Genomic DNA, 57,671 nt, shown 5'->3' on the forward strand with positions numbered 1-57,671 from the left:
TGATAGGCTGGGTGTGTAAGCGCAGCAATGCGTTGAGCTAACCAGTACTAATGATCCGTGTGGCTTGACCATATAACCTCAAGTGGCCTTGGACTCGACGATACGTCGACGACATTCCAGACCATATGCAACAACGATCGCTACGTCCCAACTTATGAGAGTCCGCGCCGCAGGCGCGACTCCAACAGCTTGCTCAGTGAACATAGCTGTGTGGAACCACCCGATCCCATCCCGAACTCGGAAGTGAAACGCACATGCGCCGATGGTAGTGTGGTTCAAACCATGCAAGAGTAGGTCATCGCTGAGCATTTACACCAAAGGCCGGTCCCCAGAAGGGACCGGCCTTTTTCTTTTGCCTTTTTTGGCCTCTTGGGCCCGGCGACGGTGCCGGCTGCTGGGTGGATCGCCCGCGGCGGGAGAGTGAGCGGGCTCCGCCCGGGTGCGCTCCGGGCGGCGGTACCGCGACAGCTAGAGTGTGCGGGGCGGCTCACCACCTACGATGACGACGTCGGCAGGTCGGCGAGCGAACAGCCCGACCGCAACCACACCCGGGATCTGGTTGAGCGCCGCCTCGAGCCCCACCGGGTCGACGATGGACAGGCCATGCACATCGATGATGGCGTTCCCGTTGTCGGTGAGCACTCCCTTCTCATTCGATCCCTGGCGCCAGACCGGCTGCCCTCCCGTCATTGCCACGATCTCGCGCGCGACCAGGCTGCGGGCCATGGGAATGACTTCGACCGGAAGCGGAAAACGGCCCAGCACATCGACCTGTTTGGCTGGGTCGATGATGCAGATGAAGCGCTCACTCGCCTCGGCGATGATCTTCTCGCGGGTCAGTGCGGCGCCGCCACCCTTGATCAAGCGCTTGTGCGGGTCGCATTCATCTGCTCCGTCCACGTACAACGAAAGCGGCCCGGTGAAGTTGAGATCGAGGATCTCGATGCCGTGCGCTCGCAGGCGTTCGCTGCTCTGCTCCGAACTGGAAACGGCTCCCTTGATCCTCCCGGGATTGCGACCCAGCGCGTCGATGAAGTAGGCGACGGTAGAGCCGGTGCCGACCCCCAGCACCATCCCTTCTTCTACGTATTCGATGGCGGCTTCGGCCGCGAGGCGCTTTGCTTCGGACATGGTCTACTCGAGGGAAAGGAGGAATGAGTACTGGTCTGCGGAAACGGGAAACACCGACAAGCGGTTGCCCCTGCGAATGAGCGCGAACTCCTCGCCGAGCCGCTCCGCCTGCTGTTTGATTTCTTCCAGGCGGATCGTGCGCGACAGCTTCCGCTCGAAGGCGATATCCACGAGGTGCCATCGGGGCTCTTCGCGGGAAGCCTTCGGGTCGTAGTAGTCGGACTTGCGGTCGAACTGTGTCTCGTCCGGATAAGCCCCGCTGGCCACGGTGGCGGTTCCGACGATGCCGGGCACCTTGGTATTGGAGTGGTAGAACAACACCTTGTCGCCGATCTTCATGCCGTCGCGCATGAAGTTGCGGGCCTGGTAGTTGCGCACGCCGTTCCACGGCTCGGTGCCGACACGCTCGAGGTCGTCGATGGAGAATGCGTCGGGCTCGGACTTCATCAGCCAGTATCGGCGCCGCTTGCTCATCAATCAGGTGTCCTGCGGGGAAACGTGTGGGTCGCGCCCTCGGTGCAGACCGCATCGACGTCCACGTCCCATGGTTCGGGGGCGATGGCATCGACCTGTTGCGCAGCGAACGCGGCGCCGACAAGGAACGGCGGCGGCGCGCCGGCCTGCCGGAATGCGAAGCTGCGATCGTACCAACCTCCGCCCATGCCGAGGCGATGGCCCTGGAGGTCGAACCCGACCAGCGGCATCACCACGAGCGCCATCGCCGACGGTGGCAGCAGTTCGCCGGGAGACACGTCGGGCTCGGGTATCCCGTAGCGGTTACTGGCGAGCTTGTCGCCGGGACGCCACGGCGCGAATGACAATGTGTCGCCGGTCAGGACGGGAAGGCAGTAGACGCTGCCCGGGGGGAGCCCTAGCTGCCACGCGTGCAATGCGATCTCGCCGTCGAGCGCCCAGTAACCCGCAACGGGGCCGGGGGGAACGTCGAAAGGAAGCGAGAGCAGCCTGCGTGCAAGGGACTGGGCGGCCGCGATACGCGCGGGAGGCGCGATGCCTTGGCGGCGCTCTCGGAGCGCGTCACGAAGAGGCGCACGTGCGATGCGCGAACCGGTCGTCATGCTGCGGGGGGCCGGGGAAACCGGCACACAAAAGAAAGTCCTCCGCCGATGGCGATGCGCGCGAAACGACCTTGAACCCGAGGTTCAAGTGGGGACGCCTGGAGGCCGTCGGGCTTCCCGCTACCAGGGCGGACCTGCACTCCGGGCTTCCGTTGCGCCCCCGCGGTCGCAATTAAGGGACAAGGCGAATGTTTGCGCACGCCGTCGTCCACAGCAGAGGACGTGCGGTGAGTATAGCGCGCGGCCGGGGCACGCGATGCGCCATTCGTCGGCAGTGGTACGGAGATGTTCAGCGCTCGGGGAGTTCGAGTCGGTCGAGCTTCCGGTGCAGGTCGTCGAGGGTGCGTTCGAGCTCGCTGGAGCGGCCTTCGCCCTCATCCTTCAGTTGCTGCAGTTCGTGGGCGAAATTGAGTGCGGCCAGCACCGCAACCCGGTCCAGCGCGGCCATGCGGTTGCTGCCGCGGATCTCCCGCATCTTCCCGTCCAGCAGGCGTGCGGCCGCGAGCAGGCTCTCGCGCTCCTCCGGCTCGCAGCCGACGGTGTACTCACGGTCGAGCAGGCGGATGGTGACCGGTTGGGTGGGGCTCACGTGTGCTGCTCCAGCGACTTCAGCCGCGCGATCATGGCCTCGACCCGGGTTCGGGCCTGCTCGTTCTTGGTCAGCAGCGCGGCGCGCTCGGCCGCCAGTTGCTCCTGCTGCTGGCGAAGGCTCCGGTTCTCTTCCTGCAGACGTCGCATGCGATCGGCGAGTTCATCGACGCGGTCGACCAGCAGTTGCATACGAGCGAGCAGTTCGGCGCGTTCCATCACGGCACGATAGGCAGCGGCCGGGGGGCGGTCAAGAAGCAGGTGTGGATGTCATGCGGGTGGCCGCCCCGGCGGAGAGGAGGTCGTCGTGCCGAGCGTGCTCCAGCAGGAACGCGAGGCAGTCCTGCTCCGACATCGGGCGCGCGAGCCAGAACCCCTGGATCTCGTCGCAGCGGTGGTCGCGGAGGAAGCGCACCTGGTCCTCGGTTTCGACGCCTTCGGCGATCACCGACAAGCCGAGCGAGTGGGCCATCTTGATGATGGTGCTGGTGATGGCGGCATCGTCCGGGTCGTGGCTGAGGTCGTCGACGAATTCCTTGTCGATCTTGATCGAGGTGATCGGCAAGCGCTTGAGGTATGAAAGCGACGAATAACCCGTGCCGAAGTCGTCCACCGCCAGCCCCACCCCGAGCGACCGGAAGGCCTGAAGCTTGGCGGCGTTCTGTTCGGGATTGGCCATCAATACGCTCTCGGTCAGCTCCAGCTCGAGGTGCTCGGGGGGCAGACCGGTCTGTTCCAGTACCCGCGCCACGACCGTCGGCAGGTCGCCGCGCAGCAACTGCAGTGCCGACACGTTGACCGCCATGCATACGCCGCTGACCCCGAGCGCGCGCCAGCGGCCGAGCGTGGCGCAGGCCTGCTGCAGCACCCACTCCCCGATTTCGAGGATGAGGCCGTTCTCCTCGGCCAGCGGGATGAACTGCGACGGCAGGATGTCGCCCAGTTCGGGACTGTGCCAACGCAGCAGTGCCTCCACGCCGGTGACGTCGCCGTTGGAAAGCGACTGCTGTGGCTGGAACACGAGGGACAGTTCGCCACGGTCGAGCACTTTGCGCAGGGCCGCCGAGAGCGTGGCCCTGCGGCGGATGTCGATGTCCATGCTCGGCTCGTACACCATGAAAGTGCGCCGACCCATGGCCTTGGCCTGGTACATCGCCGTGTCGGCATGCTTGAGCAGGTCGGACGGGATACGCGCGTGGTCGGGATACAGGCTGATGCCGATCGAGGGCGAGATCACCACGTCCGTCTGTTCATCCAGTTGCAAAGGCGTTTCGAACGCAGCGATGAGGTCGGCCGCGACCGCCTCCGCCTGCAGGGCGTCGTGCAGATCCTCCAGCACTACGGTGAACTCGTCCCCGCCCAGCCGGGCGACGGTATGGCTTGCGCCCACCGTCTGCTGCAGGCGGCGCGCGGCGGCCCCGAGGATGCGATCGCCGGCGGCGTGGCCCAGCGAATCGTTGATGTCCTTGAACCGGTCCAGGTCAAGGAACAGCACGGCGATCTTCCTGCGTCCCGCCCGTGCCCGCACTATCGAGCGCGACAGGCGCTCGGACAGCAGCGTGCGGTTGGGCAGGCTGGTGAGCGGGTCGTAGTTGGCCAGGTAGCGCAACTCCTGTTCCGCGCGCTTCTGCTCGGTGATGTCGGTCAGCACCGCGACGTAGTGACCACGTCCGCCGTGCATGTCCGAGACGGCGCCCGCCTGCAGCCAGCACAGGAATTCCTCGCCGTCGCGCCGCTGCTGCCAGACCTCGCCGGACCAGCGGCCGTCGCGCTGCAGGGCATCGCGGATGCTGCTGTAGAAACCCGCATGGTGCTGGTGGCCGTCGAGCAGGCTGGTCGAGTGCCCCAGGACATCCGACGCGGCGTAACCGGTCATCCGGGTGAAAGCGGGGTTGACCGAGACGAACCGGAACTGGTCGTCGAACACGGCGACGGCCTCGGCCATGCTGCGCAGCACCTCGCTCGAGATCCGGCGCTCCCGCTCGGCGCTGCGGTTGGCGGTGATGTCGCGGGCAGTGCCGGCCACGCGTACGGCTCTCCCATCGGAGCTCCTCTCCACTACGCGTCCTCGCGCCCTGACCCAGTGCCAGTCGGCGCCTTCGCCGCCTCCGCGGGTGCGGTGTTCGGACAGGAACAGCGCCACCTCGCCCCGCAGGTGCCTGACCATCGCCTCACGCACCTGTTCCCGGTCTTCGGGGTGGATCGACTCGTCGCCGCTGACCACGGTGCCGACGGAGATGTCGGGGCGTGCACTGGAGGTGTCGGACACCTGCATGCGCTGGATCTCGCGCGTTCGCAGGTCGTAGTCCCAGAACTGCTCCCCTGAAGCCCACAGCGCAAGCTTCAGGCGCTCTTCGCGTTCTCGGATCTGCCGGAACCAGCCTTGCTCGCGATCCCTGCGCTGGCGCCACTGCCATGCCAGCCAGGCCAGCCACGCCAGTAGCGCCAGCAGGGTTGCCGCGATCGTGGCCGGGTGCCGCCATAGCGGCGGTGCGATATCGACCGGGACCCTGAGTTCGGCGCCGGTCCAGCTACCGGCCCGGTCGCTTGCCTGCGCGCGCAGGACATAGCTGCCGGGAGGGAGCCGGGTGTAGGTGATGTCGCCCTGGGGCCCGTTGTCGATCCAGCCCTTGTCGAAGCCTTCCAGCCGATAGCGGTAGAGGATGCTGGCCGCGGGCGCGAAGTCCAGTGCACCGACGCGCAGGCGGAGAATGTCGGCACCGTCGGGCACCGTGAGCGGGCCGCCTTGCCAGCGCACGCCGGCGTCCACCGCGGCATCGGCACCTGCACGCGCACTGAGCAACTGCAGGGGCGGCACGTAGGCCGGATCCTGCATGCGTGCCGGATGAAAGAGGTTCAGGCCCCTGACGCCGCCGAACGCGATCGATCCATCGGACAGTGGCGCCACTGCACCACCGTTGAACTCGAGGTCCTGCAGTCCGTCGGCCAGGCCATACCGGCGGACGGCTCCGGTACCGGTGTCGAGGCGCAGGACGCCGATGTCGGTGGCCAGCCACAGCTTGCTGCTGCCGGGGAGGTCGTCGCCGGCGATGGCGTAGACCGCCGGGGGCAGGTCGAAATCCAAGGCATCGGGCAGGGGTTGCAGGAATTGGACGCTGCCGTCCGGTTGCTCGGAAACGCGGTTCAGGCCCGAATGGGTGCCCACCCAGATGCGGCCTTCTTCGTCCTCGTGCAGTGCGCGGACGAGGGACCCGGCCAGCCCATGCGGCGTGCCGGGTCCGGCGCTGAAGTGGCGCAGCCTGCCGGTGGCGGGGTCGAGCAGATCCAGTCCGTCGCCCGTGCCGATCCAGATCCTTCCCCGCCGATCCTCCAGCAGCGCGTGCACGTTCGGGTGGGACAGGTAGGCCGGGTTGCCCGGGGCATGGGCGTAATGGACGACACGCCGGCTCCTGCGCTGGTACTGCACCATGCCCTGGCCGGAGGTGCCGAGCCAGAGATCGCCGGACCGGGCGACCAGGAGCGTGCGGAAGGCGGCCCCGGTCAGGGCGCCCAGCTGGATCCGCTCGCTGGTTCCCTCCAGCGCCGGGTCCGCCCTGAACAGGCCTTCGGTGGTCGCCAGCCATAGCCGGCCGTGCCCTGCATCGGCAATCGCCGTGACCTGGCGGGCGCTGCCATCCCGGCGCGCGGGCAGGCGGTCGCTCCAGTCGTCGAAGGCGTCCTTGGACACGTCGTAGCGCAACAGGCGGGCGTCGTCGGTGCCGAGCCATAGCGCGCCGTCCACACCTTCGTGGATCGCCCTCAAACTGTTGCCGGCCGCATGGTGTGCCTGCTGCCCGCGGGCCAGGTCGAGCACGTAGCGGAAGGGCGTGCCCGATGGGTCGACCACCGATACCCCGCGATACTGACCTCCGACCCAGAGGATGCCGCCGGCGTCCAGCATCAGGCTGCTGATGTGATCCTCCGGCAGTGAAGCGGGCACGGCCGGGTTGTCGCGGATGCGCGTGGCGCTTCCGTCGGTGGGGTCGAAACGCACCAGGCCGCTGCCATAGGTCGACAACCAGAGGCTGCCGTCCGGCGCCTGCACCAGTTGGCGCACGTCGGATCCACCGGCACGATCGCCGCCGGCATCCAGTGGCCATTGCTTGACCAGCAGGCCGTCGCCGTCGAGCCGGAACAGGCCATCGCGACGGCCCACCCACAGGGCGCCGTCGCGGTCGACCAGCAACGACTGGTTGACGGACGGTCCCCCCACCAGGCGTGCGCGACTGCCGTCAACGCGGAACAGCCCGGCCGCGGATGCGAACCAGATCGTGCCGTCGGCGTCGGCCAGCAACTGCTGGAAAGGCGAGCTCATTCGCCGGCTGTCGAGCTCGAGTACCCGCTCGCGCCGTCCCGTTGCCGGGTCGAACAGGTCCAGGCCCTCCATGCTGCCGACCCACACGCGTCCGTTGCGCGGCAGCAGCGACATCACCTGCCGGCCGGGATCGCCGCTTCCGGCATCGGGTGGCATGAAGCGTTCGATCCGGCCGGTGTCGAGGTCCAACCGCGACACGAACCGCGAGTGCGTCCCGATCCACAGCGCGTCGTCGCCTTCCAGTGCCAGGGCCGTCACGACATTGTCCGGCAGGCTGGATGGGTCCCGCGGGTCGTGCCGGTGTGGCAGGTAGCGCTGGCCGTCGTAGCGGTGCAGGCCACCCTGGGTGGCGATCCATACGAAGCCGCGCCGGTCCTGCACCATCGCGGTGACGGAATTCTGGGCCAGCCCCCTTTCACTCCCGATCGGCGCGAAGTAGTAATCGCGCACCTCGGCGATTGCGGTGACAGGCGCCGCCAACCACAGCATTGCCGTGGCCACCAGCGCGAGCGCGCGTGCCTTGGGCTTCAGGAACGGGCAGTGGGAACGCACGTCATCGCAGTTCCGGGCGTGGCAGCGCGCAGTGTAGGCAGGGTGAAGGCGCCGCAACAAGCGCGCCGGGTGCAGCGGCACCATTGCTAGACTGCAGGGCCCTGATTCCACGGTAGCCGACGTGTCGCACAACCCCTCCAACCTGCCAAGCCTGCCCGATGTCGATAAGGAGATGCGCGAGCTCGGGCTCGCCACCCCGGCCCCGGAGTTGCATGGCGCTCTCTGCGGCTGGCTCGCCGGTGGCGGTGAGTCTTCCGATGCCTGGCTGTCGAGGGTATTGGTCGACGAACAATTGGCGGGCGCGGCCAGCGGTGGCGCCCTCGAGGCGCTGCGCAGGACCAGCGAGTCGCAACTGGAGGATCGCAGCTTCGATTTCGCCCTGCTGCTGCCGGACGCGGATGCCGCCATCGAGGTCCGCAGTGGTGCCCTGTTCGATTGGTGCAGGGGGTTCCTGGGCGGATTCGGCCTGGCCGCCGGCGACAGGGCGAAGTTGTCGGACGAGGGCAGCGAAGCGCTGGAGGACATCGCCCGGCTTGCTGCCGCCCAGCCGCAGGAAGAAGGCGACGAGGAGGATGAAGAAGCTTTGGTCGAGATCGAGGAGTTCGTGCGCGTGGCGGTGCTGTTGCTGCATGGTGACTGCGTACTGGCCGCCCGCCACCGGCAGAGGCTGAACTGACGTGGCGCGTCCGCTGGAGATGCCGGCCAAGGCCTATGCGCGTCGTCGCCGGCAGTTGATGAAGATGGCCGGCGAGGATGCGATCCTGGTGCTGCCTGCGGCGCTGGAACGGATCCGCAACCGCGACACCCACTACCCTTACCGGCAGGATTCCGACCTGCTCTACCTCACCGGCTTCCCCGAACCGGAGGCCGTGCTGGTGCTCGTGCCGGGACGGGCGCATGGCGAGACGCTGCTGTTCTGCCGCGAGCGTGACCGTGACCGCGAAGGCTGGGACGGCCCGCGGTTCGGCCCCGAGGGTGCGGTGGAGGCGTTCGGCCTGGACGACGCCTATCCGATCACCGACCTGGACGACATCCTGCCGGGGCTGCTTGAAGGGCGGTCGCGGGTGTACTACCACTTCGGCCGCGATGCCGAGTTCGACCTCAAGCTGATCGGCTGGGTCAATCGCGTGCGCGCCATGATGAAGATGGGCAACAAGCCCCCGCACGAGTTCCTGGAGCTCGGCCACCTGCTCGATGAGTTGCGCCTGTTCAAGGACCGCGACGAGCTGCGGATGATGCAGCGCGCCGCCGACATCACGGTGGCCGCTCACCAGGCCGCCATGGCCTCCGTGCGTCCCGGCATGCAGGAGTACGAGCTGCAGGCGGACCTGGAGCGGGTGTTCCGTGCCAGCGATGCGGTGCCGGCCTACGGCAGCATCGTCGGTTCGGGCGCGAACGCGTGCGTGCTGCATTACGTGGCCAACAATGGCCCGGTGCGCGACGGCGACCTGGTGCTGGTGGATGCCGGCGCCGAGTACCGCGGTTACGCCGCCGACATCACCCGGACCTTTCCGGCCAACGGGCGGTTTGGAAAGGAGCAGCGGATCCTGCACGACCTGGTCGGGCGCGCGCACGCCGCGGCACTGGAGCAGGCCCGGCCGGGCGTTGCCTACGAGGCCGGCCACCTTGCCGCGGTGGAAGTGTTGACCGAGGGGCTGCTGCAACTGGGGCTGCTGAAGGGCAAGGCGTCGAAACACATCGCCGAAGGCACGTACCGGCGCTTCTATCCGCACAAGACCGGCCACTGGATCGGGGTCGACGTGCACGATGTCGGCGACTACCGGATCGATGGTGAGTCACGCCTGCTGGAGCCCGGCATGGTGTTCACCATCGAACCGGGGCTGTACATACGGCCGGATGACACCACGGTCGCGGCGAAATGGCGGGGTATCGGGATCCGCACCGAAGACGACGTACTGGTGACCCGCGACGGCCACAAGGTGTTGACCGACAAGCTGGCCCGTAGCGCCGACGAAATCGAGGACCACATGGAGCGGGTGCGCAGCGGCCGGTAGGCGAGGTTCGCTGCGCCGTCGGCCCAAGCGGGCCCCGCACTCGCGTCACCGCGCGCGGGGCCCATTGCGTGCCGGCAACTAGTCCAGGCTGGCGAAGCCGTCCCGGGTGAGGTTGATCGGATCCCCATCGGTGCATACCACGTCATCCTCGACCCGGATGCCGCCATAGGGCCGCAGTGCGTCCACCTTGTCCCAGTTCACCGCCCCGGCGTGCTCCCCGCTGCGCAGCTCTTCCATCAGCAGGTCGGCGAAATAGATCCCGGGCTCGATCGTCACCACCGCACCGGGTTCGAGCACCCGGGTCAGGCGCAGGTACGGATGGCCGTCCGGGGGCTCGATCCTCCCGCCCCGGTCGGACTCCAGGAATCCGCCGACATCGTGGACCTGCAGGCCGATGTAATGGCCGATGCCGTGCGGGAAGAACTTCGCGCTGACGCCTGTCTCCAGCGCCGACTCGGGCGACATGTCGAGCACGCCGGAATCACGGAGGATGGTGGCCATCTCCAGGTGTGCGTCCAGGTGGATCTGCCGGTAGTCGACGCCTGCGCGGACCTTGTCGCACAGCCGTTGCTCCGCCGCCTCCACCGCATTGACCATCGACTGGAACTCGCTGTCGCGGTCGCTCGCGTAGGTGCGGGTGATGTCGCACGCGTAGCCTGCATGGCTGGCACCGGCATCGATCAGGAAGCTGCGCACTTCCGCCGGCGGCACCCGGTCGCGTTCGGTGTAGTGCAGCACCGCGCCGTGCTCGTTGAGCGCGACGATGTTGCCGTAGGGCAGCTCGTTGGCGTCCTGCCGCGCCGCCTGGCAGTAGGCCAGGTGGATGCCGAATTCGCTGGCGCCGGCACGGAACGCACGCTCCGCTGCCCGGTGGGCGCGCACGCCGCGATCGGTGGCCCGACGCATCATCTCGATCTCGTATGGCGTCTTGATGGTGCGCTGGTGATCCAGGTAGTCGATGACGGCATCGGGGTTGTTCGGCGTATAACCCTCCAGCGCGCCATGGCTTTCGCCGACGATGGCGCAGCGTTCGGGACGGGCCGGGAGATGCTGCCGGGCTTCCCCGGCGGTGCGGATCACCACCACGTCGAACGCATCCACCCAATAGCCGGCCGGCGCCTGCGGCACCACGTGCCAGTAATCGAACGGCTGCAGGTAGATCAGCTTCGGCTTCTCGCCGGGGGTATGGACCACCCAACTGCCGGGATTGCGCGTCAGCGGCACCCACGCCTTGAACTGCGGGTTGACGGCGTAGGGATAATCGCGGTCGTCGAAGACCTGGTAGTGCACGTTGCCGCTGGGAATGACAAGGTGGTCGAAACCGCCGCGCTCGAGCGCCTGCGTCGCGCGCCGTTGCAACTCGTCCACGTGTCGGGGATATAGGATGGAGATATCGGGGCCTGCCATCGGGACCTCTACTGGGGGCGTCAATGGATTCTGACGGATTCTCGCAAGCACCGCAGCCGGGTCGGGTAGAGGCCGACGTCTCGCCCCTTGGGGTCCGGCCCTGGGTCTGGGCACTGGCTGCGCTGTTGTGCGCGATCCTGGCATCGTTCCTTTTTGCTGGCCTGCAACAGCGCAATGCCGAGCAGGTCGCCCGGCAGAACCTCGAGGCCCTGGGGTCCGCGACCGCCAAGGCGATTGCCGACCAGCTGGAGATGGCGGAACTGGTGGCCCGCTCGGTCCAGGCGACTTTCCTCGCCTCCGAAGAGGTCGATGCAGGGGAATTCGAGATCGTCTATGCGAGCCTGAGGCCGAGGGACCGGTTCTCCAGCCTGCAGGCCCTCGCCTATGCCGAGCGCCGACCGGCCGCCGGCGTCAACGAGTGGCGCACGACACTGGTGCAGCCGGTCGAAGGCAATGCGAGGCTGTTCGGCCTGGATGTGGCGGCGCAACCGGAGAACCTGCAGGCTCTGCTGGCTTCGCGCGACACCGACAGCGCGGTCCTGTCGCCGCCCTTCGCCCTGGTGCAGGGGCCCGGCGCGAGCGGTCGCAGCGATGGGGTCGCACTGAGGCTTCCGATCTATACATCGGGTCCGCCGCCGCGGACGGTGGAGGAGCGCCGGGCGCGCATGGCGGGATCACTGGCGATCTCGTTCCGGCCGGCTCCGATGATCGCCGGGGTGTTGCCCACGGATGCCCATCCGGAAATGCGCGTCAGCGTCACCGACGTCACCGGGGGCGGGAGCTTCGTCCTGTACGACACACACGCCGGCAGCGTGCCCGCGGGGATGCAGACGGGCATCTCGCGCGACTTCACCCATGGTGGCCGTACGTGGCGGGTATCGCTGCAGCCGACGGGTGCGGCGATGGCGCCGGACTGGTCGGACTCCAGCTTCTGGCCGGGGCTGGTGGCCAGCGTCCTGTTGGCATTGCTGGTGTGGTCGGTGCTGACGTCGCGGCGACGCGCGCTGGAGATCGCAGTACGGATGAGCCGCTCGTATCGGGAGAGCGAGGAACGGTTCCGTGCGCTCAACGAGCTCCTTCCCGCGCTGGTTCTGTTGGCGCGGGATGGTGATGGCGCGATCACCTACGCCAACCAGGCGGCACGGTTGAAGCTCGGCGAGGACAGCCGCGAGGGGGATCTCTACGCGCTGTTCGACGATGCCGCCATCGGGAGGCGCCTGCGCGACCCCGGCCTGCAATCCACCACCGTGGAGGCACGGCTGCACGGTGCCGGCGGGGAGCGGTTCTGGTCCAATGCCTCGGTCGCCAGGGTCGTGGTGGAAGGCCAGCCCATGCTGTTGATGGTTGCCACCGACATTTCCGAGCAGCGACAGCTCACCGAGATGCTGGGCTACCAGGCCAGTCACGATGCACTCACCGAGCTGCTGAACAGGCACGAGTTCGAACGCCGGGTCAAGCAGGTGCTGGCGAGCGGGGAGGGCGCCCGCGGCGCCGCCCTGCTGTATCTCGACATGGACCAGTTCAAGCTGGTCAACGATACCTCCGGGCACATCGCCGGTGACCAGTTGCTGGTCCAGCTGGCGGGCATCCTGCGCGAACAGGTCAACGAGCAGGAGGTGCTGCTGGCGCGGCTGGGTGGAGACGAATTCGGCATCCTCGCGCTCGACACCGGTGGAGAGGATGCCGCGCGGCGCCTGGCCGAGCGCCTGCGCGCGTACATCGATGGTTACGTGTTCGTGTGGGGCGAGCGCAGCTATGTCGTCAGCGCCAGCATCGGCGGCGTCATGCTGGACGGGTCCGACACCACCTTCCGGGACCTGCTCGCGCACGCCGACACCGCGTGCTACATGGCCAAGGAGGGGGGACGGAACCGGATCCACTTCTATTCCGCGAGCGACGACCAGACCGCCCGCCGCTACAGCGAGATGGAATGGGCGAACCGGCTGAAGTCGGCGGTCGCCGAGCAGCGGCTGCTGCTGGAGTACCAGGAGGTCTGGCCACTCAACGGGAAGCCGGGCCAGGCGCCCTATGTCGAGCTGCTGCTCCGCCTGCGCGACGAAGACGGGCACCTGGTCCTGCCGGGTGCCTTCATGCCGGCGGCGGAGCGCTACGGGTTGATGCCGATGATCGATCGCTGGGTCATCGAAACGGCATTGTCGAACTTCGACAACCTCCACCCGAGCGGCGCCGCATTGCCGCTGGCGACCATCAACCTTTCCGGCGCCAGCATCGAGGATGCCTCCCTGGCGGACCGGATCCTGGAGCTGCTGGCGGAACACCGGGTCGATCCGCGCCGGGTGTGCTTCGAGATCACCGAGACCGTGGCGGTGCGCAACTTCTCGCAGGTCCGCAGCTTCATCGGCCGCCTGCGGGAAGCGGGCTGCAGGCTGGCCCTCGACGACTTCGGCGCGGGCATGTCGTCGTTCGGGTACCTGAAGAACCTCCAGGTCGACATCATCAAGATCGATGGCAGCTTCATCCACGACATGCTGGGCGACCCCATGAGCCTGGCCATCGTGCGCGCCGTTGCCGATATCGGCCATCAGCGGGGACTCCAGGTGGTCGCCGAATGGGTATCGAGCGAGGAGATCCGCCAGGCGCTGGTCGAGATCGGCGTGGACTATGCGCAGGGGTTCTTCCTGCACCGCCCGGAGCCGGTGCCGTTCCTCCGGGAGCGCCGCTGACTGCCGGGATCCCGGGGAGCGCCGTGCTTACTGTGCAGCCGGTACCAGGGTATCGAGCCAGTGCCGCAGTGGCTGCGCATGCCCGTCCAGTACCTTGATGAAGCGGAATCCCGCCCACCACTGGCCGGAGGCGCCGGCCGATTCCTGCCAGAGCAGGTGGGCGCCAACCTCGATCGGCTGCTCATGGTCGAAACCATCGCCCACCTCCAGCCGGAACTGGTAGAGCGCATCGTCCACCAGCGGCCTGTTCGCCATCAGCAGCATTCCGGTTTCGGAGACATTGCCCAGTTGCCCGACCACCTCGTCGGTCATGGTGTCCACCACCTTGACCGTATCGGGGACGTCGTAACGCCGGGCGTGCCGGTATTCGTCGTATTTCATGCTTGGCCCCCCGGACGGCCCTTGCGGCCGGAAAGGTTGCGCAGGGAGGAGAGCGCCGACTGCCACGCTCGGTCGACCAGGCCTGCGCGATCGGTGGTCAGGACCCGTGCACGGCCCGCCGACACCTGCCGGGCCACCTGGTCGAGGTCATGGCGGCCGTGGCCCTCTTCGACACGCTGCCCGCGCTGGTTCACGAACAGCGCGTGCCCGGTGCGGGGACTGAACCAGGCCAGGCGTTGGCGGAGGATCGTGCCGTCGGGCTGGTCGAATTCGAACCAGGTGCCGAACGGCAGCGTGCACAGGTGCTGGTAGCACTCCTGCTCCTTGGGCGAACGCGGCGCAACCGGTGCATCGCCGGAAGCCGCGGCCGGCGCGGCACCCAGTCGCGCCCGGCCCTTGAGCTTCATCGCCAGCTCGGTGCGGGAGGCGGGGTCGTCGCTTTCGTCGATGCCGCCGGTCAATGCGCGCACCACCGCTTCGGCATCCTCTCCGCTGTAGCCCACCGGCCCCAGCGCCTGCCGGATCCGTGCCCGCAGCCCGTCCGGCGCGGGTGCGCCGTGGACCGCCGACTGGACGATGTGGTGGGTGGCCTCGACGTGCGCGTTCCATTCCGGCGACTCGTTGCCGTGGCGGAGCAGGACCAGCGTCAGTGCATCCGTCCACGGTTGTTCGAGCAGGGTGCGGATGAACCGCGGCACGCTCGCGTCCCCGGTCGCGACGTCCACCGCTTCCACTGCCGCCTGACGCGCCAGTTCCAGCTTCTCGCGGCCGCGCGCGCCCTCGACCTGGCGGCGCTCACTGACTTCCGCACGGCGCGCCATCCGCTGCAGGTGTTGCTGCAGCTTGTGGTGGGCGGTCTCGAACACCCTGGCGTCGCCGTCGTAGTGGCTGACGACTTCTTCGACCGTATCCTTGAGCTGGGCGGTCAGCTGCGGATCGGAATCCTCGCCGGTGGCCCAGTTGCTGCCGGCCTCGGCCACTGCGCTGAGCAACTGGCGCGCCGGATGCTGCTGGCGGACGAAGAAGGTCTGGTCCTGCAGCGCCGCCCGCAACACCGGCACCTGCAGGCGGTCGACCAGCTCGGTCGCAGGACCCTGGTCCCCAAGCTCCTGGCGCATGCCGCTGTGCAGCAACCCCAGCAGCTCGAAGGTGTCTTCGTCCTCCGGTGACAGCGTGGTCGCCTGCCCGGACTGCAACCTCGCCTGCACCAGCAGTGCCTGGCGGATCTCCGGCAGGCGTGGTGGCGTCGCCTTCTCGCGTACCCGCGCCTGCATGGCGCCGAGCGCCGCATCGACATCGCCCGATGGCAGGGTGACACGTGGCGTGGCGGTATCGGTGGGCGCCGGCTGCCGGCCCGACTCCGCACGACGCTCCGCCAGCAGCTCCTTGAGCAGGGCCAGCATTCCCACGTCGTCCGCGGCCGAGCCGCCGCCGGGGGACTGGCTTCCCGGCCAACTGGTGAAGGGTGCGGTCGAGGCGGGAGCGGATGCCGTGGACGCGTCGCCAGTGTCTTCCCCGGTTTCCGCCCGTGGCCGTGCGGTGGCGGCTTCCACCGGACGGCGGCGCTTGCGCAGGGGGACGTAGGTCAGGCCGGGCAGCACGTGGGCGCCAGCCAGCAGGGCGTTCATGGATTCGACCAGTGCCGCGTAATCGGGCGCGAACTGGCTTTCGAACAGGCGGTAGAGCTTCAGGCGCGTGTCCAGGTTCAGCTCCAGCGCCGTCGCGGCGTCGGAGAGCAGCTGACCCAGCCGCCAGGGACCGACGGGCAGGGACTCGCCGTCGAATGCCGGCGCCCCGGCCATCACGCCAAACCGCTGTCCCAGCAGGAGCAGGGGCAGCCGGGCGCTTCCGGCGTGGCGTTCGGCGATCGACCGCAACACCGCGTCTTCGCTGATCTCCGTATCGTCGACCAGCCGCAGACCCTCCATCGAAAAGCTGGGGGCACCCGGGCGGGGCCGGGAAGAGGGGGTGCGGATGTTGCACAGGCCGTCGGCCAGCCGGCGCAGGAAGATCGAGATGAACTCCTCGTGGTGGTTTTCCAGCTTGCGCAGCGCTTCCATGTGCCCCGCCTGCAGTGTCGGATTGCGGGCGAACTGCGCCTGGTGCAGCAGGTCCTGCTCGAGGGTGACCAGCAAGCGCGGCAGCTCCCGCCGGAACTCGGCCGTGAGCAGGGTCATCAGCCGCCCGAGCAACTGCCTGACCCGGGGTGGCAGGGCTTTGGCGGCGGCAGTGGAGGGAAGTGCGGCGGTCGGATCGATGGTGGCTGCCTCTCTGTTCGCAACGGGCGCAAGGGCCCGATCAGGAAGTCGAAACCGCGTTGGAGCCTATTCATCCGGGTGTGATGGCCGCGCGACTCGATGGCCCTATCGGCCGACACGAGGCGTTCTTGAGGCCTTTGTACACTTTTGTGACGATGCCTGCGCAGCAAGCCGCGAAGGGCGGCCGGCGAGGTGCGGGCGGCTCAGTCCGCCAGGAACAGGCTCACGACGTCATTGGTGAAACGCCGGCCCGATTCGGTGGGAACCACGCGCCCGGCGTCCCGGACCAGCCACCCGTTGTCCACCGCAGCCTGGAGTTGCGGCTCGATGTCCGCCGCCGCGATACCGGTGCGCGCCTCGAAGGAGGCCAGGGTGAATCCCCCGACCAGGCGCAGCGCGTTGAGCATGAACTCGAACGGACGGCGCTCCGGCTCCACCCGTTCGTCTCCACCAATCACCGCTTCGCCGCCCGCAGCGGCCATGTACCGTGCCGGGTGCTTGAGCTTCCAGCGGCGCAGCACGCTCTGGTCGTGGCCCATCGTGATCTTGCCGTGGGCGCCGGCACCGATGCCGAGATAGTCGCCGTAGGTCCAGTAGTTGAGGTTGTGCGCGCACTCGCGTCCGGGCCGCGCGTAGGCGCTGACCTCGTATTGCCTGTAGCCCGCGTCGGCGAGCATCGCCTGGCAGTGCTCCTGCATGTCCCAGCCCGCGTCCTCGCCGGGAATGCCTGCCGGCGGCCGCGCGGCGAACACCGTATTGGGCTCCAGTGTCAGTTGGTAGTGGCTGATGTGCGCCGGCTGCAGCGCGAACGCCCGCTCAAGGTCCGTGGCGGCCATGGCCAAGTCCTGCCCGGGCAGGGCATACATCAGGTCCAGGTTGATGTTGTCGAAGCCCGCATCCTGCGCCAGCTTCACCGCCCGTTCGGCTTCGGCACTGTCATGGATGCGGCCGAGCCGCTGCAGGCAACCGTCGTCGAAACTCTGGACTCCGAAGCTGAGGCGGTTGATGCCGGCCGCGAGGTAGGACTCGAACCGGCCATGTTCGGCCGTGCCGGGATTGGCTTCGAGGGTGATCTCGCAGCCGGGGGCGAAGCGCAGCCGCGAGCTTGCGCCCTGCAGGAAACGCTCGAGGCTGGCCGCCGGCATCAGGCTGGGCGTGCCACCGCCGAAGAACACGCTTTGCACGGTCCGGCCCCAGACCAGCGGCAGGTCGGAGTCCAGGTCGGCCAGCAGGGCGTCGACGTAGGCCTCGAACGGCGGTTCGCCGCGCTGTTCGTGCGAGTTGAAGTCGCAGTAGGGGCATTTGCGCACGCACCACGGCACGTGCACGTAAAGCGACAGTGGCGGCGGTGCGAGCATCAGGCCGACAGGCGCTCGCGCAGCAGGGCGAGCGCTTGGCCGCGGTGGCTGATCCGGATCTTGGTGGCTGGATCGAGTTCGGCGGCGGTCAGGCCGGTGTCGGGATCGAGGAACAGCGGGTCGTACCCGAAACCACCCTCCCCGCGACGCTCCCGCAGGACCCGGCCGTGCCATTCGCCCTGGGCGATCAGCGGGCGCGGGTCCCTCGGGTGGCGCAGCAGGACCAGCGTGCAATGGAAATGGGCGCCGCGGGCCGGGTCCGGCACCGCTTCAAGGGCGGCGAGCAGCTTGTCGATATTGCGCTGCGCATCCGATGGCTCGCCCGCGTACCGGGCCGAGTACAGGCCCGGGGCGCCATCGAGCGCGTCCACGCAGAGGCCGGAATCATCGGCGAGTGCAGGCAGCCCCGTGGCCGTGGCGGCGTGGCGTGCCTTCAACAGCGCATTTTCGACGAAGGTCAGGCCGGTCTCTTCGATGTCCCCTACGCCCAGTTCGCCCTGGGCGATGAATTCCAACCCTGCATCGCCCAGCAGCCGGTTGAACTCGGCCAGCTTGCCCGCGTTTCCACTGGCGACGACGATGCGGGTGCGGCTCATCGGGGCCCGCTCAACCCGCCAGGGCGGCGCGCTGGATGTCGACCAGCTCGGCCACGCCGCGTTCGGCGAGTGCGGTCATCGCTGCCAGCTCTTCGGCGCGGAAGGAATGCCCCTCGGCCGTGCCCTGCAGTTCAATGAAGCCGCCGCCGTCGTTCATGACGACGTTCATGTCGGTGTCGCAGTCGCTGTCCTCGGCGTAGTCCAGGTCCAGCACCGGCACGCCGCGATAGATGCCGACGGACACTGCCGCGACGGCGCCGAACACCGGGGTGCGTCCGCCCTTGGGCTTGATCTCGCCGCGCGCCACCAGCCAGTTGATGGCGTCGACCAGTGCCACGTACGCACCGGTGATCGCGGCCGTGCGGGTACCGCCGTCCGCCTGCAGCACGTCGCAATCGAGGGTGATGGTGCGCTCGCCGAGCATCTTCCGGTCCACGCAGGCGCGCAGGGAGCGGCCGATCAGGCGCTGGATCTCCAGCGTGCGTCCGCCCTGCTTGCCGCGCGCGGCCTCACGGTCGTTGCGGGTGTTGGTGGCGCGCGGCAGCATGCCGTACTCGGCGGTCACCCAGCCCTCGCCCTTGCCGCGCAGGAAGCCCGGCACGCGGTTCTCGACGCTCGCGGTGCACAGCACCCGGGTGTCGCCGAAGCTGATCAGTACCGATCCTTCGGCGTGACGGGTGAAGTTGCGTTCGATGCGGACCTCGCGCAGTTGCGCGGGCGTGCGGCCGCTGGGCCGCGAAAAATCGGACGTGCCGGCGGCAGGCATGGGCAAATTACCGTCAAATGGGCCGGCGAGTTTACCATCCGCCCCTGGCCGGCTCTTCTTTGCCGGCGCTGGAACTGACCATGATCCGCAGCATGACCGCCTTCGCCAACGGCGAACGCGCGACCGAATGGGGCACGCTCGGCTGCGAGCTGCGTTCGGTCAACCATCGTTTCCTCGAGATCGGCATGCGCCTGCACGATGACCTGCGCGCGCTGGAGCCGGTACTGCGCGAGCGGGTGGCGTCCCGCATCGGGCGGGGCAAGCTGGACCTGACCCTGCGCCTGCGCGCGCCGGAAGCCGGTGGCGGCCTGCACGCGAACCCGACCCGACTGCGGGAGTTGAGTGAGCTGGCGATCGACCTGTCCGCACGGTTCCCGGGCCTGCAGACCGAGTTCACGCAACTGCTGCAGTTCCCCGGCGTATTGCAGGCGCCCGCCACGGATGCGGCCGCGCTGCAGGCCGAAGCGGTGGCACTGCTGGACGAGGTGGTCGATGCCTTCATCGAATCGCGCGAGCGCGAGGGCGCCAAGCTGGCCGCGGCCATCAGTGAGCGCATCGACGGCATTTCGCGCATCGCCGCCGACGTCCGTTTGATGATGCCGGCGATCCGCACCGGCCAGCGCACCAAGCTCGAGGCGCGCCTGTCGGATCTCGGGCAGGCGGCGGGCGGCGGCATCGAGCCGGGGCGCCTGGAGCAGGAGCTGGTGATGTGGCTGCAGAAGCTCGACGTGGACGAGGAGCTGGATCGCCTCGACGCGCATGTCGACGAAGCCCGGCGGGTGCTGAAGCTGCGCGAGGCGGTCGGCCGCCGACTGGATTTCCTGCTGCAGGAGTTCAACCGCGAGGCCAATACCCTGGGCTCGAAGTCCGTCGACGCCCGCAGCTCCGCCGCCGCGGTGGAGCTGAAGGTGCTGATCGACCAGGTCCGCGAACAGGTCCAGAACATCGAATGAGCATGCGAGGCACTCTCTTCATCGTCGCAGCGCCGTCCGGTGCCGGGAAATCCAGCATCGTCAACGCGGTGCTGGCCCGCGACCCGAACATCGCCCTGTCGATCTCGTTCACCTCGCGTGCGCCGCGGCCGGGTGAAAGGCACGCCGAGCATTACCACTTCGTCGACGAGGCCACCTTCCAGGGCATGGTTGACAATGGCGACTTCTTCGAACACGCCCGCGTCCACGGCGACCTGAAGGGCACCGCCCGGCAATCGGTCGAGCCGCAGCTGGCCTCCGGCAAGGACGTGTTGCTGGAGATCGACTGGCAAGGCGCTCGCCAGGTCCGGTCCAAGGTGCCGGGGGCGGTGAGCGTATTCATCCTGCCGCCGTCGCGCGCGGCGCTGGAGGAGCGCATGCGCGCCCGCGGCCAGGACAGTGAGGCCGTCATGGCGCAACGGCTGGCGGCCGCGCGCGAAGAGATGTCCCACTACGGCGAGTTCGACTACGTCATCGTCAACGAGCACTTCGCCGTCGCCGTCGACGAGATGTGCTCGGTTTTCACTGCCAGCCGGCTGCGGCGCGAGGCCCAAGTGGCCCGGCACGGCCGGCTGATCACCGCGTTGCTCGCGTAACTGTTTGATTGGCAAGACGATACTTGCGCGTGGAGCGTGGCCTCGGCTACACTCCCGTCCCCTTTGTGTACCCATTGACGGCTCACCGCCGCCAGGAGCCCCATGGCCCGCATCACCGTAGAAGATTGCCTGGAAGTGGTCGATAACCGCTTCGAACTCGTCATGATGGCCGCAAAGCGCGCCCGCCAGCTCGCCACCGGCGTCGAGTCGCAGCTGGACAACAGCGAAGCCAACGACAAGCCGACCGTGCTCGCCCTGCGCGAGATCGCCGCGCGCCAGGTGAACGCCGAGTACATCGACGAGGTCGAGAAGTCCGAGCGCGAGCGCAAGGAGCGCGAGGCCCTGGAATGGGCCGCCGCCGAAGTGGTGGCCGACGACGACCTGGCCAAGGGCGAAGACTGAGCCCCGCCGCGGGGCCCCGGGCCCTGCATCGTCCCCTGCGACCCCGCCTAGCGCGGGGTCGTTCGTTTCCGGCAGGCGTGGCGCGGCGTCGCAGCCGCTGCCGCGCCCATCCGCCTCTCATTGCGCCGTGCATCGGCGGACGCGTAGATTGCTCCAATGAACACCTCCGGCCCCGTTTGTAGCCGCAATGTGCTGCCTGCCGTCGACATGGCGCGGCTGCCGGACTACATGCACGAGTTCGAGGAAGCCACGGACTACCTGTCCGGGGATCAGCGGGGCCTGCTTCGCCGGGCCTGGGCGATCGGCGCGGCGGCCCATGCCGGCCAGACCCGCAAGTCGGGCGAGCCCTACATCACCCACCCGGTGGCGGTGGCCCAGGTGCTGGCCGAACAGGGGCTCGACGTCGAGACCCTGCTGGCGGCGATTCTGCACGACACCATCGAAGACACCCCGCTCACCCGCGAGTGCATCGCCGCCGAATTCGGGGAGACGGTGGCGGAACTGGTCGATGGCGTCACCAAGCTCGACAAGCTGCACTTCCGCGACCGCCAGGAGGCCGCCGCGGAAAGCTTCCGCAAGATGCTGCTGGCGATGTCGCGCGACCTGCGCGTAATTCTGATCAAGCTCGCCGACCGGTTGCACAACATGCGCACCCTCGGCGCAAAGAACGCCGAGTCGCGCAGGCGCATCGCCCGGGAGACGCTGGAGATCTACGCGCCGATCGCACAGCGGCTCGGCATGAACCTGGTCAAGGCCGAGCTGCAGGACCTGGGCTTCCGCGCGCTGCACCCCTGGCGCCACGCGGTGATCGAAAAACGCATCCGGTCCCAGCCGGTGGTCCGGCGCGAGGCGCTCGTCCAGATCGAGGCCAACCTGGCCCAGCGGCTGGCCAAGGACAAGCTGCAGCACCGCTTGATCAGCCGGGTGAAGTCGCCCTGGAGCATCTATTCGAAGATGCGCGCCGAGCACAAGAGCTTCAACCGGGTGATGGACGTGTTCGGTTTCCGGATCGTGCTGCGCTCGGTCACCGATTGCTACCACGCGCTGGGCGTGGTGCACGCCACCTACAAGCCACTGGACGCGCGATTCCGCGATTTCATCGCGATCCCGAAGGCTAACGGGTACCAGTCGCTGCACACGGTGCTGTTCGGCCCGTACGGCTCGCCCGTCGAGGTGCAGCTGCGCACCGAGGAGATGGACCTGATCGCCGAGCGCGGCATCGCCGCCCACTGGTCCTACAAGGACGGGGGCGAGGGGCCCAACAGCGCCCAGACACGCGCGCACTCGTGGATCACCGGGCTGGTGGAATCGCAACACGCCACCGGCTCGTCGCTGGAGTTCCTCGAGAACGTCAAGGTCGACCTGTTCCCCGATGAGGTCTACCTGTTCAGCCCCAAGGGGGACATCCTTTCCCTGCCACGCAACGCCTCCGCACTCGACTTCGCCTATGCGGTGCATACCGACGTCGGCAACCAGGCGGTCGCCGCGCGGGTGGACGACAAGCTGGTGCCCCTGCGTACGCGCCTGGCCAACGGGCAACGCGTGGAGATCATCACCGCCAAGTCGTCCGTTCCCAAGCCGCAATGGCTCGAGTTCGTGGTCTCCGGGAAGGCGCGGACCGCGATCCGCCAGCAGCTCAAGCAGATCGAACACGAGGATGCGGTGCAACTGGGGCACCGGATGCTGGACCGCGCGCTGGAGGCACGGGACAGCTCGCTGGAGCGGGTGCCGGCACCGCGGATGGAGAGCTACCTGCAGGAGCACCGGTATCCGCGGCTGGAGGCCCTGCTCGCCGACATCGCCCTGGGCAACCGCATGCCGGCCCAGGTGGCGCTGGTGCTGTCGGGAACGAGTGCCAGCGTATCCCCGGCCAGTTCCGACGGCCTGCCGCTGTCCCGGGACAAGATCCTCATCAACGGCAGCGAGCGCGGCGTCATCAGCTTCGCGCACTGCTGCCTGCCGGTGCCGGGCGACGACATCATGGGCTACCACACCGCCGGCAAGGGCATCGTGGTGCACCGCATGGATTGCCCGAACCTGGTGGACTACCGCAAGTCGCCCGAGCGCTGGGTGCCGATCGGCTGGGACCGCAAGGTGCGGGGCGACTTCGGCGCCGCCCTGCGCATCGAGGTGGACAACCGGCCGGGCGCGCTGGCCCGCGTGGCGGCGGCGATCGCCGAGGCCGAGTCCAACATCGACAAGGTCGAATACCTCGAACGCGACACCAACGTGGCGGTGCTGCGCTTCGGTATCGAGGTTGGCGATCGCAGGCACCTGGCGGCGGTGATCCGCAAGGTGCGAAAACTCGGCGTGGTGCTGGGCATCCAGCGCATCTGAGCGGACGTGGCATGGAACGGCGTGCATGCCGCTCCTACAATGCGGGCTGGCCTCCCACGACGGAATCCCCATGTCCCGCACCCCCATCCAGACCGAGCATGCCCCCGCCGCCATCGGCCCGTACTCCCAGGCCGTCCGCATGGGCGGCACGGTGTTCCTGTCGGGCCAGATTCCGCTCGATCCGGCAACCGGCGAACTGGTCACCGGCGACACCAGTGCCCAGGCGCGTCGCGCTTTCGACAACCTCAAGGCCGTGTGCGAAGCCGCCGGCGGCACGCTCGACCAGGTGGCAAGGCTGGGTCTCTACGTCACCGACCTGGGCGATTTCGCCGCGGTCAACAGCGTGATGGCCGAGTACTTCTCGAGCCCCTATCCGGCGCGTTCGACCATCGAGGTGTCCGCACTTCCCAAGGGTGCGGCTTTCGAGGTCGACGCGATCCTGGTCGTTGGCTAGACGCAGCCCGCTTCCCGCCCCCGCATTCTCGGCGGTGGGCGACGCCCCGCTGACCACGCTTTCCGGCTGCGGGCCCAAGGTGGCGGCCAAGCTGTCCGAGCGCGGCCTGTCCTGCCTGCAGGACCTGTGGCTGCAACTGCCGCGTCGATACGAGGACCGCACCCGGATCACCCCGATCGCAATGCTGCAGCCAGGGGTCGCGGCGCAGGTCGAAGGCCGGGTGGAGGCGGTCGAGCGTGGCTTCCGCTACCGGCCGGTCCTGCGGGTCGCCATCGGAGACGAGTCCCGCGGCACGCTCGTGCTGCGGTTCTTCCATTTCCGCGCCGCCCAGGCCGCCCAGTTCGTGCCCGGCACCCGGCTGCGCTGTTACGGCACGCCGCGCTCTGGCCAGAACGGGCTGGAGATGGTCCACCCCAGCTACCGGATGCTGGGGGAGGTGGATGAGGATCTTGGCGACCTGCTCGATCCGGTCTACCCCGCGATCGAAGGTGTTGGTCCCGCGACGCTGCGCCGCATGATCGGCCAAGCCTTGGACCGGTTGCCCCCGGACGATGCACTCGAGCTGTTACCCGCGCCGATGCTCGAGCCGCTCGGCCTGCCCCCGCTGCGCCAGGCCCTGCTTACCGTGCACCGTCCGCCGCGGGATGCCGATCTGGCCGCCTTGTTGGCCGGCATCCACCCGGCCCAGCGCCGGCTTGCGCTGGAGGAGTTGCTGGCCCATCACCTGAGCCTGCGACGGCAGCGCATCGCACAACAGGCCCACGCCGCCGCGCCACTTTGCGACGACCGGCTGGTCCACGAGTTGCTGCGGCAACTGCCGTTCGCATTGACGTCGGCGCAACAGCGGGTATTCGGGGAAATCCGCGTGGACCTGGCGCGGCCTTCGCCCATGTTGCGGCTGGTCCAGGGCGACGTGGGGAGCGGCAAGACCGTGGTCGCCGCACTGGCCGCGATGCTGGCCGTGGCCGCCGGCAAGCAGGCCGCGCTGATGGCGCCGACCGAGCTGCTCGCCGAGCAGCACCTTGCCAATCTTGCGGGCTGGCTGGCGCCGCTCGGAGTGCGGGTCGCGTGGCTGGCGGGCAAGGTCACCGGCCGCGCCCGGACCAGAGCGCTCGCCGAGGTCGCCTCCGGCGAGGCGCAGCTCGTGGTGGGCACCCACGCTTTGATGCAGGAGGGTGTGGCCTTCCACGACCTGGCACTGGCGATCATCGACGAACAGCACCGATTCGGCGTCCACCAGCGGCTGGCCTTGCGGGAGAAGGGCAGGGCCGGTGCGAGCGCGGCCGTGCCCCACCAGCTGGTCATGACCGCGACGCCCATTCCCAGGACGCTGGCGATGTCGGCCTATGCCGATCTCGACGTGTCGGCGATCGACGAGCTGCCGCCGGGCCGCACGCCGGTGCAGACGGTCGCACTGAGCGCGGAGCGGCGGCCGGAACTGGTCGAGCGGATCCGGGCGGCCTGCGCCGAGGGCCGGCAGGCCTATTGGGTCTGTACCCTCATCGAGGAGCCGGGCGAGGACACCGGGGCCGGCGCAGCGATGAAGGTCGAGGCCCAGGCCGCCGAAACCACGTTCGAATCACTGTCGAACCAACTTCCGGAGCTCAGCGTCGGCCTGGTGCATGGACGCATGAAGCCCGCGGAGAAGCAGGCGACGATGGCGGCGTTCAAGGCAGGTGCCATCGACCTGCTGGTGGCGACGACGGTCATCGAGGTCGGGGTGGACGTGCCCAATGCTTCGCTGATGATCATCGAGAACGCCGAGCGCCTCGGTCTGGCCCAGTTGCACCAGTTGCGTGGGCGGGTGGGGCGGGGCAGTGCCGTATCCAGTTGCGTGCTGCTGTACCGCTCGCCCCTGTCGCAGGTGGCGCGCGAACGCCTGCAGACGATGCGCGAGACCAACGATGGCTTCCTGATTGCCGAGCGCGACCTGTCCCTGCGCGGGCCCGGCGAGCTGCTGGGCACCCGCCAGACCGGTGTCGCCGAATTCCGCCTGGCCGATCTCGCACGCGATGCCGACCTGTTGCCGCAGGTGCACGACATGGCCGAGCGTCTGCTGTGCACGGATCCGGCCGTCGCCGATCGCCTCGTGCAGCGCTGGGTCGGCGGCGCGGTGCGTTTCGCCGGGGCTTGAGCGGGGCGGACCGTCGACCGGGACCGCTGCGGCTATGCTCTGGATCTGATCCACACGGAGCTTGCACATGCGGCGCCATCTGAATGTCCCGGTCGCTTTCCTCCTTGCCCTGCCGCTGGTCGCCTGGGGGGCGCCTGTCGAGGTGCCGCAGGCTTCCCAGCCGCTGCTGAAAGAGATCGGCACGGCACCTTCGGCGGAGCGGATCGAAGCGGACATCCGCACCCTGGTCGGGTTCGGTACCCGCCACACCCTGTCGGAGACGGAGTCGTCCACCCGCGGCATAGGCGCCGCGCGGCGCTGGATCAAGACCGAGTTCGAGCGCATCTCCGCCGAGTGCGGTGGATGCCTTGAAGTGCGCTATGTGTCGGACGTGGTGTCCGGGGAGACCCGCGTGCCGGACCCGGTCGAGATCACCAGCGTGATCGCGATCCAGCGCGGCACCGACGACCCCGATCGCGTGGTGATGATGAGTGGCGACATCGACTCGCGTGTCTCCGACGTCATGGACGCGACGTCCGATTCGCCCGGCGCCAATGACAACGCCTCCGGCGTCGCCGGCACGCTGGAGGCGGCCCGGGTGCTGTCCCGGCACCGCTTCGGAGGCACCATCGTCTACGCCGCCCTGGCCGGTGAGGAGCAGGGGCTCTTCGGCGGCAAGATCCTGGCCGGGCACGCCCAGCAGGAAGGGTGGCGGCTGGAGGCGGTGCTCAACAACGACATGATCGGCAACATCGCCGGTATCAACGGCGTGGTCGACAACACCACCGCCAGGGTGTTCGCCGAAGGCACGAGATTCACCGAGACGCCCGAGGAGGCACGGGCACGCCGCTTCACCGGCGGCGAGGTCGATTCACCTTCGCGCAACCTGGCGCGGTACATCGACCGCATGGCCGACCGCTACGTGCCCAACCTCGACGTGATGATGATCTACAGGCTCGACCGCTTCGGGCGCGGCGGGCACCACCGCCCGTTCAACGACATCGGCGCGCCGGCGGTACGCATCATGGAAACCAACGAGCACTACGACCGCCAGCACCAGGACCTGCGCACCGAGGATGGCATCGTCTATGGCGACACCATCGATGGCGTCGACTTCGATTACGCCGCCAAGCTCACCGCCCTCAATGCCGTGACGCTCGCCGGGCTGGCCAGCGCGCCACCACCACCGGCGGATGTCGGGATCTCAGGCGCGGTGACCGCCGATACCACGCTCAAGTGGCAGCGCCCCACCGGCAGCCAGGCGCGCGGGCTGGCCGGCTACCGCATCTACTGGCGCCTGACCACGGAGCCGCAGTGGTCCCGCAGCATCTACGTCGGGGATGTCGACGAATACACGCTTGAGAACGTGGTGATCGACAACTATTTCTTCGGCGTGGCGGCGGTCGGCCACGATGGCGCGGAGAGCCCGGTGGTGTTCCCGGGCGCGGCCGGCAGCTTCGGCGGCTACGATGCGGGTCCGTCTACACCTTGATGACCCGATGACTGCAACCAGGATCCCCTTGCTGATCGACACCGACCCCGGCGTCGACGATGCCCTCGCGCTGTTGATGGCTTTCAACGACCCCCGTCACGAGGTCGTCGGACTGACCGTGGCCGCCGGCAATGTCGGCCTCCACCACACCCTCGCCAATGCGCTCAAGTTGTGCGAAGTGGCGGGCGTGGAGGTGCCGGTGTTTCCCGGCTGCACGACGCCGCTGCTGCATGCGGCCGAGGATGCCGGCTACGTCCACGGCAACGATGGCTTTGGCGACACCGGATACACCCCCAGTGGGCGTAACGCCGAGGACGAGCACGCCGCACTCGCCATCCTGCGGCTCTCGCACCAGCACGCGGGGCGGCTCCTGCTCGTCGCGCTGGGGCCGCTCACCAACGTCGCGCTGGCGCTGAAGCTCGACCCGACCCTGCCCGAGCGCGTCGCGCGCCTGGTCGTCATGGGCGGGGCGGTCAACGGGCGCGGCAATACCAGTGCCGTGGCCGAGTTCAACATCGGCTTCGATCCCGAGGCGGCCCACATCGTCTTCGAGGCTTTCGGGCGATTCGACCTCGCCGACTGGGAGGCGACGCTCGCGCACGGGCTGTCGCACCACGACGTCGACCGGTGGCTGGCCTGCGGTTCGCCGCGCGCCCGGTTCTACGACAGCATCTCCGCGAAGACGCGGCAGTGGGCGGGCGATACCCGGGGGGATCGCTGGCATTCGGCCGATGCCCTGGCGATGGCCTATGCACTGGAACCCGATGGTGCGACGGAGGTGGCCGAGCGGCCGGTCGCGGTCGAGCTTTCCGGATCGCTCGCGCGCGGCGCCACGATCGTCGACTGGCAACGCCGCGAGGGCAGGCCCGACAATGCCCGCATCCTGCTGCGCTACGACCAGGAGCGGTTCCAGCGCCTGGTTGCCGATGCCCTCGCGGCGCAATAAATGTGGCGAGGAAGGGGCACTGGCTGGAGATGTAATCCGGGCTTGCGCGGTCGCCAGGACGGCCGCTATACTAGCGCGCTTCCCTCCGCATAATTGGTGAGTGCCAATGAAAGCCGGCATCCATCCCGAATACCGCGAAGTCGTGTTCCAGGACGTGACCAGCGACTTCCAGTTCCTGACCCGCTCGACCCTTGCTGATTCCAAGAACAAGGAGACGGTGAAGTGGGAAGACGGTAACGAGTATCCGCTGATCAAGATCGACATCTCGTCGGCTTCGCACCCGTTCTACACGGGCAAGCACAAGATCATGGATACCGGTGGCCGCGTGGACAAGTTCCGCAAGCGCTACGCCAAGTAATCCAACCGGTGGCGGCCTGGCCGCTCCCGGAAGTGAAGACGGCTGCCGGAAGGCGGCCGTTTTTGCGTTTTCCGCGCCCCCGTCGGGGCGTCGACCCTGCCCCCATGGCCGTTCCCACGGAACGCAGCGTCCGGCGACCATACGGGGGCGTTGTGCGATAATCGCGGTATCGCGCCCGCCGCGATTCCCGTTCCCCCCTCCGTGTCGCGCATGCCGCGGCACGCGACATGAGGAGTGCTACGTGTCCGATTCCCAGAACCCCGGCCTCTCCCAGGCCACCCTGTCCGCCGGTTCCAGCAGTGTCGAGCTGCCCGTGCACCAGCCCACCCTGGGCGCGCCGTGCATCGACATCGGCAAGCTGCCCAAGGCGACCGGGTGCTTCACCTATGATCCCGGCTTCACCGCCACGGCGAGCTGCAAGTCGGCGATCACCTACATCGACGGCGAAGAGGGCGTCCTGCTGTATCGGGGCTACCCGATCGAGCAACTGGCGGAGAAGTCCAGCTTCCTCGAAGTGGCGTCGCTGCTGATCAACGGCGAGTTGCCGACCAAGTCCGAGTTCGCCTCGTTCGAGCACGAGGTGACGCATCACACGATGATGCACGAAGCCTTCAAGAGCTTCCTTGGTGGCTTCCGCCACGACGCCCACCCGATGGCGATGCTGGTCGGCATGCTCGGCTCGATGGCGAGCTTCTACCACAACGACCTCGACCTCGAGGATCCCGAGCAGCGGCGCCTTGCGGCGGTCCGCCTGATCGCCAAGGTCCCGACCATCGCGGCCGCCTGCTACCGCCACTCCATTGGCTGGCCGCTGCGCTACCCGCGCAACAACCTCGACTACACCACGCGCTTCCTGCACATGCTGTACGAAGTGCCGAGCGAGCCGCTGGAACTGAATCCGGTCGCGGCCAAGGCGATGGACCTGCTGTTCATCCTGCACGCCGACCATGAGCAGAACGCCTCCACCTCCACCGTCAGGCTGGTCGGTTCCACCGGGGCCAACCCCTACGTGTGCGTCGCCTCCGGCGTCGCGGCGCTGTGGGGTCCGGCACATGGCGGCGCCAACGAGGCCGTGCTCAAGATGCTCAACCAGATCGGCCGTCCGGAGAACGTGCAGTCGGCGATCGACAAGGCCAAGGACAAGGAGTCCGGCTTCCGCCTGATGGGCTTCGGCCATCGCGTCTACAAGAACTACGACCCGCGTGCGGCGCTGGTGCGGAAGATGACCCACGAGGTCCTGGGCCAGCTCGGCGTCAACGACCCGCTGCTGGACGTGGCGATGAAGCTCGAGGAAGCGGCGCTGAAGGACGACTACTTCGTGCAGCGCAAGTTGTACCCGAACGTCGACTTCTACTCCGGCATCATCTACAAGGCGCTCGGCATTCCGGTGGAGATGTTCACCGTCATGTTCGCCATCGCCCGTACCGCGGGCTGGGTCGCGCACTGGCTGGAGCAGCAGGACGATCCGGAGAACAAGATCGGCCGGCCGCGGCAGGTCTACACCGGGCCGGCCAACCGCGACTACGTCTCGATGGACCAGCGATAGTCCCGGCAATCGCAATAGACATGGCCAGAACGCCCCGCCTCCGAGCGGGGCGTTCTGCTTTCAGTCGTTCTCGCCGGGATCGGCATCGGGAGATCCGGCGGACAGCAGCTCCTTCAGGCGCGATGTCGAGGCGCGGCGCATCGGCCGCTCGTCGATGGTCGACAGCGGCGCCTGCCGTAGCTGGGCCGTGGGCAGCACCGTCAATTCAAACGGCAGGTCATCGGCGACCAGCGACCAGGTCGGGAATTCCGAGCTGCGTTGGGCGTCCAGCCTCAATCGACGGGCGCCTGCCTCGGCCGGTATCCCGTGCTGTTCCAGATGGCGCGCCACGGCGTCGGGATCGTCGCTGTGCAGGTGCAGTGCCACGACACTGTGGGTATCCGCCGTGCCTTCCAGCACCGCTCCGACCAGCCGCGGATTGAACGGCTGGAAGAACTCCATTGCTGCCAGTGCGGCTTCGCGCCGGAGCCCAAGCTCATTGGCGGCGTCTGGCTGGAACAGGCGCTGGTGCTCGCGCAGCGCCTGCTCGACCTCGAAGTTCTGGGGTAGCAGGGCCAGGTCCCGTACGCCCAGGCGCTGTGCCGCCTTCACCTTCGCCTGGTGGTAGTCGCGGAAGCCGCCCTCGGCCATCAACCGCGCTGCCACCTGGGCGATGCGCAGGCGACGCTGCTCGCCACGGGGACCGAGCTTGCCGGCCTTGGGCGACGAAGAACCGCGCGGCGGGCGGGCGGGCTTGCGAACGTGGCGTGGCATGGTGGCTCCGGGGCTGGCACCGCGGCGACAACAGGGCGAGGGCGATCAGGCGACCGCCCGCTGCCACGAAGCTAGCACGATCAGAAGATGTCGAAAGTCTCCTCGGCGGCATCCGCGTCGAACGTGCTGTCGTATTCCGAGTGCGCCTGCATGCGCTCGAGATCCTCGACCTTGAGCCATTCCCGGATGCCGCCACTGCCGCCCGGCAGGAGCGTGCCATTGGCCGCGACCGACACTTCGACCATGCCGTCCGGCGGCGTGTTCGCGGTCACCGGACGATCCTCCAGCGCGACCCGCATGTAGTTGATCCAGATCGGCAGTGCGGCGCGGCCACCGTATTCGCCGCGGCCGAGTGACTGGAAATCGTCGCGGCCGACCCAGACGGTGGTCACCAGCCCGCCGCCGAAGCCGGAGAACCAGGCGTCACGGTAGTCGTTGGTCGAGCCGGTCTTGCCCCCGACGTCCTCGCGCTCGAGCTTGCGGGCCTGGGCGCCGGTGCCGCGCTGTACCACGTCGCGAAGCATCGATACCACCTGGTAGGCAATGCGCGAGTCGATGGCCCGCGGTGCCTTGACCATGTCTTCCGGCGGCTGGGCCGCGGGCGCCTCGGGTTCTTCCGATGCCGCGGGTTCGGCAGGTCGCGGTGCCTGCGCTGGACCGAGATCGAAGCCTCCGACCAGGCGGTCGCTGCGGGGAGCCGCGGTACTGCGGCCTGATCCGCCACATTGCGGACAGGCGGTCGGCGGGTTCTCCTCGAAGATCACGGCACCGTCGCGGTCGCGTACTTCGGCGATCAGCCACGGATCGATCCGGAACCCTCCATTGGCGAAGACGGCATAGCCCCGGGCCACGGACATCGGCGTCAGCGAGGGGGTACCAAGCGACATCGAAAGATTGGGCGGAAGATTGGCTTCCTCGAATCCGAAGTGGCTGATGTACTTGCGGGCGTAATCGACCCCGATGGCGTCGAGCAGCCGGACCGAGACCAGGTTGCGCGACTGGACCAGGGCCTCGCGCAGGCGCATCGGGCCGGCGAAGTTGCCGGTGCTGTTCTGTGGCCGCCAGGTGTGGCCGCGGCGATCCTGGAAGACCACGGGGGCGTCCAGCACGATCGAGGCGGGATTGAAGCCGCGCTCGAACGCCGCCGCATACAGGAACGGCTTGAAGCTGGAGCCGGGCTGCCTGCGTGCCTGGGTGGCGCGGTTGAACTTGCTTCCGGCGAAGCTGAAGCCACCGGCCAGGGCCCGCAGTGCGCCCGTGTCGGCCTCCATGGATACCAGCGCGGTCTGCGCCCGCGGGATCTGGGTCAACCTGTAACCGGGTGCGTCGGCATCCTCTTCACCAGTCGCTTCGTCTTCCGGCCCGGGCTCAGGGCGGAAGACGCGAACGAGGTCGCCGCGCTCGACGAGCTTGCCCGGCGCGCGTCCACCCCATCCGTCGTCCTTGCCCAGCACCACCTCGCGGCCACTGGGCAGGACCACCGTCGCCGAAGCATCCGAAGTGGATCGCACGATGGCCGGCAGCATGTTGGACTGCACCGGGACCGTCCGGAGGCGGGCGCGGATGGTTTCGACATCCTCGTCGGCGGCGAGCTCGAACTGCTGCTCGACGCCATGCCAGCCATGGCGCCGGTCGTACTCGACCAGGCCATCGCGGATCGACTGGTTGGCGGCCCGCTGCATCTCCGGGTCGATGGTGGTGGTGACGCGGTAACCCTTGGTCAGCGCTTCCGCGCCGAAGCGTTCGACCATCTGCTGCCGCACCATTTCCGCGACGTGGGGCGCGTACAGCTGGAGCGGCGGTTCGTGCGGGGCCGCATGCATCGGCGTTGCCTGTGCCCGCGCCATCTCGTCCTGGCTGATGAAGCCCAGCTCCGCCATCCGCTGCAGGATGTAGTCGCGGCGGATCCTGGCACGCTCGGGGTTGCTCAGTGGGTTGCCGCTGGACGGGAACTTGGGGATGCCGGCCAGCGAGGCCATCTCGTCCAGGTCGAGTTCGTCCAGCTTCTTGCCATAGTAGAACTCCGCGGCCGCGCCCACGCCGTAGGCGCGATTGCCGAAGAACCCCTTGTTGAGGTACAGCTCGAAGATCTCGTCCTTGCTGAGCTCGCGCTCCATCCGCAGTGCCAGCAACATCTCGGCGAGCTTGCGCGTGTAGCTGTACTCCGAACTCAGGAAGAACTGCCGCGCCACCTGCTGGGTGATGGTGGAGCCGCCGGCGACCCGCTCCTGGTCACTGGTGAGCAGGAGCCAGATGGCGCGGGACACGCCGCGGTAGTCGACGCCGTGGTGGTCGTAGAAGCGCGCATCCTCGATGGCGATGAACGCCTGCTTGAGCCGCTCCGGCACCTCGTCGATGTCCACGGGATAGCGGCGGGTCTCGCCGAAGACCGCGATCAACCGGCCGTCGCGCGAGTGCACGTACATCGGCTCCTGCAGCTCGATGTCGCGCAGCGTCTGCACATCCGGCAACTGGGGCGCGACGAGGTAGTAGACAGTGCCGAGCGCGATCACGCCCAGCAGGGCGAGGCCGGCCAGGGCGAACAGCGACCAGCGCAGGAAGCGTCGAAAACGGGGGGGCATCAAGCGGTTCCGCATTGCGAGTGTCGTGGCGGTGGAGTATAGAGGAGCCGGGGATGGCACCGGAGCCACGAGCGTGACACCCGGTTCGCCACCGGACGCCCAGGGTCAGAATGGGGCACTGGTGGGCAAATAACGGGAGAAGTGGTTGCGGTGCCGTAAAAAGTCCGTTATCTAGGACGGGGCCACGGGAAGCGCGTGCCAGTGCTGGTGGCAAGGGGAGAAATACTGTGGGTGTCATAACGAAGAGCCAGCCGGCGCTCGTCGGCGTGGATATCAGTTCGACTGCGGTCAAGCTTCTGCAGCTGTCGCGGGCGGGCAACCGCTATCGCGTGGAGCACTACGCGGTGGAGCCGTTGCCGCCGAATGCGGTGGTGGAGAAGAACATCGTCGAGCCCGAAGCGGTGGGCGAGGCCATCAAGCGCGCCGTCGGCCGGTCCGGCACGCGTGCCAGGCACGCCGCCGCGGCCGTGGCCGGCTCCGCGGTGATCACCAAGGTGATCCCGATGGCCGCCGACCTGGAAGGCGACGATCTCGAGGCGCAGGTGGAGCTCGAGGCGGTCAACTACGTGCCTTACCCGATCGAGGAAGTGAACCTCGATTTCGAGGTGCTCGGCCCCGTGCCTGGCAGCACCGAATCGGTCGAGGTGCTGCTGGCGGCATCGCGCGCCGAGAACGTCGAAGTCCGGGCCTCGGCGTTGGAAATGGGGGGACTGACCCCGAAGGTCATGGACGTGGAAGCGTTCGCGATCGAGAACGCGTTCGGCCTGCTCGCCGACCAGCTGAGCACGCCGCGTGACGGCCTGGTCGCGCTGATCGATGCCGGCGCCACCATGACCACGCTCAACGTGCTTCGCAACGGGCGCAGCCTGTACAGCCGCGAACAGGTGTTCGGTGGCAAGCAACTGACCGACGAGGTAATGCGCCGCTACGGCCTCAGTTATGAGGAAGCCGGTCTGGCCAAGCGCCAGGGCGGGCTGCCCGAGACCTACGAGACCGAGGTCCTGGACCCGTTCAAGGAGGCGATGGTGCAGCAGGTGAGCCGGCTGCTGCAGTTCTTCTACGCAGGCAGCGAGCACAACCGGGTCGACCAGATCGTGCTTGCCGGCGGCTGTGCCGCCATCGCCGGCATCGCGCCGATGGTGGAGGAGCAACTGGGCGTGCCGACCATGGTCGCCAACCCGCTTGCACACATGACCCTCGGGCCGCGCGTGCAGGCGCATGCATTGGCCCAGGATGCCCCCGCGTTGATGATCGCGTGCGGCCTCGCCTTGAGGAGCTTCGACTGATGGCGCGGATCAATCTCCTTCCGTGGCGCGCGGAGCGCCGCAAGCAGCGGCAGAAGGAAGCGATGGTGATGCTGGGGCTCTCCGCCCTGGGCGCCGTGCTGCTGTCGGTCCTGATCATCTTCTTCTACAACGCCCAGATCGACGGCCAGAACGAGCGCAACGCGTACCTGACCGCGCAGATCGAAGAGGTCAAGAAGCAGAACGTCGAGATCGACGAGCTCGATGAGAAGAAGGCCCGCCTGCTGGCGCGCAAGGAAGTCATCGAGCGCCTGCAGGCCAATCGCTCGCAGATGGTCCACCTGTTCGACTCGTTGGTGCGCACGATTCCCGATGGCGTGGTGCTCACCTCGATCAAGCAGGACAGCGAGACCCTCAGCCTCGAGGGGCGTTCACAGTCCAACGCCCGCGTCAGTACCTACCTGCGCAATCTCGAGGGCTCGGGCTGGATGAGCCGACCGGAGCTGTCGATCATCGAGGCCAAGGGCGACGACAAGGGATTGCCCTACGAGTTCAGGCTGACGGTCAAGCTCGCCAATCCCAACGCGCCCATCGACGAGGACGGCGACGGTATTCCCGATACCGTGCCCGCACCCGCCGAGGCGGTGACCACGCCGGTCGCCGTCGGTGAAGAAGCCGCCGCCGGGGCCGCCGATGCCGCGGCACCCGTCGATCCGGCAGATGCCGCCGATCCCGCGCCGACTGTCGTTGAAGATGCCGAGGCCGGGGAAGAACCCGTTGCCGCGCCTGCCGCAGGAGCCGCCTCGTGAGCCAGAAGAAGATCAATCTCAAAGAACTCGACTTCAACAACATCGGTGGATGGCCGCAGCAGGCCAAGATCGGCCTGTACGTGATCGTCGCCGCACTGATCCTGTTCCTGAGCTGGTGGCTGCTGGTACGCGACAAGCTCGACACGCTGGCCAGCCTGGAGCGCACCGAGGTCGAGCTGCGGGAGGAGTTCGAGACGGAGCAGGGCAAGGCCTCGAACTTGGAGCCGCTCAAGCTGCAACTGGCGCAGATGGAACAGCAACTGCAGCAGATGCTGCGCCAGCTGCCCAGCAAGACCGAGATGCCGGACCTGATCGTGGACATTTCGCAGACCGCGTTGGCCACCGGGATCAGCAACGAGCTGTTCCAGCCGGGCCCGGAGGAGCCGAAGGAGTTCTACGCCGAGAAGCCGATCGCCCTGCGCATGGTGGGCAGCTACCACCAGTTTGGTGCTTTCGTCAGCGGCGTGGCCTCGCTGCCGCGCGTGGTGATCATGACCATGCACGACATTTCCCTGAAGCCGCGCGGCGAAGGGACCAGCATCACGGCGAACTCCGCGCTTGAACTGGCGGGTACGGTCAAGACCTACCGCTACCTCGACGAAGACGAAATGGCCGAGCAGGCCGCCCAGGCCGAAGCCGCCGGGGAGGGGACCTGACATGCGGAACCTGATTTCCAAGCCGGTTTCCGGCCGGCGACTGCTGATGGCCGGGCTGGCCCTGCTGGTACTGGCCGGCTGCACGCGCGGTGTGACCAGTACCTACGATGACGCCCCGAACCTGGAAGACTGGGTGGCCGAGGTGAAGGCGCAACCCGCGCCGCCATTGCCGCCCTTGCCGGTGATGCAGCAGTTCGAGACCTTCGAATACGCTGCGCAGGGCATGCGGGATCCTTTCAGCACGGCCTTTACCGACCGCAACGCCGGTAGTGGCCCGCGTCCCGATTCCGATCGGCGCAAGCAGACCCTCGAGCAGTTCCCGCTGGACAGTCTCGACATGGTGGGCACGCTGGGCGAGGGTAGCGCGACCGTGGCATTGGTAATGGCGCCGGACAAGGTGACCTATCGGGTACGACCCGGTGCGTACATGGGGCAGAACGATGGTCGGGTGACCTCGGTGACCCAGGACCGCATCGAGTTGGTGGAACTGGTTCCGGACGGCGCCGGGGGCTGGCTTGAACGCCCGGCCACCGTCGCGCTGGAAGATCAATAAGGATTGGGGGATAGCACGATGACCGTATTCAAAGCCACACGAGAGCGGCCTGCCCGGCGCCCCATGACTGCCGCAAAGGCTGCCCGGGGCGCAGGCTACGGGTTGGTGCTTGGCGCGCTGGCCGCCTTCACCGCCGTGCACGCGGCTCCGCTGCCTGCGACTGGGCCGACCTCGGTCCTGGTGGGCCAGGCTGCGCTGGCATCCGACCCCGCCAAGCAGGTGCCGGGTGGCGTTTCCGTCGCGAACATCGACTTCAAGCGCGGCGACGGCGGCTCCGGCCGCCTGGTGCTGCGATTCGACGGCAACGGCGCAAGCCCGGATCTCCGGAACCAGGGAGGGCAGGTCGTCATCGACGTGGCCAACGCCCAATTGCCGGCGACCTTGCAACGCTCCATCGACGTGTCCGACTTCGCCACGCCGGTCGACCGCATCGAGCCACGCAGCAGCGGTGGTGGCACCACGGTGGTGCTGCAGACCGACGGCAACTTCGAGTCGATGGCCTACCAGACCGGCAACGAATACATCGTCGAGATCGTGCCGCGTGCCGCGGCCGTCGCATCGACGGCGAGCAACACCGGGACGGGTGTGGGCGCGACGACCTCGGTCTCGAGCAGCACCGATACCCCGCGCTACGGCGGCCGGCCGGTGACCTTCAACTTCCAGGACGTGCCGGTCCGCACGGTGCTGCAGCTGATCGCCGAGGAATCCAACCTCAACGTCGTCGCCGCCGATACCGTCCAGGGCAACGTGACCCTGCGGCTGGTCAACGTGCCGTGGGACCAGGCGCTCGACATCGTCTTGCAGGCCAAGGGACTGGACAAGCGTCGCAATGGCAACGTTGTCTGGATCGCGCCCCAGGCGGAGATCGCCCAGTACGAGCAGGACCGCGAGGACGCGCGCATCGCGATGTCGAACCGCGTGGAGCTGACCACCGAGTACATCCAGATCAACTACCACAACGCCACCCAGATCTATGAAGCCCTGACCGAGGCCAAGGGCGTCGGTGGCTCCGGCGGTGGCGGTGGCGGTTCGGGCGGTGGCTCCGGCAACGACGGTGACACCGGTTTTCTTTCGCCGCGTGGACGCCTGGTGGCGGACGAGCGCACCAATACCCTCATGATCAGCGACACCCCGAAGAAGGTCGCCGAAATGAAGGAGCTGATCGCGGTGATCGACCGTCCGGTCGACCAGGTCGTGATCGAGGCGCGGGTGGTGGTGGCTACCGAGAGCTTCATGCGTGAACTCGGTGCCCGGTTCGGCATCAGCGGCACCCGGGACAACGTCGGCTTCAGCGGCGATCTCGAGCAGAACATCGACAACCTCAACGACCGTACCCAGATCACCCGCGGGCTGATGACCGATCTTGCGGTCAGCAATCCCGCCGGCGCAGTCGCACTTTCGATCCTCAATGCCGGCTACCTGCTCGATGTCGAGCTGTCGGCCATGCAGGAGCAGGGTCGTGGCGAGGTGATCTCCAACCCGCGCATCGTGACCAGCAACCAGCGCGAGGCCATCATCAAGCAGGGTCAGGAAGTCGGCTACGTGACCATCCAGCCGGCCACCGCCGGCGGCGTGGCCACCCCCAGCGTCCAGTTCAAGGAAGTGGTGCTGGAGATGCAGGTCACCCCGACGATCACCAACGATGGCCGCGTGTTCCTCAATCTCAACGTGAAGAAGGACGAGATCGAGGGCTTCATCGATACCTCCATCGGTGACGTGCCGCAGATCAGCACCCGCCAGGTCAACACCGCGGTTCTGGTCGAAGATGGTCAGACTGTCGTGGTCGGCGGCGTCTACGAGTTCCGCGAGCGTGACGACGTGGCCAAGGTGCCGTTCCTCGGCGACATCCCGTTCCTCGGCAACCTGTTCAAGCGCAAGGGGCGCACGCAGGAAAAGGCGGAACTCCTGATCTTCGTTACCCCGAAGGTCCTGGAAGTCGCCCAGCGCAACCATCGCTGATCCGGACACCGCATGATCTTCGCAAACGGGGCCCTCGGGCCCCGTTTTTGTTGGCATGCGACAAATGCGCGGGAACCCCGCGTGAACATTCCGGTCGAACCCGATACGGCATCATGGGCCGCCGAGCTCTCGACAACCCAAGAGGACAGGATGGACCACACCCACAGCACGCATGTCGCCATGCCCGCGGCGGATGAGAGGGAGTCGGCGCGGCTGCACGATGTCTTCAAGGCATTGCGTGACGCGTTGTCGTCCGAGATCGTCGGCCAAGCGGCGCTGGTCGAGCGTCTCCTGATCGCCCTGCTTGCCGATGGGCACCTCCTGGTGGAAGGCGCCCCGGGACTGGCCAAGACCACGGCGGTGCGGGCGCTGGCGGCGCGCCTGGAAGCGGACTTCGCCCGCGTGCAGTTCACCCCGGACCTACTGCCCGCCGACCTCACCGGCACCGAGGTCTGGCGTCCCCAGGATGGCCGCTTCGAGTTCCAGCCCGGACCGGTGTTCCATCCGATCCTGCTGGCCGACGAGATCAACCGGGCCCCGGCCAAGGTGCAGTCGGCCCTGCTGGAGGCCATGGGGGAGCGGCAGGTGACCGTCGGCCGTGCGACCTACCCGCTGCCGCCGTTGTTCCTGGTCATGGCCACGCAGAATCCGATCGAGCAGGAAGGCACCTTCCCGCTGCCGGAGGCCCAGCTGGACCGCTTCCTGATGCACGTGCGCATCGGCTATCCGGACGCCGGCGCCGAGGTGGAGATCCTGAGGCTGGCGCGCGAGCGTGCGCGGGAAGTACTGCGGCCCCATGAAACCGAACAGCAACGGATTCCCCAGGCCGACGTGTTCGCGGCACGCGAGGCGGTGCTGGACTTGCATGTCGCCCCCGCCGTCGAGCGCTACCTGGTCGAGCTGGTGCTCGCCTCGAGGAACGCGTCGCGCTACGACGAGGCGCTGGGCCGTCGGATCGAGTGGGGCGCGAGCCCGCGCGGATCCATCGCGCTCGAACGCTGCGCGCGCGCGCACGCCTGGCTGGCGGGTCGTGACTTCGTTACGCCGGACGACGTGCGTGCGATCGCTCCGGAGGTGCTTCGCCACCGCGTGTTGCCGAGTTACGAGGCCACGGCTGAAGGGTGGGATGGCGACCGGCTCGTCGCGGAGCTGCTGGCCAAGGTGCCGCTGCCATGAGGCTGTCCTCCATTTCCCGCGGTGCCCCGACCGATGTCTGAGGGCATCGCGCCCACTCTCCCGGAGTTGCTGGCGCTACGGGCGGTGGCCACCGGCAGGCGCGGGGCCCGGCTCGGGCGGCATGGCCCGTCGGGACAGGCGCTGTCGCCCCTGCGGGGGCGGGGCATGGAGTACGCGGAGTCGAGGGAGTATGTCGCCGGAGACGACGCCCGGCACATCGACTGGCGACTGACCGCGCGCACCGGCAACGCGCACACCAAGCTGTACCAGGCGGAGCGGGAGCGGTTGACGCTGGTGGTGGCCGACACCGCCCCATCGATGTACTTCGGGACCCGGGTGCGGTTCAAATCGGTCCAGGCGGCAAGGGCGGGAGCGGTGGCCGCGTGGGCGGCAGCGCGCGATGGCGACCGCATCGCCGCGTTACGTGGCAGCTCCCGTGAAAAGCCGGTCAGCCCGGCAGGTGGAGCCCGTGGCGCCTTGCGCGTACTTGACGCGCTCGTGCGCTGGTATCGCACCGCACCGGAAGCTGATGAGGGGCTGGGGGTGGCGCTCGACCACGCCCAGCGACTGCTGCGTCCCGGCTCCCGGCTGGTCGTGCTCGCCGACGCCTTGGCGACTGCCGATATCCCGGGCCGCCGCTGGTCGTCGCTTGCCCGCCATCATGAGGTCGTGGTCCTCCTGGTGACCGACCCGCTCGAACTGTCGCCGCCACACGACACCGTCGCCTTCCGCAGCGGCGGAGAGCGGGTGGAGCTCGATCTCGGGAGCCGCACCCAGCGCGAGCGCTGGAACCGGCAATTCCGCCAGCCGGGGGACGAAGCCATCGCATCGTTGGCCGCCTGTGGCGTGCGGGCGGACCGGTTGCTGACCGACGCCGCCAGCGAATCCTGGCTGCCCTTGCTGGGCCGCGCCCGGCCCATGGTGGCGTGATGCAGGCCCCGTTGGCGCTGCGTGACATCCACCAACCGCCGGCGCCGCCCTGGTGGCCACCCGCGCCCGGTTGGTGGATGCTGCTCCTGCTGCTGGTCCTGGCCTCGTTGGCGTGGGGCTGGTGGAGCCGGCGCCGCCGTCTCAGGCGCGCACGGCTCGCCGCCCTGTTCGACGAGACGGTTGCGCAGGCCGCCACTCCGGCCGAAGAGGTGGCGCTGCTGTCCGAGCTCCTGCGTCGTGCCGCGCGCACGCGTGATCCGGGTGCCGACCGCTTGCAGGGGGATGACTGGCTGGCATTCCTCGATGGGCCTGGCGGCAAGCAGCAGGGGCCGGTGTTCTCGACCGGAGCAGGCCGGCTGCTTTTGGAAGGAGGTTGGCGCCGCAACGTCGAACCGTCGGAAGTGCAGGCCCTGCGGCCGCTGGCACGGGAACGTTTCCTGCGATGGATGCGTTGACGATGAACGCTACCTTCGCGGATACGGCGGCCTCGATCATGCCCGCCTGGCTGGATGGTTTCGCCTGGCCCTGGGCGCTGCTGTTGCTCCCCTTGCCCCTGCTGTTTCGATGGCTGCTGCCTGCCCGTCGCCATGGCTCCGCCTTGCGGGTGCCGTATGAAACCCGGCTTCGCGCCGTAGCCGAGGAAGGCAAGGGACTGGGCGGCCGGCGGATTCCGTGGCTGTTGTGGCTTGCATGGTTGCTGCTCTGCGTGGCGGCGGCGCGGCCACAGCAGGCCGGCGAGGCGATCCAGCCTCCACTGGCGGGGCGGGAGCTGATGCTGGCGCTGGACCTCTCGGGCAGCATGAGCGAGCCGGACATGCAGCTCGGCGGCCGACTGGTTGACCGGCTGACGGCGGCGAAGGCGGTGCTGGCGGATTTCCTCGACCGCCGCACCGGTGACCGCATCGGCCTGGTGGTGTTCGGTCGGCAGGCGTACGTGCTCGCGCCGCTGACGCTCGACCATGAAACCGTGCGCCAGCAACTGGCCGACAGCGTGGTGGGCATCGCGGGACAGGAAACGGCCATCGGCGATGCGGTGGGGCTGGCCGTGAAGCGGCTGCGCAGCCAGGAGGGGGGGCAGAAGGTACTCGTGCTGCTGACCGACGGCGTCAACACCGCCGGGCTTCTGGAACCTGCCAAGGCGGCCGAGCTCGCCGCCGACGAGGGCATCCGGGTCCACACCATCGCCTTCGGTGGCGAAGGATCTCTCTCGTTGTTCGGATTCCAGCTCCCGATGGCCGGTGCGGGCGACGAGATCGACGAGGAAACGCTCCAGCAGATGGCGGACATCACCGGAGGGCGATTCTTCCGCGCGCGCGACGCCGGGGAGCTTGCCGGCATCTATGCGGAGATCGACCGGCTGGAACCGATCGAACGACCGGGACAATCGATAAGACCGATGATCGAGCGTTACTCTTGGCCGCTTGCGGCGGCGTTGCTCGCCGGTCTGCTGGCTGTCGCGCGAACCGGCAGGAGGCGCCGATGAGCGTGCTCGCACTGCCCCTTCAGTTCGTGCGGCCGGAGTGGCTGTGGGCTTTGCTCGCGCTACCGGTGCTGGCGTGGTGGCTGTTGCGCCGCGAGCGCCGCGACGACCCGTGGCGCGACGCAGTCGATCCGCACCTGCTTGCGCACCTCGTCGACCGCGGCCGCAGCCGGGGCATGGCCTTCGCACTGGGGGGCGCGCTGGCCTACCTGTTGGCGGTGGTGGCACTCGCCGGGCCGGGCTGGAGACAGGTCGAACAGCCGCTCCGGCAGGATGCGGTGCCGCTGGTCGTCGCCCTCGACCTCTCCAGCCATGTGCTGGCCGGAGATCTTCCGCCCTCCCGGCTGGCCCACGCCCGCGCCAAGCTCTCGGCATTGCTGGAGCATCGCCAGGGCGGACAGGTGGGGCTCGTGGCCTGGGCCGGGGAAGCCTTCACCGTGGCCCCGCTGACCGCGGACCCCGCCAACGTCGCGGTGTTCCTCGACGCACTGCACCCGGCGATCATGCCGGTGGACGGCCAGCAGCCGGACCAGGCCATCGAGTGGTCGGTGCGCCTGCTGCACCAGGCGGGATTCGATCGCGGCCAGGTGCTGCTGGTCACCAACGATGCGGACGCGCGCGCTGTCGAGGCGGCACGCCAGGCCGCTGCGGACGGCTTCGAAGTGTCCCTCCTGGGGTTGGGTTCCGAGGCGGGGGCCACGCATGCCCGACCGGATGGCACCCAGGCCACCACCCGCCTGGAAACCGGCCGCTTGAGAGACGTGGCGGCTGCCGGCAATGGCGACTTCGCGCCATTGGCTGCCGACATGTCGGACCTCCGGGCCCTGGGCGTGCTGGATCCACAGACTTCGGGTGTCGCTGCGAAATCCCGGGACGGCGCCGGGGCCGGTCTTGCCTGGCAGGACGAGGGCTACTGGCTTCTGTTCCCGCTGATGGTGCTGGTCCTGTTCGGATTCCGGCGCGGCGCCGCGGTCGGGATCCTGTTGCTGGTGCCGTGGTTCCCGGCGGCGGAGCTGCACGCGGCGGAGCTGTGGAAGCGGCCGGACCAGGTGCAGCACCAACGCATGGCGGAAGCGGCCGAAGCCTATCGTGCGGAAGAGTACGACCGCGCCATCGGACTGTACGGCCAGGTCGAGGGGCCGGTGGCCGACTACAACCGCGGCAACGCGCTGGCCCGTGCCGGCGACTATGCCGGGGCCATCGAGGCCTATGACGAAGCATTGCGGCAGCGGCCCGGGATGGAGGATGCGGTTGCCAACAGGCAGGCGGTCGAGGCAGCCATGCGCAAGCAGGAATCCGAAGCATCGGAGGACGGGCAGGGCGAGGGCGGGCCCGGCGAGCCGGGACAGCCCGGGCAGCCTGACGCCGGGCAGCAGGAAGGCGAGTCGGGAGACCCGGATTCCGCGGGGCAGGGCGAACAGGGCAGTGCGGAGGCCGAAGGCGATCCGTCAGGCGAAGGTGGTGACCAGCAGCCTCCGGACGCGCGGCCGCCTGCTGGAGACGAGCAGGAACCGGCCGAGGACGCCGGGAATGGGGGCGGATCCACGCCTGCCGACCCGCAGGAGCAGCAGGAGGCGGACGAGGCCCAGCGCCAGCGCATGCAGCAGGCACTGGAGAATGCCCGTGCGGACGGACAGAGCGAGACGGAAGAGGCTGCGCAGGCGGTGCCATCGAACGAAACCCCGGAGCAGCGGGAGCGACGGCTCGCCAACGAGGCATGGCTCCGCCGGGTGCCCGATGACCCGGGCGGGCTGTTGCGGGAGAAGTTCCGTATCGAATACGAGCGCCGGCGCATGGGCGGCGGGTGGGAGGAATGAGCACGATGTCGCGAAAGTCCCTGCAGGTGGTCCTGCTGGTGTTGCTGTCGCTGTGGTGCATCGCGGCGGCCGCACAGCCGAGGGCCTGGCTGGATCGGGATCGCATCGCCGCTGGTGAAACCGTCACCTTGAACATCCTGGCCGAAGGCGGTGGCGCCCCCGACTACGCTCCACTCCAGGCCGACTTCGAGCTCAGTGGACGCACCAGCCGCCGCCAGGTTGAAATGAACAACGGCGAGGTGACCATCCGGACATTGCATGCCGTGGCATTGCGCCCCCGCCAGGACGGGGTAGTGACCGTCCCGGCCCTGCAGGTCGGGCGCGAGCGCACCCAGCCGCTTTCGCTGGTGGTTGCTCCGGCGAGCGCCAACACCCCGACGCGGGCGGGCGACGACGTGTTCCTCGAGAGCGAGGCCGACGACTCCGACCCGTACGTGCAGCAGGCGGTGGGCTGGGTGGTGCGGCTGTACTCGGCGGTTCCGCTGGTGTCGGGGAGCCTGGACCAGCCGTCACCCGATGGCGCCAGCCTGCGGCAGGTCGGCGACGACGCGCAGTTCGCGCGCGATATCCAGGGGCGGCGTTACACCGTCATCGAGCGCCGCTACCAGCTGATCCCCGAGTCCAGCGGGCCGCTCAGCATTCCGGGCGCGAAGTTCCAGGGTCGCGGGGCCGCGGGGTTCTTCGACGATTTCCTCGGGCGCAGCGGTTCCCTGTCCGCCCAGGCCCCCGCGCGGACGCTGGACGTGCGACCGGTGCCCGCCGACGCCCCCCAACCCTGGCTGCCCCTGCACGACCTGCAGTTGCGCTACGCCGCGACCCCAGGGGATCTGCAGGCGGGCAGTGCCGCCACCGTCACCGTCGAGCTGGCGGCGGACGGTGCCAGTGCGGCGCAGTTGCCGGAGCTGCGCCTGCCACCGATCGATGGCGTGCAGGTGTTCGCCGAGCCGGTCCAGGCCGACGAGCGTTTCGTCGATGGCCGGCCCCGGGTGACGTTGACGCGGGCATTCTCGCTGGTGCCGGCTGGAGCGGGTGAGGTGACGCTGCCCGGGCTGGAGATCGAGTGGTGGGACGTGGCTGCCGGCGCCGTCCGGACAGCCCGGCTGCCGGCGCTGGACCTGGCGGTCGGCGCCGGAAGTGGCGCCGCCACGCTGCCGCCGCTCGCAACGCCTGCGCCAATGCCGCCGGTAGGTGCGACGGCATCCGGCGGCACCTCGATTGCCACGGACCCCGGTGCCGGATGGCTCGACTGGAGCAACAACCGCGTGTGGATCATTGCAACCGTCGTGTTCGCGCTGCTGTGGTTGTTGACCCTGGCGTGGGCCATGCACCGCCCCGACCCCAGTCCCGGGCTTGGAAAGCAGGACGCGGCGCCGGAAACAGTCGCCCCTGCGGATCGGGGAGGACTGGTCCGTGCACTGGACGTAGGCACCCTGTCGGATGTGGCCCATGCCCTGTGCGCGATGGCCCGGCCGCCGGTTGCCAACGTCGACCAGTTGCGGGACCGGCTGGCGGATCGCGCCCAGGTCGAAGCGGTCGATGCCATGGAGCGCGCGCGCTGGGGTGATGGCGACGGTGTGCAGGCGCGATCGCTCCTGCGCAGCGCCTTCGCCAACGGGCCGCGCTGGAAGGCCGAGCCGGCCCCGGCCGACGCCGGTCCCTTGCCCCCCCTGTATCCGTGAGCCCGGCGGCGTGCGTCGGGTCCCGGCGCGCGTTTGCTAAGCTCGCCGCCGACCTCGGGGAATGAATCAATGACGGCTTACGACAGCACGGACGGGACCAGGACCGGCCTGGCATTGCACACGCGGATGCTGATCGGCTTCGCCGTGGGCGTGGTCGCCGGTCTTGCCGCGAACATGCTGGTCGGCGAAGCCGCCTGGCTGGATGTGCTGGTGACCTACGTCGCCGACCCCATAGGTCAGTTGTTCCTGCGCCTGCTCTTCATGGTGGTGATACCGCTGGTGTTCTCGGCGCTGGTGCTGGGCGTGGTGGAGATCGGCGATCCGCGCTCGCTGGGCCGCATCGGCGGCAAGACCCTGCTCTGGATCCTGGTGGTCACGGCGATGGCGGTGACGATCGGCCTGGTGCTGGTCAACCTGCTCCAGCCGGGGCAGGGCCTGCCCCCCGATATCGCCCAGACGCTGCTGTCCGAGTCGTCCGCCCGCGCCACCGAGATCGCCGGCGGCCGGGAAGCCGTTTCCGGCATCGACGTCCTGCTCAACATCGTGCCGCGCAACCCGGTGGCCGCCGCCACCGACGGCGACCTGATCGCGGTGATGTTCTTCGCGCTGATGTTCGGCATCGCCGCGACCGTCCTCCAGTCCGAAGGCACCAAGACCTTCGTCGGTACCGTGCAGGGCATCTACGACATCTGCCTGAAGATCATCGGCTGGGTCATCGAACTGGCGCCCTACGCCGTCGCCGCCCTGCTGTTCTCCATCACGGCCCAGCTCGGCCTGGACGTGCTGGTGCAACTGGCGCGCTTTGTCGGGACGGTCCTGCTTGCGCTGGCGATCCACTTCTTCGTCGTGTTCCCGACGCTGCTGTGGGTCTTCGGCGGGATGTCGCCGATGCGCTTCTTCCGGGGCGCCCAGCCGGCGCTGCTCACCGCGTTCTCCACCTCGTCCTCCAGCGCGACCCTGCCGACCACCCTGAAGGTGTCGGTGGAGGAGCTGGGTGTGCCGCGGCGGGTGGCCCGTTTCGTGTGCACGCTGGGCGCGACCGCCAACATGAACGGCACGGCGCTGTTCGAGGGCATCACGGTGCTGTTCCTCGCGCAGTTCTTCGGGGTCGAGCTCGGGCTGCTGCAGCAGGGGCTGATCCTGGTGATGTGCATCCTGGGGTCGGTCGGCGCCGCCGGCGTTCCGGGTGGCTCGCTCCCGGTGATCGCGATGATCCTGGTGATGTTCGGGATCCCGCCGGAAGGCATCGGCCTGATCCTGGGCGTGGATCGCTTCCTCGACATGTGCCGGACGGTGGTGAACGTGGGCGGCGACATGGCCGGGTCGGTGGTGATCGGCCGCAGCGAGGAAGGGGCGGGCGCGGCGCCAGTCGCGCCCAGGACGGACGCGTAGCCAAAACGCTGCCTTGCCGCTGCCCCGACGGTCCTCGGCCGTCGGGGCGACACGGCCGCGGCGGGATGGGACAATGGGTGCTGATTCCACGCCAGCGCAGCCCATGCCCACGCCGACCCGCCGCGACCTCGCCAACGCCATCCGTTTCCTTGCCATCGACGCCGTGCAGGCGGCCAACTCCGGCCACCCGGGCATGCCGATGGGCATGGCCGACATCGCCGAGGTGCTGTGGAACGACTACCTGAGCCACAACCCGGCCAACCCGGGCTGGTTCAACCGCGACCGGTTCATCCTCTCAAACGGCCACGGCTCGATGCTGCAGTACGCACTGCTGCACCTGTCCGGCTACAACCTGTCGATCGACGACCTGAAGAACTTCCGCCAGCTCGAGTCCAAGACCCCGGGCCACCCGGAGAACTTCATGACCCCTGGCGTGGAGACCACCACCGGCCCGCTGGGGCAGGGCTTCGCCAACGCCGTCGGCATGGCGCTGGCAGAAAAGCTGCTGGCGCAGCGCTTCAACCGTCCGGGGCACGAGGTGGTCGACCACCGCACGTGGGTGTTCATGGGCGACGGCTGCCTGATGGAAGGCATCTCGCACGAGGCCGCGTCACTGGCCGGCACCTGGGGCCTGAACAAGCTGGTCGCGTTCTGGGACGACAACCACATCAGCATCGACGGCAACGTCGCCGGCTGGTTCACCGATGACACGCCGGCACGTTTCGAAGCCTACGGCTGGAACGTGGTGCGCGGCGTCGATGGCCACGACAGCGATGCGATCAAGGCGGCGATCGAGCAGGCGATTGCCTGCAACGACAAGCCGACCCTGGTCTGCTGCCGGACCACGATCGGCTATGGCTCGCCGAACAAGGCCGGCAAGGAATCCAGCCACGGCGCGCCGCTGGGCCTGGAGGAGATCACCGCCTGCCGGACCGGCCTGTGCTGGGACCACGAACCGTTCCACATCCCGCAGGAGGTCTACGACGGCTGGCGGGTCGGCGATGCCGGCGCGGCCCGCGAGGACGAGTGGAAGCGCGCATTCGACGCGTATGCCGCCGCGTTCCCGGAGGAGGCCGCCGAACTGGTGCGGCGGGCGCAGGGCCAGCTGCCAGAAGGCTTCTCCGCTGCCGCCGATGCGTACATCGCCAAACTGCAGGCCGATGGCCCGACGGTGGCTTCGCGCAAGGCATCGCAGATGGCGATCGAGGCCTTCGCGCCGTTGCTGCCGGAGCTGGTGGGCGGTTCCGCCGACCTCGCGCACTCCAACCTGACGCTGTGGAGCGGCAGCAAGTCGGTGACCCTGGAGGACCGCGACGCCAACTACATCTATTACGGCGTGCGCGAATTCGCGATGACCGCGATCGGCAACGGGCTCAGCCTGCACGGCGGGTTCGTGCCGTACGACGCGACCTTCCTGGTGTTCAGCGACTACGCCCGCAACGCCGTGCGCATGAGCGCGCTGATGGGCGCGCATGCCATCCACGTCTACACCCACGACTCCATCGGTCTGGGCGAGGACGGTCCGACCCACCAGCCGATCGAGCACATGGCCAGCCTGCGCTACATCCCGCACAACGACGTCTGGCGTCCCTGCGATGCCGTCGAGTCGGCGGTGTCGTGGAAGGCCGCGATCGAACGCCGCGACGGGCCGAGCTGCCTGGTCTTCTCGCGCCAGAACCTCGACCACCAGCAGCGCAGCGATGCGCAAGTCGCGGATATCGCGCGTGGTGGCTACGTGCTGAAGGACTCGAAGGGTGAGCCCGAGACCATCCTGATCGCGACCGGCTCGGAAGTCGGTCTCGCCATGCAGGCGGCCGCGGCACTGGGTGACAACGTTCGCGTGGTCTCCATGCCTTCGACCGATGTCTTTGACCGTCAGCCCGCCGACTATCGCGATTCGGTGCTGCCCAGGGCTTGCCGCAAGCGGGTGGCGATCGAAGCCGGTGTTTCGGACTTCTGGCGCAAGTACGTCGGGTTGGACGGCGTCGTGGTGGGCATCGATACCTTCGGTGCATCGGCCCCCGCTGGCAAGCTGTTCCCGCACTTCGGGTTTACGGTCGAACGCGTCGTCGAGGCGGCGAGCGCGCTCGGTTGACGGAAACTCTGACGGCTGGCGCTGCAGGGAGGCAGTGGATATGCGACCTGCGCACGCGTCACCGGACCCGGTGAGTCGGCTTCTGCTTCGCATTGTGCTGGGGGCGATGCTGGCGCTCGCCTCGACAGCGTGCTCCACCCGGGCGGTGCGGACCGATGTCGATTACGCCATGGTGCTGCCGCCGTTCGCTGAGCGGACCCGGCTACAGCAGGACGATGTCTTCCTGATGGCGGCGCCCATCGAAAGTCCCCTCCCGCTATTTCCCGGCGACGTTGATCCACACGAATTGGCGGGGGCGGTGAGCGTGTGCATCGAGCTGGTGGTGGACGAGCATGGCGAGGTGTCATCGATTGAACCCCTCGACATCGGTTCTTCGTGCACCGACGTTTCGGGTTATCCAGGGAGCAGCTTCCTCCGGGAAGTGACGGGTGCAGTTGCCCGGTGGTCCTTCATCGCTGCAGCGATCTGCACCCCTGCTGAAAACGATGGGGAAGATTGCGAGTCTCCGGAGGCCATGGTGCGGGCGATTCCGGTGAAGCTGTCCTACATGTTTGCATTCACCCGGGATGGCGAGGTCGGCGGCGTAACCTCGCCCCGGAGTGTCATGCGATGATCGAGGGTGGGGCTGAGGTATCAGGGGACGGGGCTTGATCGAACTGCAGCAGGTGCGCCGCACCTACCGGATGAGCGGACAAGCGCTACACGCGCTCGATGGCGTGGATCTGAGTATCGGAGCGGGGGAGTTCGTGGCGATCACCGGGCCGTCCGGCTCGGGCAAGTCAAGCCTGCTCAATATTCTGGGTTGCCTGGACCGGCCCGACAGCGGTCGTTACCTGATCGAGGGCGAGGACGTCGCCGGTTTCGACGATGAGGCGACCAGCGACATCCGCAACCGCCGGATCGGCTTCGTGTTCCAGAGTTTCCACCTGCTGCCGCGCCTGAGCGTGCTGGAGAACGTACTGCTGCCGCTGCGCTTCCACCGCGACCCGCCGGCGTCGGCGCACGAGCATGCGCGCGAACTGCTGCAGCGGGTCGGCTTGGCCGACCGCAGCAGCCACCGTCCCAATGAACTGTCTGGCGGACAGGTGCAGCGTGCCGCGATCGCCCGGGCGCTGCTGCTCAGGCCGGCGCTGCTGCTGGCCGACGAGCCGACCGGCAACCTCGATTCGCGCAGCGCGGCGGACGTGCTGGGCTTGCTCGACGAAGTGCATCGCAGCGGTCAGACGGTGGTGCTAGTAACGCACGACAACGACGTCGCCGCCCGCGCCCTGCGCGGCATCCGCCTGCGCGATGGTCGGATCGAACAAGATGTCGCGCACTGACCTGCGCGCCGGCGTCATGGTGCTCGGCCTGCTGCTGGCGCCGGCCGCGGGCGCGGTGGTGCTGACCGGTGAGGTGCAGGCGGTCGACGCGCAGCCGATCTACACCCCGCAAGCGAACTCTTCGCCGGTCGTGCTGCGGTACTTCGTGCCGGAGGGCGCCCGGGTGGAGCCCGGTGACGTGGTGCTGCGGGTCGATCCGGGCGGTTCCGCCGGACAGATCCGCGACCTCGAGGCCCAGATCGAGCAGGCGCGGGTGCGGATGGACAAGGAGCTGGCCGGGCTGCGGGTCGAGGTGGTCGATGCCGAGCTGGCGCTGGTGGACGCCGACGCGGCGCGTGAGGTTGCCGCGATCGATGCCGGGATTCCGGCCGGGCTGATCGCAGCGCTCGATCACGACCGCTACCAGGGCGAGCTCGACCGGACCAGCCGCGAGTACGCGCTCAAGCAGAAGGAGCTGGCGGCCGCACTCGCCGCGATAGGCCGCCGGCAGCAGGACGGGACCCTGGAGATCGACAAGCTGGTCGCCCAGCGTGACTACCACGCCGCGCGGGTGCGGATGTCCGAGGTGCGTGCCGAGCAGGCGGGCGTGGTGGTGCATGGCTTCAACAACAACTGGATCGGCGGCCGCATCGACGAGGGCAGCTCCACCCTGCCGGGCAGCAAGGCCGGCGAGGTGGTCAGCGGGGGTGCCATGCGCGTTCGAGCGTGGGCGCTGGAGCCGGACCGCCGCGGGCTCATGGTCGGGCAGGCGGTGGGGCTCGCCTTCGATGCACTGCCGGGGCGGCTGACGCCCGGCCGCATCAGCGCGATTGCCGGCGTCCCCGAGGACAGGCCAGAGTGGGGCGAAGGGCGTTACTTCACCATCGACATTGAAATCCCGGCACAAGGCGAGCTCAAGCTGCTGCCGGGGATGAGCGTAAGAGTCGATGCCGGAGCGGTGCCATGAAGCGGGTACACGTGGCCGCCATAGTGCTGCTGGCGATGTGTGCGTCGCCGGTGGTTGCAGCGGTGCTGTCGATCGATGGCGAGGTCTATGCGGGCGAATCCAAAGCCCTCATGCCGCCGAGCATCGATGGTGTGTGGATGCTCAACATCACCCGGATCGCGCCGGACGGATCGCCGGTGAAGGTGGGCGAGGTCGTGCTCGGCTTCGACGGCAATAGCCTGATGCAGGATTTGAACTCGAAGAACAGCAAGTTGGGCGAGAAGCAGCGCGAGCTGGAAACACTGCTGCTCGACCTCGCCGAGCGAGAGCGTACCGAACGCCTGGCGACCGCGGAGGCGCGCGCGGACGTCGACAAGGCCCGGCGCAAGACAGGGCAGCCGCAGGCGCTGATCCCTGGCACCGAATATCGGAAATTGATCATTGCCCGGGAAAGAGCCGAGCGGCGACTGTCGTTGGCGGAGGAGCGCGAGCGGCTCTCCGCCGAGCAGCGCCGGCAGGAGCGACGGCTGGTCGAGGCCGAGATCGCGCAATTGCAGGGCGAGGTCGCACATCTGCAGGACGCGCTGGCATCGCTCGAGGTGAAGGCGCCGCGCGAGGGGCTGATGATGCACAAGAGCAGCTGGAGCGGTGACAAGTTCGATGTGGGGTCGCAGGTGTTCCGCGGCCAGGCGGTCGCAGAGATCCCCGATACCGGGACCCTGGCGGTGCGCGGCGATCTACCCGAACGCGACCTGTCGCGCGTCCGCATCGGCATGCCGGTGCGGGTGGTGGTCGAAGGCGGCGCCGGCATTGCGGTTGCCGGTCGTATCGAGGCGGTTGGCCGGGCGGTGCGCAGCAAATCGCGAGTGCAGCCGGTGCCGGTGCTGGACCTGGAAATCGCGCTGGGCGACGCGGCCGACCTGCTGAAGCCAGGGCAATCGGTGCGGGTGGAGGTGCAAGTGGCCGACGAACAGGCGCGATCGGCGGGAGCGCCGCGGTGATTCCGGCCAGGACAGGGCGACTGGTCGTCTGCCTGCTGTTGGCGCTTGCCGCTGCCATGCTCGCCGGCTGCGGCGACGACGTCGCGCCACCGACGGTGGAGACGGTCACGCGCGTGCCGCTGGTGCTGGACGTCATCGGCGAGGGCCCGCTGCAGTCGGCCAAGGCCACCCCGCTGCTGGTGCCGGGCCAGGGCTGGGCGCAACGGCAGCTGGTCTGGATGCGGGACGAGGGCAGCCGGGTGGAGGAGGGCGAGGTGCTGGCACGCTTCAGCACCGAACGCGGCGAGCTCGACCTGGCCGAGGCGCGGGTGGATCTGGAGCGCAATGCCCTGGCGCGCGCGGCCAAGCAGGCCGAGCTCACGACCGGCCAGGGCCGGGTGGCGGTCGACCTGTCCAAGGTCGCGATGGACCTGTCGATCGCCGAGCGCTACGCCGGCGCCGACCTGTCCACGATGGCCCGCAACGACGTACTCGACGCCATCCAGGACGTCGACTACCTCGGTGCCAAGCGCGACACCCTGCGCTGGAAGCAGGGCCAGTCCAGCGAGCGGGGCGCCGCCGAACTCGCGGTGCTCGATGCCCAGCGGGCGACGGTGGCGATCGAGGCCGAGCGCAGCCGCAAGGACCTCGAGGCGCTGGAGCTGCGCGCCCCGCACGCCGGGGTGATGATGCTCACCGCCGACTGGAGCGGCGAGAAGCCGACCATCGGCAGCAGCCTGCGGCCAGGCTCCGAACTCGGCCGCCTGCCCGACACGAGCACGCTGGAAGTCGAGCTGGCGATGCCGCAGATCCAGGCGCAGGGCGTCGCCGTCGGCAATATGGTCGAGCTGTCGCCGGTCGGCCGCCCCGGGCAGCAGGTGACCAGCACCATCAGCTGGGTGGCCAGCGCGGCCAAGGTCATGAGCCGCAACAGCCCGGTGAAGTACCTGACGATGAAGGCGACGGTGCCGGCCGAAGCCGCCCGCAAGCACGGCTGGGTTCCCGGTCAGAAGCTGCGCGCGCGGGTGGTGCTGTTCGAGGGTCAGGCGATGAGCGTGGCCAACATCGCGCTGCGCAGCGAAGCAGGAAGGCACTACGTGCAGGTCCGCGGCGGCGAAGGCTTCGCGCGCCGCCAGGTGGAAATCGGCGTGCGCGGTAGCGCCCGCTCCCAAGTGCTGGAGGGGTTGTCACCGGGCGACGAGGTGCTGCTGGTCGACGGCGGCACGGCCGCCGATGCGATCGGCGCGATAGATCCGGAGGCCTCGCCAGGAACTGATCCGGCCGGTGGCAACAACAACAGCGATGACAGCAAGGAGCCGGGGTCGTGAATCGATGGCTGCACGCATTGCCGCCGATCTGGCGCGAGGCGATCGAGGAGTTGTGGCGCCGTCGCCTGCGCACCGGTTTGACCCTGCTCGGGCTGATCTTCGGCGTCGGCGCGATCGTGGCGATGCAGGCAGTCGGTGAAGGCAGCCGGCGCGAGGCGCTACGGATGGTCGAGAGCCTCGGCCTGCACAACCTGATCGTGGAGACCGTCCACCAGGACGAGGACACCCGCAAGGAAAACCGCGAACGCAGCCTCGGCCTCAGCGTCGCCGACGGTCGGGCCGCGCTGGCGGTGGTACCGGGCGCCGAGGCCTATGCGGTCGAGAAGGAGGTCCGCACCCACTCGGTCTTCAGCGACAGCGGCCGCAGCGATGCGCGGGCCAGTGGTGTCAGTGACGGCTTCTTTCAGCTGTCGTCGCTGCAGGTTGGTGCCGGCCGTGCGCTGAACGACGACGACGCCGCGGCGCTATCGCCCGTTGCCGTGCTTGGCAGCCAGGCCGCGGCCGACCTGTTCCCGGCCGGCGATGCGGTCGGCCGACACGTCAAAGTCAACCACGTCTGGCTCGAGGTGGTCGGCGTGCTCGCCGACCGCGATCTGGGCGAGGCGAAGTTCGAGGGGATGCAACTGGGGCTGGAGAGCAACCGGATCTACGTGCCGTTGCCCAGCGCCCGCGCACGCTTTCGTTTCGAGCCGCTGGAGGACGAGGTCGACCGGGTGCTGCTGAAACTGGCCGACCCGGGACAACTGATGGCGGGCGCGCGGGTGTTCGCGGCAGTGCTCGACCAGCGCCACGCCGGCGCCGGCGATTACCGGCTGGTGGTGCCGCAGCAATTGTTCCGCCAGCATCAACAGACGCAGCGGATTTTCCGGGTGGTGATGGGCGCGATTGCGGGTGTCAGCCTGTTGGTCGGTGGCATCGGCATCATGAACATCATGCTCGCCAACGTGCTGGAGCGGCGGCGTGAGATCGGCCTGCTGCGCGCGCTGGGAGCGCGCCAGCACGACGTCATCGCCCAGTTCCTTCGCGAGGCGGCGGTGATCTGCGTCGCCGGCGCACTACTCGGCCTACTGTTCGGGGTGCTGCTGGCCTATTCGATCGCGCTGTTCGCTGACTGGCAGGTGGCTTGGGCACCCATGCCGATCGTGCTGTCGGTCGCCTTCTGTGCACTGGTCGGGCTCGGCTTCGGCGTGTATCCGGCGCGGCAGGCGGCGCGGCTGAACCCGATCGCCGCACTCCGCCACGATTAGGCCTGATCTCTCAGTCGGCCGTATCCTTCCTGCCGCCCAACTGCCGGGTGATATTCGCCAAGTCAAACCGAACCTATCCCCGTGTCCTCACGAATAACCGAGTCAGGTCGAGATGGGCCATTGCACAGGTCTTCGCTCCTCAGACCGCCGCTACTCCCGGGTCTCGCGCAATGCCAGCGCGAGCAACCGGGCCTGCAGCCGTTCTGCCAGGCCCTTCGGTTGTTGCAGGTCCATGCGGACGAGCAGCTCGGAAGGAGCTGCCTCCCGGTACACCAGCGCCCGCACGATGGTCGTCAGCTTTCCGCTCCGCCCCGCAGTGGCGGACTGCAGCCAGGCCAAGGCCGCGACCAGTCGTTCTTCTTCCCGGGTGAAATCGCTACCCAGCGGGTAATCGGGCAGGGTGCCGTCGCGGCGCAGGGGGGCGAGCGCTTCGCGCAACCGTTGTGGGGTATTCAATGCCGTGGTCGCGACCATGCTCTTGCCTTGCGGCACCTTCCCGGCGGCTTTGGCCTCCTCCAGCAGCGGCTGCTGGAAACGCGCGTCGCAGATGCGCAGCATCTCCGTAACGCAGTCCGCATCGCGCTTTCCGCGCAGGTCGGCGACGCCGTATTCGGTGATGTAGATATCGCGCAGGTGGCGCGGAATGGTGGCGTGCCCGTAGTTCCAGAGGATGTTGGAGGTGATGTGGCCGGCGCTTTCGCGCGTGGCCCGCAGCATCAGCACCGAGCGTGCGCCGGGTAGCGCGTGCGCCATCGCGACGAAGTTGTACTGGCCGCCGACCCCGGAGACCACCCGACCGTCCTCCAGCGCATCCGATACGGCGGCGCCCAGGGCGGTCGCCATCATGCAACTGTTGAAGAAGCGTGCGTCGCGGCGTTGCAGCCGCTCCAGACGTTCATTGCCGCCGTACAGTTCGTTGACCGAACTGACGCGGCGCATGTCGATCGCGCGCCGGGTGTCTTCGTCGAGGTTGCGCAGCCAGTCGTAGAACTCGGGCGAGCCGAGGTAGAAGGCGCCATGCAGGAACTGGCCTTCGCGCTCGAGGCGAGCGTGGTCCGTTTCATCCGCGCTGCCATCGGCCAGGCGCTGCATGGCCGCTTCGTCCTCGAGCACCTTGCGCCGGATCACCCCCACCTGGACCAGGCGCCGGAAGCCTTCGTTGAGCATCTCGCTGCAGCCGTACAGGCCCTCCGCGAACGGCGCCAGCGACGGGTCGCCGGCCGCGGGCGATCCCAATGCGTGGAGCACGCGGTGGTAGGCATCGTTGTGGACTTGGCGCAGCGCGAGCGCGTGGCACAGAGCGTCTGCCAACGCTCCGATCCCGATCTGCAGGGTACCGCCGTCCGCCACCAGCGTGCTGGCATGGAAGCCGATGGCATAGTCGACAGCCGCCACCGGCTGGCGGGGGAGCGCAAAGAGCCTGGGGTGGGGGCCCGGGGGCGCCACCACGGCATCGAAGAAGCCCGGATCGACCGCCGCGGTGCCGTCCAGCCACGGCAACTGCGGATCGATTTCGGCGACGAGCAGTGGCCTCGGGCGCCCGCTCGCGACGATCGCATCGATCGCGTCGAAGGTGAGGTCGGTATTGCACGACAGTGATAGCCGGTTCCCTCCCGGCTCGCGCGCGACCCGCTGTACGATCAAGCCGACCCCGCGATCGGCCAGGGCCCGGGCGACGTGGGTGTAGTTCAGGCTGGCGTAGTCCTGCTGCGCCTGTGGAACGCCGAGCAAGGCGCCGGACTGGAGGTAGAACTCCTCCACCCGGATGTGGCGCGGCAAGGTGCCGCGCTTGAGCGCGGGGACGTACTCGAGCCGCGGGAAGTCATCGCCAAAGTGTCGGGCCAGGAATGGCCCCAGCAGGCGCGCCGCCAGGCCCTTGCCGGCGGCGGGGGGATCCAGCGACAGCGCCGTATAGAGCGTGAGCGGCCTTGAAGCATCCGCGGCGATCCGGCGGAACAGGGCGTTCAACAGCAGGTGCGGTTTGCCCAGGCCCAGCGGCGCCGCGACGTGCAGTTCGCCCCCGTAGCGCGCCAGGATGAAGTCGACGGCTTCGTCGATGGTTGCAAGCATTACGGGTCCGGCCATTCCCCGATTATCGCACCGCCCTGCGGGCGACCTGCGGCGGCTCAGCGGTTCTGCGGCTCCAGCGAGGCCACGAAATCGGCGGCAGGCTGCGGCCTGCGGATGTGGTAGCCCTGTGCCCGGTCGCACCCCATGCGGGTGAGCAGTTCGAGGGTGGTGGCGTCCTCGACGCCCTCGGCGACCACGTGCATCTGCAGGTGGTGCCCCAGGTCGATCATCGACCGGACCAGTTGCACCGATCGCGCATCGCTCTGCATGTCCATCACGAAGCTGCGGTCGATCTTGAGCTCGGTGGCCGGGAACTGCTTCAGGTAGGCGAG

Annotated in this window: 48 protein-coding genes, 2 rRNA genes and 1 other RNA gene (1 of these 51 running past the window's edge); 34 read left to right on the top strand and 17 right to left on the bottom strand. The window is 68.4% G+C overall.

Annotation, left to right across the window (positions count from 1 at the left end; all coding sequences use genetic code 11):
- Both B5D37_RS11225 and rrf read left to right on the top strand, forming a co-directional pair.
- Positions 1 to 72, top strand: a 23S ribosomal RNA gene (locus tag B5D37_RS11225); the annotation flags it as partial.
- A 120-nt stretch (positions 73 to 192) separates the two neighbouring features.
- A 5S ribosomal RNA gene (gene rrf / locus B5D37_RS11230) occupies positions 193 to 307 on the top strand.
- Positions 308 to 468: 161 nt separating this feature from the next.
- Here rrf and rpiA read toward each other — a convergent pair.
- From rpiA to B5D37_RS11265, 7 genes are all read right to left on the bottom strand, one after another.
- The gene (gene rpiA / locus B5D37_RS11235) at positions 469 to 1,131 is read right to left on the bottom strand and encodes a ribose-5-phosphate isomerase RpiA (RefSeq protein WP_078758833.1); all 663 of its coding nucleotides are present in this window, start codon (positions 1,129 to 1,131) and stop codon (positions 469 to 471) included.
- 3 nt (positions 1,132 to 1,134) lie between these two features.
- Complete coding sequence (locus B5D37_RS11240) at positions 1,135 to 1,605, bottom strand: EVE domain-containing protein (RefSeq protein WP_078758834.1); 471 nt, start codon at positions 1,603 to 1,605, stop codon at positions 1,135 to 1,137.
- Positions 1,605 to 2,207 carry a 5-formyltetrahydrofolate cyclo-ligase gene (locus B5D37_RS11245; protein WP_078758835.1) on the bottom strand — a complete coding sequence of 201 codons (603 nt, stop codon included), beginning with the start codon at positions 2,205 to 2,207 and terminating at the stop codon, positions 1,605 to 1,607. Before B5D37_RS11245 ends, B5D37_RS11240 begins: the two co-directional genes overlap by 1 nt.
- Positions 2,208 to 2,242: 35 nt before the next feature.
- A non-coding RNA gene (gene ssrS, locus B5D37_RS11250) (6S RNA) lies at positions 2,243 to 2,430 on the bottom strand.
- Between the two features lie 66 nt (positions 2,431 to 2,496).
- Positions 2,497 to 2,796, bottom strand: a complete 300-nt coding sequence (locus B5D37_RS11255) for a cell division protein ZapA (protein WP_078758836.1) — start codon at positions 2,794 to 2,796, stop codon at positions 2,497 to 2,499.
- Complete coding sequence (locus tag B5D37_RS11260; RefSeq protein ID WP_078758837.1) at positions 2,793 to 3,014, bottom strand: TIGR02449 family protein; 222 nt, start codon at positions 3,012 to 3,014, stop codon at positions 2,793 to 2,795. The genes B5D37_RS11255 and B5D37_RS11260 overlap by 4 nt, the downstream gene beginning before the upstream one ends.
- Before the next feature lie 31 nt (positions 3,015 to 3,045).
- Positions 3,046 to 7,662 (bottom strand): EAL domain-containing protein, encoded by a 4,617-nt coding sequence (locus tag B5D37_RS11265; RefSeq protein WP_159447389.1) that lies wholly within the window; start codon positions 7,660 to 7,662, stop codon positions 3,046 to 3,048.
- A 121-nt stretch (positions 7,663 to 7,783) separates the two neighbouring features.
- Between B5D37_RS11265 and B5D37_RS11270 the strand changes: the two genes are divergently transcribed.
- Positions 7,784 to 8,338: a UPF0149 family protein gene (locus B5D37_RS11270; RefSeq protein ID WP_268776111.1), complete on the top strand. Its 555-nt coding sequence runs from the start codon at positions 7,784 to 7,786 to the stop codon at positions 8,336 to 8,338.
- Between the two features lie 19 nt (positions 8,339 to 8,357).
- Positions 8,358 to 9,677, top strand: a complete 1,320-nt coding sequence (locus tag B5D37_RS11275; RefSeq protein WP_078758899.1) for an aminopeptidase P N-terminal domain-containing protein — start codon at positions 8,358 to 8,360, stop codon at positions 9,675 to 9,677.
- 78 nt (positions 9,678 to 9,755) lie between these two features.
- Here B5D37_RS11275 and pepQ read toward each other — a convergent pair whose 3' ends face one another.
- A complete protein-coding gene (gene pepQ / locus B5D37_RS11280; protein WP_078758839.1) occupies positions 9,756 to 11,084 on the bottom strand; it encodes a Xaa-Pro dipeptidase in 1,329 nt (442 codons plus the stop codon).
- Positions 11,085 to 11,107: 23 nt separating this feature from the next.
- Between pepQ and B5D37_RS11285 the strand changes: the two genes are divergently transcribed.
- The gene (locus B5D37_RS11285) at positions 11,108 to 13,768 is read left to right on the top strand and encodes a bifunctional diguanylate cyclase/phosphodiesterase (RefSeq protein WP_078758840.1); all 2,661 of its coding nucleotides are present in this window, start codon (positions 11,108 to 11,110) and stop codon (positions 13,766 to 13,768) included.
- A gap of 27 nt (positions 13,769 to 13,795) precedes the next feature.
- Here B5D37_RS11285 and B5D37_RS11290 read toward each other — a convergent pair whose 3' ends face one another.
- The 5 genes from B5D37_RS11290 to rph form a co-directional block, all read right to left on the bottom strand.
- A complete protein-coding gene (locus tag B5D37_RS11290) occupies positions 13,796 to 14,149 on the bottom strand; it encodes a PilZ domain-containing protein (protein ID WP_078758841.1) in 354 nt (117 codons plus the stop codon).
- A complete protein-coding gene (locus B5D37_RS11295) occupies positions 14,146 to 16,407 on the bottom strand; it encodes a DUF1631 family protein (protein WP_327078556.1) in 2,262 nt (753 codons plus the stop codon). The genes B5D37_RS11290 and B5D37_RS11295 overlap by 4 nt, the downstream gene beginning before the upstream one ends.
- A 203-nt stretch (positions 16,408 to 16,610) precedes the next feature.
- Positions 16,611 to 17,765 carry a radical SAM family heme chaperone HemW gene (hemW, locus tag B5D37_RS11300; RefSeq protein ID WP_078758843.1) on the bottom strand — a complete coding sequence of 385 codons (1,155 nt, stop codon included), beginning with the start codon at positions 17,763 to 17,765 and terminating at the stop codon, positions 16,611 to 16,613.
- On the bottom strand, positions 17,765 to 18,361 hold the full coding sequence (gene rdgB, locus B5D37_RS11305) for an RdgB/HAM1 family non-canonical purine NTP pyrophosphatase (protein ID WP_078758844.1): 597 nt from the start codon (positions 18,359 to 18,361) through the stop codon (positions 17,765 to 17,767). The genes hemW and rdgB overlap by 1 nt, the downstream gene beginning before the upstream one ends.
- A gap of 10 nt (positions 18,362 to 18,371) precedes the next feature.
- Positions 18,372 to 19,127: a ribonuclease PH gene (rph, locus tag B5D37_RS11310; protein WP_078758845.1), complete on the bottom strand. Its 756-nt coding sequence runs from the start codon at positions 19,125 to 19,127 to the stop codon at positions 18,372 to 18,374.
- An 80-nt stretch (positions 19,128 to 19,207) separates the two neighbouring features.
- Here rph and B5D37_RS11315 point away from each other — a divergent pair, with 80 nt between their 5' ends.
- The 10 genes from B5D37_RS11315 (at position 19,208) to B5D37_RS11365 (ending at position 30,342) form a co-directional block, all read left to right on the top strand.
- The gene (locus tag B5D37_RS11315; RefSeq protein WP_078758900.1) at positions 19,208 to 20,080 is read left to right on the top strand and encodes a YicC/YloC family endoribonuclease; all 873 of its coding nucleotides are present in this window, start codon (positions 19,208 to 19,210) and stop codon (positions 20,078 to 20,080) included.
- A gap of 2 nt (positions 20,081 to 20,082) precedes the next feature.
- Positions 20,083 to 20,694 carry a guanylate kinase gene (gene gmk, locus B5D37_RS11320; RefSeq protein WP_078758901.1) on the top strand — a complete coding sequence of 204 codons (612 nt, stop codon included), beginning with the start codon at positions 20,083 to 20,085 and terminating at the stop codon, positions 20,692 to 20,694.
- 102 nt (positions 20,695 to 20,796) lie between these two features.
- Positions 20,797 to 21,096, top strand: coding sequence for a DNA-directed RNA polymerase subunit omega (gene rpoZ, locus B5D37_RS11325; protein WP_078758846.1), 300 nt, complete (start codon positions 20,797 to 20,799; stop codon positions 21,094 to 21,096).
- Between the two features lie 156 nt (positions 21,097 to 21,252).
- Positions 21,253 to 23,433, top strand: coding sequence for a RelA/SpoT family protein (locus tag B5D37_RS11335; RefSeq protein ID WP_078758848.1), 2,181 nt, complete (start codon positions 21,253 to 21,255; stop codon positions 23,431 to 23,433).
- Between the two features lie 70 nt (positions 23,434 to 23,503).
- Positions 23,504 to 23,887, top strand: a complete 384-nt coding sequence (locus B5D37_RS11340; protein WP_078758849.1) for a RidA family protein — start codon at positions 23,504 to 23,506, stop codon at positions 23,885 to 23,887.
- On the top strand, positions 23,880 to 26,021 hold the full coding sequence (gene recG, locus B5D37_RS11345; protein WP_078758850.1) for an ATP-dependent DNA helicase RecG: 2,142 nt from the start codon (positions 23,880 to 23,882) through the stop codon (positions 26,019 to 26,021). The genes B5D37_RS11340 and recG overlap by 8 nt, the downstream gene beginning before the upstream one ends.
- Before the next feature lie 67 nt (positions 26,022 to 26,088).
- Positions 26,089 to 27,492, top strand: coding sequence for a M28 family metallopeptidase (locus B5D37_RS11350; protein ID WP_078758851.1), 1,404 nt, complete (start codon positions 26,089 to 26,091; stop codon positions 27,490 to 27,492).
- A gap of 7 nt (positions 27,493 to 27,499) precedes the next feature.
- Positions 27,500 to 28,438: a nucleoside hydrolase gene (locus B5D37_RS11355; protein ID WP_078758852.1), complete on the top strand. Its 939-nt coding sequence runs from the start codon at positions 27,500 to 27,502 to the stop codon at positions 28,436 to 28,438.
- 106 nt (positions 28,439 to 28,544) lie between these two features.
- Positions 28,545 to 28,796: a type B 50S ribosomal protein L31 gene (locus tag B5D37_RS11360; RefSeq protein WP_078758853.1), complete on the top strand. Its 252-nt coding sequence runs from the start codon at positions 28,545 to 28,547 to the stop codon at positions 28,794 to 28,796.
- A gap of 241 nt (positions 28,797 to 29,037) precedes the next feature.
- Positions 29,038 to 30,342, top strand: a complete 1,305-nt coding sequence (locus B5D37_RS11365) for a citrate synthase (RefSeq protein WP_078758854.1) — start codon at positions 29,038 to 29,040, stop codon at positions 30,340 to 30,342.
- Positions 30,343 to 30,402: 60 nt separating this feature from the next.
- Here the strand turns inward: B5D37_RS11365 and B5D37_RS11370 are convergent, their stop codons facing one another.
- The gene (locus B5D37_RS11370; protein WP_234987860.1) at positions 30,403 to 31,095 is read right to left on the bottom strand and encodes a hypothetical protein; all 693 of its coding nucleotides are present in this window, start codon (positions 31,093 to 31,095) and stop codon (positions 30,403 to 30,405) included.
- Positions 31,096 to 31,175: 80 nt separating this feature from the next.
- A complete protein-coding gene (locus tag B5D37_RS11375; RefSeq protein ID WP_078758855.1) occupies positions 31,176 to 33,677 on the bottom strand; it encodes a penicillin-binding protein 1A in 2,502 nt (833 codons plus the stop codon).
- Between the two features lie 227 nt (positions 33,678 to 33,904).
- On the opposite strand from B5D37_RS11375, the gene B5D37_RS11380 reads away from it, so the two are divergent.
- From B5D37_RS11380 to B5D37_RS11470, 19 genes are all read left to right on the top strand, one after another.
- The gene (locus tag B5D37_RS11380; protein ID WP_078758856.1) at positions 33,905 to 34,963 is read left to right on the top strand and encodes a pilus assembly protein PilM; all 1,059 of its coding nucleotides are present in this window, start codon (positions 33,905 to 33,907) and stop codon (positions 34,961 to 34,963) included.
- Positions 34,963 to 35,730 (top strand): PilN domain-containing protein, encoded by a 768-nt coding sequence (locus B5D37_RS11385; RefSeq protein ID WP_078758857.1) that lies wholly within the window; start codon positions 34,963 to 34,965, stop codon positions 35,728 to 35,730. The genes B5D37_RS11380 and B5D37_RS11385 overlap by 1 nt, the downstream gene beginning before the upstream one ends.
- Positions 35,727 to 36,386 (top strand): type IV pilus inner membrane component PilO, encoded by a 660-nt coding sequence (locus tag B5D37_RS11390; protein WP_078758858.1) that lies wholly within the window; start codon positions 35,727 to 35,729, stop codon positions 36,384 to 36,386. Before B5D37_RS11385 ends, B5D37_RS11390 begins: the two co-directional genes overlap by 4 nt.
- 46 nt (positions 36,387 to 36,432) lie before the next feature.
- The gene (locus tag B5D37_RS11395) at positions 36,433 to 36,939 is read left to right on the top strand and encodes a pilus assembly protein PilP (RefSeq protein ID WP_143814290.1); all 507 of its coding nucleotides are present in this window, start codon (positions 36,433 to 36,435) and stop codon (positions 36,937 to 36,939) included.
- 18 nt (positions 36,940 to 36,957) lie between these two features.
- Positions 36,958 to 38,898 (top strand): type IV pilus secretin PilQ, encoded by a 1,941-nt coding sequence (locus tag B5D37_RS11400; RefSeq protein WP_078758860.1) that lies wholly within the window; start codon positions 36,958 to 36,960, stop codon positions 38,896 to 38,898.
- Positions 38,899 to 39,048: 150 nt separating this feature from the next.
- Positions 39,049 to 40,074 carry an AAA family ATPase gene (locus B5D37_RS11405; protein WP_078758861.1) on the top strand — a complete coding sequence of 342 codons (1,026 nt, stop codon included), beginning with the start codon at positions 39,049 to 39,051 and terminating at the stop codon, positions 40,072 to 40,074.
- A gap of 33 nt (positions 40,075 to 40,107) precedes the next feature.
- Positions 40,108 to 41,004, top strand: coding sequence for a DUF58 domain-containing protein (locus B5D37_RS11410; protein ID WP_078758862.1), 897 nt, complete (start codon positions 40,108 to 40,110; stop codon positions 41,002 to 41,004).
- Entirely contained in the window at positions 41,004 to 41,459 is a 456-nt protein-coding gene (locus B5D37_RS11415; RefSeq protein WP_078758863.1) for a DUF4381 family protein, read from the top strand. Before B5D37_RS11410 ends, B5D37_RS11415 begins: the two co-directional genes overlap by 1 nt.
- A gap of 38 nt (positions 41,460 to 41,497) precedes the next feature.
- On the top strand, positions 41,498 to 42,487 hold the full coding sequence (locus tag B5D37_RS11420) for a vWA domain-containing protein (RefSeq protein ID WP_078758903.1): 990 nt from the start codon (positions 41,498 to 41,500) through the stop codon (positions 42,485 to 42,487).
- A complete protein-coding gene (locus B5D37_RS11425; RefSeq protein ID WP_078758864.1) occupies positions 42,484 to 44,301 on the top strand; it encodes a VWA domain-containing protein in 1,818 nt (605 codons plus the stop codon). The genes B5D37_RS11420 and B5D37_RS11425 overlap by 4 nt, the downstream gene beginning before the upstream one ends.
- A gap of 5 nt (positions 44,302 to 44,306) precedes the next feature.
- Entirely contained in the window at positions 44,307 to 45,980 is a 1,674-nt protein-coding gene (locus B5D37_RS11430; protein ID WP_078758904.1) for a BatD family protein, read from the top strand.
- 69 nt (positions 45,981 to 46,049) lie between these two features.
- A complete protein-coding gene (locus tag B5D37_RS11435) occupies positions 46,050 to 47,372 on the top strand; it encodes a dicarboxylate/amino acid:cation symporter (protein WP_078758865.1) in 1,323 nt (440 codons plus the stop codon).
- A 103-nt stretch (positions 47,373 to 47,475) separates the two neighbouring features.
- Positions 47,476 to 49,467, top strand: a complete 1,992-nt coding sequence (gene tkt / locus B5D37_RS11440; protein WP_078758866.1) for a transketolase — start codon at positions 47,476 to 47,478, stop codon at positions 49,465 to 49,467.
- Positions 49,468 to 49,573: 106 nt separating this feature from the next.
- A complete protein-coding gene (locus B5D37_RS11445; RefSeq protein WP_078758867.1) occupies positions 49,574 to 50,080 on the top strand; it encodes a hypothetical protein in 507 nt (168 codons plus the stop codon).
- A 34-nt stretch (positions 50,081 to 50,114) separates the two neighbouring features.
- Positions 50,115 to 50,789, top strand: a complete 675-nt coding sequence (locus tag B5D37_RS11450) for an ABC transporter ATP-binding protein (protein WP_078758868.1) — start codon at positions 50,115 to 50,117, stop codon at positions 50,787 to 50,789.
- On the top strand, positions 50,776 to 51,735 hold the full coding sequence (locus B5D37_RS11455) for an HlyD family secretion protein (RefSeq protein ID WP_078758869.1): 960 nt from the start codon (positions 50,776 to 50,778) through the stop codon (positions 51,733 to 51,735). The genes B5D37_RS11450 and B5D37_RS11455 overlap by 14 nt, the downstream gene beginning before the upstream one ends.
- 23 nt (positions 51,736 to 51,758) lie before the next feature.
- Positions 51,759 to 52,715: an HlyD family secretion protein gene (locus B5D37_RS11460; RefSeq protein ID WP_159447390.1), complete on the top strand. Its 957-nt coding sequence runs from the start codon at positions 51,759 to 51,761 to the stop codon at positions 52,713 to 52,715.
- Positions 52,712 to 54,022 carry an efflux RND transporter periplasmic adaptor subunit gene (locus B5D37_RS11465; RefSeq protein WP_143814286.1) on the top strand — a complete coding sequence of 437 codons (1,311 nt, stop codon included), beginning with the start codon at positions 52,712 to 52,714 and terminating at the stop codon, positions 54,020 to 54,022. Before B5D37_RS11460 ends, B5D37_RS11465 begins: the two co-directional genes overlap by 4 nt.
- The gene (locus tag B5D37_RS11470) at positions 54,019 to 55,269 is read left to right on the top strand and encodes an ABC transporter permease (protein ID WP_234987862.1); all 1,251 of its coding nucleotides are present in this window, start codon (positions 54,019 to 54,021) and stop codon (positions 55,267 to 55,269) included. The genes B5D37_RS11465 and B5D37_RS11470 overlap by 4 nt, the downstream gene beginning before the upstream one ends.
- Positions 55,270 to 55,419: 150 nt before the next feature.
- Here B5D37_RS11470 and B5D37_RS11475 read toward each other — a convergent pair whose 3' ends face one another.
- Both B5D37_RS11475 and B5D37_RS11480 read right to left on the bottom strand, forming a co-directional pair.
- Positions 55,420 to 57,339: an acetyl-CoA hydrolase/transferase C-terminal domain-containing protein gene (locus B5D37_RS11475; RefSeq protein ID WP_078758871.1), complete on the bottom strand. Its 1,920-nt coding sequence runs from the start codon at positions 57,337 to 57,339 to the stop codon at positions 55,420 to 55,422.
- Positions 57,340 to 57,395: 56 nt separating this feature from the next.
- A protein-coding gene (locus tag B5D37_RS11480) for a putative bifunctional diguanylate cyclase/phosphodiesterase (RefSeq protein WP_078758872.1) crosses the window boundary here: on the bottom strand, positions 57,396 to 57,671 show its end. The gene runs 969 nt beyond the window's last position; 276 of the gene's 1,245 nt are visible here — the last part of the coding sequence; its start codon lies off the right edge, out of view — the gene reads right to left on this strand; its stop codon occupies positions 57,396 to 57,398.

It is taken from the genome of Lysobacter spongiicola DSM 21749 (assembly GCF_900167055.1).
GTDB lineage: Bacteria > Pseudomonadota > Gammaproteobacteria > Xanthomonadales > Xanthomonadaceae > Novilysobacter > Novilysobacter spongiicola.

Bases quoted from the DNA above. Each gene is read 5' to 3' on its own strand.
- rpiA (WP_078758833.1), bottom strand. From the start codon at position 1,131: ATGTCCGAAGCAAAGCGCCTCGCGGCCGAAGCCGCCATCGAATACGTA.
- B5D37_RS11240 (WP_078758834.1), bottom strand. From the start codon at position 1,605: ATGAGCAAGCGGCGCCGATACTGGCTGATGAAGTCCGAGCCCGACGCA.
- B5D37_RS11245 (WP_078758835.1), bottom strand. From the start codon at position 2,207: ATGACGACCGGTTCGCGCATCGCACGTGCGCCTCTTCGTGACGCGCTC.
- B5D37_RS11260 (WP_078758837.1), bottom strand. From the start codon at position 3,014: ATGGAACGCGCCGAACTGCTCGCTCGTATGCAACTGCTGGTCGACCGC.
- B5D37_RS11275 (WP_078758899.1), top strand. From the start codon at position 8,358: ATGCCGGCCAAGGCCTATGCGCGTCGTCGCCGGCAGTTGATGAAGATG.
- pepQ (WP_078758839.1), bottom strand. From the start codon at position 11,084: ATGGCAGGCCCCGATATCTCCATCCTATATCCCCGACACGTGGACGAG.
- B5D37_RS11285 (WP_078758840.1), top strand. From the start codon at position 11,108: ATGGATTCTGACGGATTCTCGCAAGCACCGCAGCCGGGTCGGGTAGAG.
- B5D37_RS11290 (WP_078758841.1), bottom strand. From the start codon at position 14,149: ATGAAATACGACGAATACCGGCACGCCCGGCGTTACGACGTCCCCGAT.
- hemW (WP_078758843.1), bottom strand. From the start codon at position 17,765: ATGCTCGCACCGCCGCCACTGTCGCTTTACGTGCACGTGCCGTGGTGC.
- rdgB (WP_078758844.1), bottom strand. From the start codon at position 18,361: ATGAGCCGCACCCGCATCGTCGTCGCCAGTGGAAACGCGGGCAAGCTG.
- rph (WP_078758845.1), bottom strand. From the start codon at position 19,127: ATGCCTGCCGCCGGCACGTCCGATTTTTCGCGGCCCAGCGGCCGCACG.
- B5D37_RS11315 (WP_078758900.1), top strand. From the start codon at position 19,208: ATGATCCGCAGCATGACCGCCTTCGCCAACGGCGAACGCGCGACCGAA.
- gmk (WP_078758901.1), top strand. From the start codon at position 20,083: ATGCGAGGCACTCTCTTCATCGTCGCAGCGCCGTCCGGTGCCGGGAAA.
- rpoZ (WP_078758846.1), top strand. From the start codon at position 20,797: ATGGCCCGCATCACCGTAGAAGATTGCCTGGAAGTGGTCGATAACCGC.
- B5D37_RS11335 (WP_078758848.1), top strand. From the start codon at position 21,253: ATGAACACCTCCGGCCCCGTTTGTAGCCGCAATGTGCTGCCTGCCGTC.
- B5D37_RS11340 (WP_078758849.1), top strand. From the start codon at position 23,504: ATGTCCCGCACCCCCATCCAGACCGAGCATGCCCCCGCCGCCATCGGC.
- B5D37_RS11350 (WP_078758851.1), top strand. From the start codon at position 26,089: ATGCGGCGCCATCTGAATGTCCCGGTCGCTTTCCTCCTTGCCCTGCCG.
- B5D37_RS11355 (WP_078758852.1), top strand. From the start codon at position 27,500: ATGACTGCAACCAGGATCCCCTTGCTGATCGACACCGACCCCGGCGTC.
- B5D37_RS11360 (WP_078758853.1), top strand. From the start codon at position 28,545: ATGAAAGCCGGCATCCATCCCGAATACCGCGAAGTCGTGTTCCAGGAC.
- B5D37_RS11370 (WP_234987860.1), bottom strand. From the start codon at position 31,095: ATGCCACGCCACGTTCGCAAGCCCGCCCGCCCGCCGCGCGGTTCTTCG.
- B5D37_RS11375 (WP_078758855.1), bottom strand. From the start codon at position 33,677: ATGCCCCCCCGTTTTCGACGCTTCCTGCGCTGGTCGCTGTTCGCCCTG.
- B5D37_RS11385 (WP_078758857.1), top strand. From the start codon at position 34,963: ATGGCGCGGATCAATCTCCTTCCGTGGCGCGCGGAGCGCCGCAAGCAG.
- B5D37_RS11395 (WP_143814290.1), top strand. From the start codon at position 36,433: ATGGCCGGGCTGGCCCTGCTGGTACTGGCCGGCTGCACGCGCGGTGTG.
- B5D37_RS11400 (WP_078758860.1), top strand. From the start codon at position 36,958: ATGACCGTATTCAAAGCCACACGAGAGCGGCCTGCCCGGCGCCCCATG.
- B5D37_RS11405 (WP_078758861.1), top strand. From the start codon at position 39,049: ATGGACCACACCCACAGCACGCATGTCGCCATGCCCGCGGCGGATGAG.
- B5D37_RS11410 (WP_078758862.1), top strand. From the start codon at position 40,108: ATGTCTGAGGGCATCGCGCCCACTCTCCCGGAGTTGCTGGCGCTACGG.
- B5D37_RS11415 (WP_078758863.1), top strand. From the start codon at position 41,004: ATGCAGGCCCCGTTGGCGCTGCGTGACATCCACCAACCGCCGGCGCCG.
- B5D37_RS11420 (WP_078758903.1), top strand. From the start codon at position 41,498: ATGCCCGCCTGGCTGGATGGTTTCGCCTGGCCCTGGGCGCTGCTGTTG.
- B5D37_RS11425 (WP_078758864.1), top strand. From the start codon at position 42,484: ATGAGCGTGCTCGCACTGCCCCTTCAGTTCGTGCGGCCGGAGTGGCTG.
- B5D37_RS11430 (WP_078758904.1), top strand. From the start codon at position 44,307: ATGTCGCGAAAGTCCCTGCAGGTGGTCCTGCTGGTGTTGCTGTCGCTG.
- B5D37_RS11435 (WP_078758865.1), top strand. From the start codon at position 46,050: ATGACGGCTTACGACAGCACGGACGGGACCAGGACCGGCCTGGCATTG.
- tkt (WP_078758866.1), top strand. From the start codon at position 47,476: ATGCCCACGCCGACCCGCCGCGACCTCGCCAACGCCATCCGTTTCCTT.
- B5D37_RS11445 (WP_078758867.1), top strand. From the start codon at position 49,574: ATGCTGGCGCTCGCCTCGACAGCGTGCTCCACCCGGGCGGTGCGGACC.
- B5D37_RS11455 (WP_078758869.1), top strand. From the start codon at position 50,776: ATGTCGCGCACTGACCTGCGCGCCGGCGTCATGGTGCTCGGCCTGCTG.
- B5D37_RS11475 (WP_078758871.1), bottom strand. From the start codon at position 57,339: ATGCTTGCAACCATCGACGAAGCCGTCGACTTCATCCTGGCGCGCTAC.